Origin of the sequence: Paenibacillus xylaniclasticus (assembly GCF_004001065.1) — a bacterium.
Classification (GTDB): Bacteria; Bacillota; Bacilli; order Paenibacillales; family Paenibacillaceae; genus Paenibacillus_T; species Paenibacillus_T xylaniclasticus.
In genome coordinates this window covers 173,015-230,685 of sequence record NZ_BIML01000006.1, presented here as the reverse complement: position 1 = coordinate 230,685, position 57,671 = coordinate 173,015, and the positions used below count along the sequence as shown (strand labels likewise).

54 protein-coding genes and 1 pseudogene (1 of these 55 cut by a window edge) are annotated in these 57,671 nt (G+C 52.0%); 49 read left to right on the top strand and 6 right to left on the bottom strand.

The window, feature by feature from the left end; translation table 11 throughout:
* Positions 1 to 162: 162 nt before the first annotated feature.
* The 15 genes from coxB (at position 163) to PXY01_RS10000 (ending at position 14,102) form a co-directional block, all read left to right on the top strand.
* Positions 163 to 1,239, top strand: coding sequence for a cytochrome c oxidase subunit II (gene coxB, locus PXY01_RS10070; protein WP_127569718.1), 1,077 nt, complete (start codon positions 163 to 165; stop codon positions 1,237 to 1,239).
* A gap of 76 nt (positions 1,240 to 1,315) precedes the next feature.
* Complete coding sequence (gene ctaD / locus PXY01_RS10065; RefSeq protein WP_127569810.1) at positions 1,316 to 3,124, top strand: cytochrome c oxidase subunit I; 1,809 nt, start codon at positions 1,316 to 1,318, stop codon at positions 3,122 to 3,124.
* A gap of 1 nt (position 3,125) precedes the next feature.
* Positions 3,126 to 3,746: a cytochrome (ubi)quinol oxidase subunit III gene (locus tag PXY01_RS10060; RefSeq protein WP_127569717.1), complete on the top strand. Its 621-nt coding sequence runs from the start codon at positions 3,126 to 3,128 to the stop codon at positions 3,744 to 3,746.
* A 4-nt stretch (positions 3,747 to 3,750) separates the two neighbouring features.
* Entirely contained in the window at positions 3,751 to 4,068 is a 318-nt protein-coding gene (locus PXY01_RS10055; protein ID WP_127569716.1) for a cytochrome C oxidase subunit IV family protein, read from the top strand.
* A gap of 223 nt (positions 4,069 to 4,291) precedes the next feature.
* Positions 4,292 to 5,197 carry a cytochrome c oxidase assembly factor CtaG gene (gene ctaG, locus PXY01_RS10050; protein ID WP_127569715.1) on the top strand — a complete coding sequence of 302 codons (906 nt, stop codon included), beginning with the start codon at positions 4,292 to 4,294 and terminating at the stop codon, positions 5,195 to 5,197.
* An 88-nt stretch (positions 5,198 to 5,285) separates the two neighbouring features.
* On the top strand, positions 5,286 to 5,747 hold the full coding sequence (locus PXY01_RS10045; protein ID WP_127569714.1) for a DUF420 domain-containing protein: 462 nt from the start codon (positions 5,286 to 5,288) through the stop codon (positions 5,745 to 5,747).
* 232 nt (positions 5,748 to 5,979) lie between these two features.
* Positions 5,980 to 6,864: an ABC transporter ATP-binding protein gene (locus PXY01_RS10040; protein ID WP_127569713.1), complete on the top strand. Its 885-nt coding sequence runs from the start codon at positions 5,980 to 5,982 to the stop codon at positions 6,862 to 6,864.
* 7 nt (positions 6,865 to 6,871) lie between these two features.
* A complete protein-coding gene (locus tag PXY01_RS10035) occupies positions 6,872 to 8,080 on the top strand; it encodes an ABC transporter permease (RefSeq protein ID WP_127569712.1) in 1,209 nt (402 codons plus the stop codon).
* Positions 8,081 to 8,132: 52 nt separating this feature from the next.
* On the top strand, positions 8,133 to 8,852 hold the full coding sequence (locus tag PXY01_RS10030) for a hypothetical protein (RefSeq protein WP_127569711.1): 720 nt from the start codon (positions 8,133 to 8,135) through the stop codon (positions 8,850 to 8,852).
* Positions 8,853 to 8,900: 48 nt separating this feature from the next.
* Positions 8,901 to 9,293 carry a GntR family transcriptional regulator gene (locus PXY01_RS10025; protein ID WP_127569710.1) on the top strand — a complete coding sequence of 131 codons (393 nt, stop codon included), beginning with the start codon at positions 8,901 to 8,903 and terminating at the stop codon, positions 9,291 to 9,293.
* Between the two features lie 2 nt (positions 9,294 to 9,295).
* Positions 9,296 to 10,201 carry an ABC transporter ATP-binding protein gene (locus PXY01_RS10020; RefSeq protein ID WP_127569709.1) on the top strand — a complete coding sequence of 302 codons (906 nt, stop codon included), beginning with the start codon at positions 9,296 to 9,298 and terminating at the stop codon, positions 10,199 to 10,201.
* Entirely contained in the window at positions 10,198 to 11,100 is a 903-nt protein-coding gene (locus PXY01_RS10015) for an ABC transporter ATP-binding protein (protein ID WP_127569708.1), read from the top strand. The genes PXY01_RS10020 and PXY01_RS10015 overlap by 4 nt, the downstream gene beginning before the upstream one ends.
* Positions 11,093 to 12,412: an ABC transporter permease gene (locus tag PXY01_RS10010; protein WP_127569707.1), complete on the top strand. Its 1,320-nt coding sequence runs from the start codon at positions 11,093 to 11,095 to the stop codon at positions 12,410 to 12,412. Before PXY01_RS10015 ends, PXY01_RS10010 begins: the two co-directional genes overlap by 8 nt.
* Before the next feature lie 256 nt (positions 12,413 to 12,668).
* Positions 12,669 to 13,181: an NUDIX hydrolase gene (locus tag PXY01_RS10005; RefSeq protein ID WP_127569706.1), complete on the top strand. Its 513-nt coding sequence runs from the start codon at positions 12,669 to 12,671 to the stop codon at positions 13,179 to 13,181.
* Positions 13,182 to 13,259: 78 nt separating this feature from the next.
* Positions 13,260 to 14,102, top strand: a complete 843-nt coding sequence (locus PXY01_RS10000) for a hypothetical protein (protein WP_127569705.1) — start codon at positions 13,260 to 13,262, stop codon at positions 14,100 to 14,102.
* A gap of 422 nt (positions 14,103 to 14,524) precedes the next feature.
* Here the strand turns inward: PXY01_RS10000 and rsgA are convergent, their stop codons facing one another.
* Positions 14,525 to 15,598, bottom strand: coding sequence for a ribosome small subunit-dependent GTPase A (gene rsgA / locus PXY01_RS09995; protein WP_127569704.1), 1,074 nt, complete (start codon positions 15,596 to 15,598; stop codon positions 14,525 to 14,527).
* 515 nt (positions 15,599 to 16,113) lie between these two features.
* On the opposite strand from rsgA, the pseudogene PXY01_RS23290 reads away from it, so the two are divergent.
* From PXY01_RS23290 to PXY01_RS09965, 8 genes and pseudogenes are all read left to right on the top strand, one after another.
* Positions 16,114 to 16,278, top strand: a pseudogene (locus tag PXY01_RS23290) (class I SAM-dependent methyltransferase); the annotation flags it as partial.
* Positions 16,279 to 16,360: 82 nt separating this feature from the next.
* Positions 16,361 to 16,516: a hypothetical protein gene (locus PXY01_RS22320; RefSeq protein WP_164744372.1), complete on the top strand. Its 156-nt coding sequence runs from the start codon at positions 16,361 to 16,363 to the stop codon at positions 16,514 to 16,516.
* A 140-nt stretch (positions 16,517 to 16,656) separates the two neighbouring features.
* The gene (locus tag PXY01_RS09990; protein ID WP_127569703.1) at positions 16,657 to 17,253 is read left to right on the top strand and encodes a hypothetical protein; all 597 of its coding nucleotides are present in this window, start codon (positions 16,657 to 16,659) and stop codon (positions 17,251 to 17,253) included.
* 164 nt (positions 17,254 to 17,417) lie between these two features.
* On the top strand, positions 17,418 to 18,656 hold the full coding sequence (locus PXY01_RS09985; protein WP_127569702.1) for a DUF445 domain-containing protein: 1,239 nt from the start codon (positions 17,418 to 17,420) through the stop codon (positions 18,654 to 18,656).
* A 100-nt stretch (positions 18,657 to 18,756) separates the two neighbouring features.
* Positions 18,757 to 19,044 (top strand): hypothetical protein, encoded by a 288-nt coding sequence (locus PXY01_RS09980; RefSeq protein ID WP_127569701.1) that lies wholly within the window; start codon positions 18,757 to 18,759, stop codon positions 19,042 to 19,044.
* Between the two features lie 133 nt (positions 19,045 to 19,177).
* Positions 19,178 to 20,641 (top strand): S-layer homology domain-containing protein, encoded by a 1,464-nt coding sequence (locus PXY01_RS09975; protein ID WP_164744371.1) that lies wholly within the window; start codon positions 19,178 to 19,180, stop codon positions 20,639 to 20,641.
* 108 nt (positions 20,642 to 20,749) lie between these two features.
* Positions 20,750 to 22,150 carry a threonine synthase gene (gene thrC / locus PXY01_RS09970; protein ID WP_127569699.1) on the top strand — a complete coding sequence of 467 codons (1,401 nt, stop codon included), beginning with the start codon at positions 20,750 to 20,752 and terminating at the stop codon, positions 22,148 to 22,150.
* 295 nt (positions 22,151 to 22,445) lie between these two features.
* Positions 22,446 to 22,982 (top strand): hypothetical protein, encoded by a 537-nt coding sequence (locus PXY01_RS09965; protein ID WP_127569698.1) that lies wholly within the window; start codon positions 22,446 to 22,448, stop codon positions 22,980 to 22,982.
* 134 nt (positions 22,983 to 23,116) lie between these two features.
* Here the strand turns inward: PXY01_RS09965 and PXY01_RS09960 are convergent, their stop codons facing one another.
* A complete protein-coding gene (locus PXY01_RS09960; RefSeq protein ID WP_127569697.1) occupies positions 23,117 to 24,145 on the bottom strand; it encodes an NADH:flavin oxidoreductase/NADH oxidase in 1,029 nt (342 codons plus the stop codon).
* 274 nt (positions 24,146 to 24,419) lie between these two features.
* Here PXY01_RS09960 and PXY01_RS09955 point away from each other — a divergent pair, with 274 nt between their 5' ends.
* The 3 genes from PXY01_RS09955 (at position 24,420) to PXY01_RS09950 (ending at position 26,407) form a co-directional block, all read left to right on the top strand.
* Complete coding sequence (locus PXY01_RS09955; protein ID WP_127569696.1) at positions 24,420 to 25,652, top strand: MFS transporter; 1,233 nt, start codon at positions 24,420 to 24,422, stop codon at positions 25,650 to 25,652.
* Between the two features lie 157 nt (positions 25,653 to 25,809).
* Positions 25,810 to 25,944: a macro domain-containing protein gene (locus tag PXY01_RS23050; RefSeq protein WP_262385086.1), complete on the top strand. Its 135-nt coding sequence runs from the start codon at positions 25,810 to 25,812 to the stop codon at positions 25,942 to 25,944.
* Between the two features lie 58 nt (positions 25,945 to 26,002).
* Complete coding sequence (locus PXY01_RS09950) at positions 26,003 to 26,407, top strand: VOC family protein (protein ID WP_218028219.1); 405 nt, start codon at positions 26,003 to 26,005, stop codon at positions 26,405 to 26,407.
* 69 nt (positions 26,408 to 26,476) lie between these two features.
* On the opposite strand, the gene PXY01_RS09945 is transcribed toward PXY01_RS09950, so the two are convergent.
* Positions 26,477 to 28,987 (bottom strand): FAD-dependent oxidoreductase, encoded by a 2,511-nt coding sequence (locus PXY01_RS09945; protein WP_127569695.1) that lies wholly within the window; start codon positions 28,985 to 28,987, stop codon positions 26,477 to 26,479.
* 38 nt (positions 28,988 to 29,025) lie between these two features.
* Complete coding sequence (locus PXY01_RS09940; protein WP_127569694.1) at positions 29,026 to 29,313, bottom strand: ArsR/SmtB family transcription factor; 288 nt, start codon at positions 29,311 to 29,313, stop codon at positions 29,026 to 29,028.
* Between the two features lie 436 nt (positions 29,314 to 29,749).
* On the opposite strand from PXY01_RS09940, the gene PXY01_RS09935 reads away from it, so the two are divergent.
* The 5 genes from PXY01_RS09935 to PXY01_RS09915 all read left to right on the top strand — a co-directional run bounded on the left by PXY01_RS09935 (position 29,750) and on the right by PXY01_RS09915 (position 35,951).
* Positions 29,750 to 31,588 carry an ABC transporter ATP-binding protein gene (locus tag PXY01_RS09935; protein ID WP_127569693.1) on the top strand — a complete coding sequence of 613 codons (1,839 nt, stop codon included), beginning with the start codon at positions 29,750 to 29,752 and terminating at the stop codon, positions 31,586 to 31,588.
* Between the two features lie 692 nt (positions 31,589 to 32,280).
* The gene (locus tag PXY01_RS09930) at positions 32,281 to 32,835 is read left to right on the top strand and encodes an NfeD family protein (protein ID WP_307719374.1); all 555 of its coding nucleotides are present in this window, start codon (positions 32,281 to 32,283) and stop codon (positions 32,833 to 32,835) included.
* Position 32,836: 1 nt separating this feature from the next.
* A complete protein-coding gene (floT, locus tag PXY01_RS09925; protein ID WP_127569691.1) occupies positions 32,837 to 34,351 on the top strand; it encodes a flotillin lipid rafts scaffold protein FloT in 1,515 nt (504 codons plus the stop codon).
* Between the two features lie 413 nt (positions 34,352 to 34,764).
* Positions 34,765 to 35,532 carry a DUF2087 domain-containing protein gene (locus PXY01_RS09920; protein ID WP_127569690.1) on the top strand — a complete coding sequence of 256 codons (768 nt, stop codon included), beginning with the start codon at positions 34,765 to 34,767 and terminating at the stop codon, positions 35,530 to 35,532.
* Positions 35,533 to 35,546: 14 nt separating this feature from the next.
* The gene (locus PXY01_RS09915) at positions 35,547 to 35,951 is read left to right on the top strand and encodes a GIY-YIG nuclease family protein (protein ID WP_127569689.1); all 405 of its coding nucleotides are present in this window, start codon (positions 35,547 to 35,549) and stop codon (positions 35,949 to 35,951) included.
* A 105-nt stretch (positions 35,952 to 36,056) separates the two neighbouring features.
* On the opposite strand, the gene PXY01_RS09910 is transcribed toward PXY01_RS09915, so the two are convergent.
* Positions 36,057 to 36,686 (bottom strand): response regulator transcription factor, encoded by a 630-nt coding sequence (locus PXY01_RS09910; protein ID WP_127569688.1) that lies wholly within the window; start codon positions 36,684 to 36,686, stop codon positions 36,057 to 36,059.
* Between the two features lie 227 nt (positions 36,687 to 36,913).
* Between PXY01_RS09910 and PXY01_RS09905 the strand changes: the two genes are divergently transcribed.
* The 18 genes from PXY01_RS09905 to PXY01_RS09820 all read left to right on the top strand — a co-directional run bounded on the left by PXY01_RS09905 (position 36,914) and on the right by PXY01_RS09820 (position 56,834).
* Positions 36,914 to 38,251, top strand: coding sequence for a sensor histidine kinase (locus tag PXY01_RS09905; protein ID WP_164744370.1), 1,338 nt, complete (start codon positions 36,914 to 36,916; stop codon positions 38,249 to 38,251).
* A gap of 151 nt (positions 38,252 to 38,402) precedes the next feature.
* Positions 38,403 to 39,482: a hypothetical protein gene (locus PXY01_RS09900; protein ID WP_127569686.1), complete on the top strand. Its 1,080-nt coding sequence runs from the start codon at positions 38,403 to 38,405 to the stop codon at positions 39,480 to 39,482.
* A complete protein-coding gene (locus PXY01_RS09895) occupies positions 39,479 to 41,296 on the top strand; it encodes an ABC transporter ATP-binding protein (RefSeq protein ID WP_127569685.1) in 1,818 nt (605 codons plus the stop codon). Before PXY01_RS09900 ends, PXY01_RS09895 begins: the two co-directional genes overlap by 4 nt.
* A complete protein-coding gene (locus PXY01_RS09890) occupies positions 41,277 to 43,151 on the top strand; it encodes an ABC transporter ATP-binding protein (RefSeq protein ID WP_164744369.1) in 1,875 nt (624 codons plus the stop codon). Before PXY01_RS09895 ends, PXY01_RS09890 begins: the two co-directional genes overlap by 20 nt.
* Before the next feature lie 13 nt (positions 43,152 to 43,164).
* Positions 43,165 to 43,914: a 3-oxoacyl-ACP reductase FabG gene (gene fabG / locus PXY01_RS09885; protein ID WP_127569683.1), complete on the top strand. Its 750-nt coding sequence runs from the start codon at positions 43,165 to 43,167 to the stop codon at positions 43,912 to 43,914.
* 67 nt (positions 43,915 to 43,981) lie between these two features.
* Positions 43,982 to 44,248: an acyl carrier protein gene (locus tag PXY01_RS09880; protein ID WP_164744368.1), complete on the top strand. Its 267-nt coding sequence runs from the start codon at positions 43,982 to 43,984 to the stop codon at positions 44,246 to 44,248.
* The gene (locus PXY01_RS09875) at positions 44,245 to 45,462 is read left to right on the top strand and encodes a beta-ketoacyl-[acyl-carrier-protein] synthase family protein (protein WP_127569681.1); all 1,218 of its coding nucleotides are present in this window, start codon (positions 44,245 to 44,247) and stop codon (positions 45,460 to 45,462) included. Before PXY01_RS09880 ends, PXY01_RS09875 begins: the two co-directional genes overlap by 4 nt.
* Positions 45,459 to 46,700, top strand: a complete 1,242-nt coding sequence (locus PXY01_RS09870; RefSeq protein ID WP_127569680.1) for a beta-ketoacyl-[acyl-carrier-protein] synthase family protein — start codon at positions 45,459 to 45,461, stop codon at positions 46,698 to 46,700. Before PXY01_RS09875 ends, PXY01_RS09870 begins: the two co-directional genes overlap by 4 nt.
* A 50-nt stretch (positions 46,701 to 46,750) precedes the next feature.
* Positions 46,751 to 47,329 (top strand): 3-hydroxyacyl-ACP dehydratase FabZ family protein, encoded by a 579-nt coding sequence (locus tag PXY01_RS09865; RefSeq protein ID WP_127569679.1) that lies wholly within the window; start codon positions 46,751 to 46,753, stop codon positions 47,327 to 47,329.
* Positions 47,330 to 47,375: 46 nt separating this feature from the next.
* Complete coding sequence (locus PXY01_RS09860; RefSeq protein WP_127569678.1) at positions 47,376 to 48,059, top strand: hypothetical protein; 684 nt, start codon at positions 47,376 to 47,378, stop codon at positions 48,057 to 48,059.
* Between the two features lie 19 nt (positions 48,060 to 48,078).
* Positions 48,079 to 48,993, top strand: coding sequence for a hypothetical protein (locus PXY01_RS09855; RefSeq protein WP_127569677.1), 915 nt, complete (start codon positions 48,079 to 48,081; stop codon positions 48,991 to 48,993).
* A 127-nt stretch (positions 48,994 to 49,120) separates the two neighbouring features.
* Positions 49,121 to 49,732, top strand: a complete 612-nt coding sequence (locus tag PXY01_RS09850) for a sigma-70 family RNA polymerase sigma factor (protein WP_373864289.1) — start codon at positions 49,121 to 49,123, stop codon at positions 49,730 to 49,732.
* Positions 49,729 to 51,240 (top strand): ABC transporter substrate-binding protein, encoded by a 1,512-nt coding sequence (locus tag PXY01_RS09845; RefSeq protein ID WP_127569676.1) that lies wholly within the window; start codon positions 49,729 to 49,731, stop codon positions 51,238 to 51,240. The genes PXY01_RS09850 and PXY01_RS09845 overlap by 4 nt, the downstream gene beginning before the upstream one ends.
* Positions 51,237 to 52,610 (top strand): extracellular solute-binding protein, encoded by a 1,374-nt coding sequence (locus tag PXY01_RS09840; RefSeq protein ID WP_127569675.1) that lies wholly within the window; start codon positions 51,237 to 51,239, stop codon positions 52,608 to 52,610. Before PXY01_RS09845 ends, PXY01_RS09840 begins: the two co-directional genes overlap by 4 nt.
* Before the next feature lie 31 nt (positions 52,611 to 52,641).
* Positions 52,642 to 54,177 (top strand): ABC transporter substrate-binding protein, encoded by a 1,536-nt coding sequence (locus tag PXY01_RS09835; protein WP_127569674.1) that lies wholly within the window; start codon positions 52,642 to 52,644, stop codon positions 54,175 to 54,177.
* Positions 54,178 to 54,373: 196 nt separating this feature from the next.
* Positions 54,374 to 55,117, top strand: coding sequence for an SDR family NAD(P)-dependent oxidoreductase (locus PXY01_RS09830; protein ID WP_164744367.1), 744 nt, complete (start codon positions 54,374 to 54,376; stop codon positions 55,115 to 55,117).
* Positions 55,111 to 55,941 (top strand): ThuA domain-containing protein, encoded by an 831-nt coding sequence (locus tag PXY01_RS09825; protein ID WP_127569672.1) that lies wholly within the window; start codon positions 55,111 to 55,113, stop codon positions 55,939 to 55,941. Before PXY01_RS09830 ends, PXY01_RS09825 begins: the two co-directional genes overlap by 7 nt.
* 251 nt (positions 55,942 to 56,192) lie before the next feature.
* Positions 56,193 to 56,834 (top strand): MarR family transcriptional regulator, encoded by a 642-nt coding sequence (locus PXY01_RS09820; RefSeq protein WP_127569671.1) that lies wholly within the window; start codon positions 56,193 to 56,195, stop codon positions 56,832 to 56,834.
* A gap of 396 nt (positions 56,835 to 57,230) precedes the next feature.
* Here PXY01_RS09820 and PXY01_RS09815 read toward each other — a convergent pair whose 3' ends face one another.
* A protein-coding gene (locus PXY01_RS09815; protein ID WP_127569670.1) for an ROK family transcriptional regulator crosses the window boundary here: on the bottom strand, positions 57,231 to 57,671 show its 3' end. 732 nt of this gene lie beyond the right edge of the window; the window shows 441 of its 1,173 coding nt (coding positions 733-1,173); the start codon falls outside the window, past its right edge; it ends in the stop codon at positions 57,231 to 57,233.

Sequence of the window (57,671 nt, the reverse complement as noted above, 5' to 3'; positions counted from 1 at the left end):
ATTTGTGAACTCTTTCGGAATGATTGACAAAAACATCCTTCAACTTTATATTTAATTAAGTGATTTAATGCAGAAGTTGTAAAACATCTCTAGAAAACGCAGTTTGCGCCTTTCCTCGCCATCTGAAAGCAACTGCGAAAACGTAAAAAGTGGGGTTGATGAATGATGAACCGGTGGAACGTAGGAAAGCGCCTTCTGCCGCTCTTTGCCGGAATGATGTTGTTGCTGTCGGCATGCGGGCGCGCAGATCTTTCGGCATTGAACCCGCAAGGGCCAGTGGCGGAAGAGCAATTCGGACTGATGAAATTGGCGATCAGTATCATGCTCATCGTCGTAGTCGTCGTATTCGCGATCTCCTTGTATGTAATTGTTCGTTTCCGCAGACGTCCTGGAGATAACAAAATTCCAGTACAGGTAGAAGGAAACCATAAGCTGGAGATTATCTGGACGGTAATTCCTTTGATCTTGCTCGTCATTCTGGCTGTACCGACGGTGAACTCCGTATTCGGTCTCTCTAAGGATTACTCTAAAGATAAAGACGCTATTAAAGTAGAAGTTACGTCGCACCAATTCTGGTGGGAATTCTACTATCCGGAGTATGATATCCGGACGGCGCAAGAGCTTGTAATCCCGACGGGTAAGAAGATTGCAATCACGACGAAGTCCGGCGACGTTAAGCACGCCATCTGGATTCCGTCCCTTGCGGGCAAAATCGACACAAACACGGGTACAGCGGATGCTAACGGTACTGCGAATACGAACAAAATGTATTTCGAAGCGACAAAGGCTGGTGTATACCTCGGTAAGTGTGCCGAGCTGTGCGGTACCTCTCACGCGCTAATGGACTTTAAAGTGAAAGCGGTCGACGAGGCTTCGTTCGAGAACTGGAAAGCTGCCATTAAGGCTCCTGTAGCACTGCCAAGCGATCCTGCAATTAAAGATGCACTCGTGAACAATTGCTTGTCCTGCCACGCGATCGGCGAACAAGGCGGTCTGTCGTTCCCGAACTTAACGGATATCGGCAGCCGGATGACGGTCGGCGGTATCCTGATCAACACGGACGACGCGAAGTATAAGAACGAAGGTACAACCGTGGAAAACTTGAAGAAGTGGATCAAGAACCCGGAAGCGGTTAAGCCTGGTGCATTGATGCCTGGGTTTGAGAATGAGCTGTCCGAACAAGAAATAGACGGCATCGCTCAATACTTGGCTGGACTTAAAATCGACTACGAGAAATAATCATCGGGGGACTTAAAGGGGGGCATTAACCTTGGCACACGCGCATGCGCATACGGTCAAACGTTACCGGGGACTCATGGACTGGTTGACGACCGTTGACCATAAGAAAATCGGTATTCTTTATTTGATTGCCGGTGGGTTGTTCTTCCTCATCGGCGGTCTGGAAGCGATATTGATTCGTATTCAGCTGTGGAAGCCGCTTAACGACTTCGTTAGCGCGGATACATACAATGAGCTTCTGACCATGCATGGCACGACGATGATCTTTCTTGCAGCAATGCCAATGCTGTTCGCGCTGATGAATGCAGTTATACCGCTTCAGATCGGCGCACGCGACGTAGCGTTTCCGTTTCTGAACTCGCTCGGCTTCTGGACGTTCTTCTTCGGCGGCGTGCTGCTGAACGTGAGTTGGTTCACGGGCGGAGCGCCAGATGCGGGCTGGACGTCTTACGTACCGCTCGCGAGCCCGGCATTCAGCGACGATTATGGGGTCGACTATTATGTTATCGGCCTGCAGATCGCTGGTATCGGTACGCTGATCGGCGGTATTAACTTCCTAGTTACCATTATTAACATGCGGGCACCAGGTATGACGTTCATGCGGATGCCAATGTTCACGTGGGCAATCTTCGTAACATCGGCACTGATTTTGTTCGCATTCCCTGCCCTGACGGTCGGTCTCGTTGCACTGATGTTCGACCGGCTGTTCGAAGCGAATTTCTTTAACGTTGCCAATGGCGGTAATACTGTACTGTGGGAGCATATCTTCTGGATTTTCGGACACCCTGAGGTTTACATTCTCATTCTGCCGGCTTTCGGCGTAATCTCCGAGGTTGTCAGTACGTTCTCGCGTAAGCGTCTGTTCGGATACAGCTCCATGGTCTTCGCGACTGTACTGATCGGCTTCCTCGGCTTCATGGTATGGGCGCATCACATGTTTACAACAGGTCTGGGACCTGTTGCCAACGCATTGTTCTCCATCGCGACAATGCTGATCGCCGTACCGACAGGGATTAAAATATTTAACTGGCTGTTTACGATGTGGGGCGGCTCAATAAAGTTCACATCTGCGAACCTGTTCGCTGTCGGCTTCGTACCAACATTCGTAATGGGTGGCGTAACGGGTGTTATGCTCGCGGCAGCACCGGCTGACTTCCAGTATCACGACTCGTACTTTGTTGTTGCGCACTTCCACTACGTTATTGTTGGTGGTCTGATTCTCGGTATTTTCGCAGGCCTTCATTACTGGTGGCCGAAGATGTTCGGTAAGATGCTGAACGAAGGTCTCGGCAAGCTGACGTTCTGGACGTTCTATATCGGCTTCCATATGACATTCTTTATTCAGCACTTCCTCGGTCTGATGGGGATGCCGCGTCGGATTTACACGTATCTGGACGGCTTGGGCTTTAACGGAATGAACTTGATCAGTACGATCGGCTCGCTATTAATGGGGCTCGGTACGATCTTCTTCATTATCAACATTATTGTAACTGCGATCAGCGGTAAGAAGGCTTCGAACGATCCGTGGGAAGACGGACGTACGCTGGAGTGGACGATTCCGTCGCCGGCACCGGAGTATAACTTCAAGCAAACGCCACTCGTACGTGGATACGATGCATATTGGAAAGAGAAAATGGACGGCAACAAAGAGATGATGCCAGCGGAACCGCTCGGTCCGATTCATATGCCGTCGCCATCGATTCTTCCATTGTTCATGTCAATCGGTTTGTTCATTGCAGGCTTCGGCTTCATGTACCACAATTACGCTATTGGTGGTGCTGGCCTTGCAATTACGTTCTTGTGTATGCTGATCCGCTCGCTCAAGGACGATCATGGCTTCCATATCGAGCCGGAAGAGCTGGAAGACAAGGGGGTAAGAGCATAGCATGAGCGCACATACACACGCAGACGGCCAACTTCCGCATGAGCCTGAGAAGGCAACGCTGGAAGGCCGCAATAAAGTGCTTGGCTTCTGGCTGTTCCTTGGCGGGGAAACGGTATTGTTCGGTACGCTGTTCTCCGCATTCCTCGCCCTCCGCGATCAAGTAGGTGAGGGCAATCCGACAGCGAACGAATTGTTCAGCTTGTCGACGGTTGCGATTGCAACGTTCATCCTGCTTACATCCAGCTTGACGAGCGTATTCGCAATTCAAGCGATGCATGCAGGCAAGAAATCCGCTATGCTCTGGTGGCTGGCGATTACGGTAATATTCGGTCTCGGCTTCTTAGGATTGGAGATTTACGAGTTCTATGAATATGTTCATGAAGGCCATGGCTTTACAACAAGTGCGTTCAGTTCATCGTTCTATACGCTTGTTGGCTTCCACGGTGGACACGTAGCGTTCGGTGTTCTCTGGATCAGCATCTTGATCGGTCAGGTCTTGAAGAAAGGGCTTAACGTCGTCACGGCTCCGAAGATTTATGTAGCTGGTATGTACTGGCACTTTATCGACGTCGTGTGGGTGTTCATCTTCACGGTCGTCTATCTGATGGGAAAGGTGGGCTAAGTCAATGGCTGCAAACCATTCCGCTGCGGAAGAGACGAAGAAACGCCATAAGCACGAAGGTCCGCGCAAGCACATCGTTGCTTATCTCTTGTCGATGTTTCTGACATTGATCGCATTCGCTGCCGTGATGGGCGGCGAGATCAACGCATCGTTCATCATTTTCATTCTTCTGGTGATGGCGGGTATTCAAGTGTTCGTTCAGATGGGCTTCTGGATGCATATGAAGGACCGCGGTCATGCATTTCCAATCATTGGTATTCTGACAGGTGTCGTCATCGTATTCACGATGGTTATCATGGCTGAATACTGGGCTTGGTGGTAATGGCGAAGCAAGGCTAATAAGGCTAAGGAGGATCCTTGTGGTCCTCCTTTTTTGCATACGTTAAGGGCTGTTCCTTTGACAAATTGATGAACTCCTACCCGGTACACGGTGCGAGCATCGTTGTCTGGGTAGGAGTTGGGAAATGCTTATGCTATACTAGGCTTGTTCCCGCATATCCGGCTGAAAGTTGTCATAACGGCTGAACCTATGAGAGGGGTTTAAGATGCTCGGCTTGCAATATTTTTCGTTCAGAGAAGTGTGGAGTCCGTTATTTTTGTTCGGGATGGCGGCGGTTGTCATTCTCTACTTATATGTGGACGGGCCGTATCGACGCACGCATGCACCGCATGAAGAGGCCGCAAGCGGTTGGCAGAAGTTCACGTTCTTAACTGCCGCGTTCCTTTTCTATCTGGCACAGGCTGGGCCGCTCAGCTTGCTCGGTCATATGATGTTCTCGTTCCATATGCTGAACATGTCGTTGTCTTACTTGATCGTACCGCCGCTTGTGCTGGCAGGCTCGACCTCTTTCATGTGGCGGCTAATGTTTAGATGGAGCTTGTGGGGCAAGTTGAAACTTTTAATGCATCCGATCTTTTGTCTCGTGCTGTTCAATATGGTGTTCTCACTCTACCATATTCCGCTTGTACACGACTATGTCATGACTCATTATACCATCCACCGACTGTTCTACGTGGTGCTGATCGTAACATCGTTCATGATGTGGATACAAGTGTTCTCACCTGTTCCGGAATGGAGCCGGCTTACCGATGTACGGAAGATGGCTTATGTGTTCGCGAATGGTGCGCTGCTGACACCAGCGTGCGCGCTCATTATATTTGCAGGGTCGCCATTATATGACGCCTATAATGATCCGACTACATGGGTTAAAATGATGGGATACTGCGTCGCTGGAGATCCGTCGTATTTGCTCGATCAGGTAGGCGGGCCGCAATTTTTCAAGCTGCTAGGGCCGCTCGAGGACCAGCAGACGGGCGGAATTGTAATGAAGCTGATCCAGGAAGTAATGTATGGCGCGATACTCGCTTATATTTTCTTCCATTGGTTCAAGCGTGAGCACGCCGATGACGATGCGCCGAAGGCGGAGCCGAATCCAGCAAACGGCACCTAATAATTTGAATCATCATAGTTTTGAATGGCTTTGCGGCAGCGAACGAACAGCCGCAGCCCTCTACATAACCCAGTGAGGTGGAAGCAGAATGGATCTGTACAGTATTTTTCCGACCATCAGCACGACATTTATTGTAATAAGTGCGATTCTTGTCGCGATTGGCTGGCGGCTTGCGATCAAACGCAATTTGGAGGCGCACAAGAAAGTAATGTTCTGGGCGGCCGTAGCCGCAACGATATTCTTTATTGTCTACATGAGCAGAACGATCTTCGTCGGCAATACGGAATGGGGCGGGCCGGACAGTCTGAAGCCGTATTATTTCGTATTCTTGATCTTTCATATTACGCTGGCAACTGTGGCGGCTGTTTTTGGTATTACGACGTTGACGCTCGGCTATAGGGCGAAGTATGCAAAGCATCGCAAATGGGGACGTGTCACGTCCGTCATTTGGTTCGTTACAGCGGTTACAGGAGTTGCCGTATACGTCCTGCTGTACGTAATGTACCCAGGCGGACACACGAAACCTGTATTAGATGCGATTTTTGGCTAGAGATATAAGGTTGAATAAGTATGAAGAAAGATCTTTCTTGGAAGGCGCGTAAGCGGCCTGTTCGAGAAAGATCTTTTTTTGTGGAAAAAGTTGAATGGGGTATATTGACAGTCATCCCTAGTGTGATTATACTGTGTATAAAGATATACACAGTAAGCACACATTATATACACTGTATATACAATGTTTAATCAAATATAGACATTCTAGATGTCATGGAGGATGAATGGATATGGCACTGCAGATCAAGCATTTGTACAAGAAGTATAAAGATATCGTTGCGGTGAACGACATGAATCTGGAGCTGCCGAAGGGACAAGTGCTCGGGATGCTCGGACGCAACGGGGCTGGCAAGACAACGACACTGAAGATGCTGCTCGGGCTCGTACAGCCGACGAGCGGAGAGATATGGTGGGAGGGCAAGCCGCTTAATCGGAGTGAGATCAAATTCGGGTACCTGCCGGAAGAACGCGGATTGTATCCGAAGATTAAAGTGGTGGAGCAGCTTCGTTACTTCGGCCAACTCGAGGGTATGAGCAAGAAGGCGATCGATTCCGCAATCGATTACTGGTTTGAACGGCTTGAGATGAACGAATACCGAGGCAAGGTGGCAGGCGAGCTGTCGAAAGGTAATTCTCAGAAGGTGCAGCTAATTGGTACACTGCTGCACGATCCGGATTTTATTATACTCGACGAACCGTTCAGCGGTCTCGACCCGGTCAATGCCGAGATGTTGAGCAGTGTTATTGAACAGTTGATCGCGGACAATAAGACGATTATTCTATCGAGCCACCGGATGGAGCAGATTGAGCAGTTCTGTGAGAACGTCGTCATGATGAAGAAAGGACAAATCGTCCTCTCCGGTAAGCTGAACGAGATTAAAGAAAATTACGGTTATAAGAACGTAAAGCTGGAGAGCGAGCAGGATTTAGCGCCTTGTCTGAACCGTCTGCAAGTAACGTTCGAACGGAAGAACAACGTATATACGGCTCAAGTACAAAACGCAGAACGAGCGCTTGACGTCATTAAACAGCTGGAGCAGCAAAATATAACGCTTAGAAGCTTCTCCGTTCAAGAGCCTTCTTTGCATCAAATCTTTATTGAAAGGGTTGGGTGATCGAACGATGAAACCGTTCTTAACAGTATTTCAATTTCATCTGAAGGAAAGCTATCGCTCTAAAGCGTTTAAAATTATGGCTGTTGTAATGTTTCTGCTCGTCGTTGGCGTTTTTGTCGCTGCGCATTATATGAGTGACGATTCAAAGCTTAACTTGAAGCTGCTGTCCGAATCGAGTGAATACAAGCTGGATATTGACGGAATCAATGAGCAATCGGATATCGTAGAGCTTACGGCAATTGACAGCGGTGAGCTGGAAGCGAGCAAGGAGGAAGTGAAGAATGGCGACATAGATGGCGTCGTCGTGATAGGTGAATCGAACGGGATGCCGACGATCGCTTATACATACAGCCAATTTCCTGATCTGGATGCGCTGGCGGTCATTAAGAACGAGTTGAATATGCAGTATATCGTTCATGTTACGGAAGAGAAAAATATTGCTGCCGATGCAGCCCAAGCGCTGCTTGCGCAGATTGAGATACAAGAAGAAAGCTTGAATCGGACGGATGCGATGGGTCTGGTGTACTTCTTTTCCTTCCTGATGTATTTGTTCATTATGATGTACGGTCAGATGGTTGGTTTGAGCATCGCGGGTGAGAAAGTATCGCGCGTGATGGAGGTCATGATTACGAAGGTTAAGCCAACGACAATGATGTATGCGAAGGTTCTCTCCTCGATGGTGGCTGGACTGACACAGATCGCGATCATAGCGGCAGGATATTTGACAGCACGCGAAATGGGTTGGGTCGGCGAGCAAATGACGGTTTTCGGTTTGCCGATTGATATATCAATCGTGACAGTGAAGCTGTTCGTCTTCTTGGTTGTGTACTTCATACTCGGCTATTCGCTGTATGCGATTATGTACGCTGCGCTGGCATCGATGGTAAGCCGGATTGAAGATATGAACTCTGTAACAGCTCCGCTTTACGTACTGTTGATGGTGGCGTTCTTCCTGTCGGTGAAGTGTATGGCCGATCCAAGCTCGTTCACGGTCGTTGTCGCTTCGTATATTCCGATGTTCTCTCCGATGGTGACATTCTCGCGAATGGTCATGGGTGAGGCGGGTGCACTGGAGCTCGTGATCACGATTGCTGAAATTGCAGTAACGATTGGTATTCTGAGCTTCTTCACGAACCGACTCTATGCGAGCGGAGTTATGCGTTATGCAGAGAAGACGAAGTTCTCGGATATTATCAAGTTGACAAGAGAGGCTTAGTCCAAGTCTAAAGGAAGAGATATACATTCGTGTATGATGAGGAGTCGGTCATATGAATGGTTGGCGGGGCGCATGGAGTCTTGCAAAATTTGAGTGGCGCAGGGAACGAATCGGTATGATGATCATGCTTCTTTTCATCTGCTATTTGCTGATGATTGTCTACTCATTTTTTAATAATATGAATGATCCCGATACATTGAAGATGAGCTGGACGGTCGACACGCTTCATCTTGCCTTATTGCCGATACTTGGATTTCCGATGAACCGGACGATAATGAGAGCATGGCGGGAAAATTCGTTCACGAATAGAATTATAAGTTTGCGCACTCTGCCGATTTCGGTTAGGCAGATTGTTGCCGGGCGTCTTATTCAATTGATGGGGACGCTGGCTCTTGGTCAAGCCGTTTACTTTATCGCGTTATACGCGATATCGGATACGCTGCGTGGAGAACTGGACATCGGTACGTATATCGGATTCGTATTGTTCTGGTTCGGTTACTCAGCAGGAATTGCGGGGACGTATACGTTCTTAGAGCAGGGCTTCTCAGGCAAAACGTATACGTTGTGGTCCTTCCTATACCTCTTGTTATATTTTGGGACGGGTTATGTTCTGTACAATGAGAAGCAATCGGTTACGTTCGGCGTCATCCGAGAGCTTCAACATGGGAATTGGTGGTACACGGCGGGTTCGCTCCTATTCGGAGTAATCTTAATATTGCTCGTCTATATTTTTACAAGCATGAGGCTGAAGGTCAGAAGCTATTCCCGCTAGGCGAAATGGAATGATCGGTCAATAGAAGATGACAAAGAAGGTGTAAGTGTGTGGCTGCCAATTAATATAAATGAGAGTAGTCCGGAGCCGCTATATCACCAGATAGAAGTTCAGCTTCGCGCCTTGATTGTGAGCGGTCAATTAGCGGAAGGGACGCTGCTTCCATCGATTCGAGAGCTTGCGCAAATGTTGAAATGCAGTGTCATTACCGTAAGGCGTGTGTATCAGGATCTGGAGTCGGAGGGACTGCTTCGAACCCGTCAAGGGACAGGGACGTTCGTCGCAACCGTGCAAGAAGAAGACCGCGACAGGCAGCGGACGTCATCCGTCATTGAGGCGGTGGAGGCGGCGGTTGATGCCGGCATGAGGGTACAGCTGACGCGCGAAGAGATGCAGCAAATTATGGCTCAAGTATTGGACGAACGATGGAAGGAGAGATGACGATGGAAGCGAATGCGATTACGATAAGCGGCGTAGAACAGCATCATCCGCATTTTCGGTTGGGACCGATCGACCTGGACATTGCGGAAGGGTTCGTAACTGCGATTGTCGGACCGAATGGCTCGGGCAAAAGCTCGACGTTTCGTCTGCTTCTCGATCTGGCTAAGCCGAATGCGGGCAGCTTAACCGTACTAGGCTGTAAGGTCGGAGAAGGAGATGACCGGGAATGGAAGCGGCAGATCGGATATTTGCCTGAAGATTCGAGCAAAGAGGATGAGTATTTGCGCGGTTCGGAGAAGGCGGCATTCGTGCGGCAGTGGTATCCGGATTGGGACGTGAATTTGTATCAGGATTTGCTTAGGCGCTTCGAGATAGATGACTCTCTCAAGCTGGGTAAAATGTCCAAAGGGATGCGGCGCAAATTCGAATTAGCGCTTGTCATGGCTCATAAGCCGAAGCTGCTGCTGCTTGATGAGCCGTCGTCAGGCCTTGATCCCATCGCTTGGAGGTCGATGATCGAGCTGCTTCATCGATATATGGAGCCGGGGAATCGGACGATACTAATGGCCTCTCATATTGTAGATGAAGTAAGACGACTTGCCGATTATATCGTCTTCATGGTTCGCGGTCAGGTGCTCGGCAAGTTCGAGAAGGATGAGCTGTTCCAGCGTTGGCAAGTGCTATTCGTCACGCCGGGAGATAAATCCGTCTCGTCGGCTTCTCCATCGTCGTGGCCGGCCGTCGTTGAAGCGGAGCCAGCAGGCGGCGGGATGGTACGCATCGTAACGGAGAATGCGGAGCTGACGGAAGGTGCGCTGCACGAAATGGGTTATCGCATCAGTACGAGGCAGGCGCTGTCGCTGGATGACATTTTGCACGCTTTAATGCGGAGAGGAGCGTATGCATGAACCCCCTATCAGTCGAAAGGATCTATAAAAAATATGGTGATAAGACAGCGGTTAATGGACTGTCCTTCAACGTAGAGCAGGGAGAGATTTACGGGCTGCTCGGTGCGAACGGCGCAGGCAAAACGACGACAATGCGGATGGTGCTCGGCCTGATCTATCCGGATGAAGGAAGCATACGATATAACGGTCAGCCGTACAGCAAGGAGCAGCTGAGCAATCTCGGCTACTTGCCGGAGGAGCGCGGGCTGTATCCGAAGGTGAAAGTGAATGAGCAGTTGATCTATCTGGCGCAGCTTAAAGGAATGAGCAAGAAGGCAGCAGAGCAGAGCTTAAGACGATGGCTGGAGCAGTTCGAGGTGCCGGAATATTACGATAAGCGGGTTGAGGAGCTGTCGAAGGGCAATCAGCAGAAGATTCAGTTCATCGCCGCCGTCATTCACGATCCGCAAATTTTAGTTCTGGACGAGGCATTCAGCGGTCTGGACCCTGTTAATGTCGAGTTGTTGAAGTCAGCGGTCAAGGAGCTGCGCGATAACGGCAAGACTATTCTATTCTCGACACACCGGATGGAGCATGTTGAGGAGTTGTGCCGCAACATTACAATTATGCATCGCTCCAATCCGGTCGTGCAGGGTGACATTAAGACGATCAAGAGCCGCTATCCGCGCGAGAGAGTGATGCTGGCGACGAGCCGCGAAGTGACGGGATTAGAGCAGCTGGAAGGCGTGCGATATGTGACGAAGCAGGAGAACGTGACGGAGATCGGGATCGCTTCCGAGCAGGCGGCGAAGCTGATTCTTCATCATGCGCTGCAGCAAGCGGATATTGAACGGTTCGAGCTGATGCAGCCGACGCTTAACGAAATCTTCATACGAACGGTAGGTGGCGAGCATGAATAATTTCTGGACCGTCGTCGGATTCACAATCCGCAACAAGATCAGGGCGAAATCTTACATTGTCTCGACCATCATTTTGGCGGTCATACTGAGCGTCCTTATCAATTTACCTTATATTATTAGCCAATTCAGTTCGGATTCGCCGGATCGTATCGGATATGCGTCAGCACCAACGGATCAAGTCCAGTCGAAAGTAACGTCCAGCTACATCGGAAGCAGTCTGCAGTCTTATTTCAAGGTACAGGAGGAGCCGAAGTACGAGTTCGTTCCGATAACGAATGCGGACTCGGCAGACGCGACAGCGAAAGCTCTGAATGAGGCGCTTGAAAACGGCGATATCGACGCATATTTTGTGCTGATCGATGCGGGCTCGCCGGAGCAATTTCCGAAGCTCGAGCTTCGTGCGAAGAAGAAGTACAGCGACGAAGCGGTGGCCGAGCTGCAGGCGGCGCTGCAAGCGATCAAGCTCGACTATGAGCTGCAAAGCCTGGGGTTAACTGAGGAGCAGAAGCAGACGCTGTTCTCGCAGGCCGAAATAAGCAGCATACAAATTAACGTTACCGACGGAACGGCGACAGAAGAGGCCGTAGAAGAGAATACAGGAGCGCAATATGCTATGGTTTACGCGATTCTGTTCTTGCTGTTTATGACGATCATGTCGACCGGTATGCTTATTGCTACGGAAATAACGGCAGAGAAAAGCTCGCGTGTGATGGAAGTGCTCATTACGAGCGTATCGCCTCTAAAGCAGATGTTCGGCAAAATTTTCGGCGTATTTATCGTCGGGCTGCTGCAAATAGCGGTGTATGTCATCGTGTTCGCTGTTAACTTGTCGCTGCCGAACAATGATAGTGCCTTGAAGGACATCGGCATCAATATGGCAGATATTCCGGTGTCGCTATACATTTATGCACTTTTCTTCTATCTGATCGGTTACTTCTTATATGCGACGTTGTATGCAGGCGTCGGCTCGCTCGTCAGCCGGACGGAGGAGCTCGGCCAGGCGGTTATGCCGCTGACGTTCATCTCCATGGGTGGCTTCTATATCGGCTTCTTCAGCTTGAGTTCGCCGGACAGCACGTTCGTGACGGTAACGTCGTTCATTCCATTCTTCACGCCATATATTATGTTCCTTCGCATCGGTATGACGGAGCCGCCATTCTGGCAAATCGCGCTTTCGCTCGTCTTGTTGTTAGCAACGACGTTTGCATCCGGATGGCTGTCGGCGAAAATTTATCGTACTGGCGTACTGATGTATGGCAAACGTCCGTCGATCAAGGAGCTTCGTAAGGCGATGAAGGCATATAAGCTGTAGGGTAATTGAAACATCCTTGATTAATCAAAATATTGATTGGTCAAGGGTGTTTTTTTTCGGGCTTGCGGTTTCGGTTAATTGTTGGAACCGATTTAGTCTCATCGAATCCGTAGATCTAATTAAGAGGTTGCAGAGTCTATGGTTGGATGTTAATGTTTGTCATATGAACCATAAATAATAGAATAAGAAATTGCACAATCGTACGGTAAGCGGAAATGATTGAGCTGGGATGGAACAATGAAGCGGGTGAGATATTATGACAAATGGGGACATTACTTTAAACGTACTAGATGGGAAATTCAGCTATCGTGTCGGAGCAATTATTATGGATTCAGATCAAATTTTGTTGGCGAAAGATAAAGCGACATCGTTCTATTATACAATAGGTGGTCGTGCAAGATTTGGAGAAACGGCTGAAGAAGCGATTGTAAGAGAAATGTTCGAGGAAACGGGGCTTCGTCTTGAGGCTGGCGAATTGAAGTATGTTCACGAGAACTTCTTTACTTCAGTTGAAGGTACGGATTACCATGAGCTTTGTTTTTATTTCACGGTTCAACCAAGTTCCGAATTACGCCAAATGAAACAAGCTTTCTTCGAAGAGCCATATGGTGAAGTACCGCTGCATTGGATTCCGATTCATGAGCTGTCGGCCTTAGATGTATATCCTGAGTTTTTTAAGACGGAAGATTTGAATTCGAATAGCCAGTTTAAGAGGTTCATTACTAGAAACGGTCGTACTTATCCAGCATCGGATCATGAGTCCCAATAGCACCAAGTTAATCGAGCATCTAACGTTGTGACCCAGGTCCCTTCTTCAAAGGGACCATTGTCAGTTATGGAGGATAATATGGCAAATAGGATTGTATTGAACATTCTTATAATGAGCGTCGTGCTACTCATTAGCTCATGTGGAGCAAATGATAACCGAAGCAATTTGAGTCCCGACGAACGATTACCAGCCGGTTACACGATTGCGAATATTGAGAGCGCGATGGATGAATGTATCAACTATTTCTTATGGTCTAATCCTGATGAGGTTTATCCTAGGCCAGCCGGCTCTGAACCGTACGTTGGTCAACAGATCTCAGTTGAAGTGAGAGTATATACAGACAAGTCCGATGGTCAAAGAGTTTTCGCGTTATCGAATTTAGCCATCTGGAAAGATTCTTTGTTCACATTTGATCGGCTGGGCGGAGCTGTATATTGTACAGGCCATTCCATTCCGAATGATGAATCGTGGCCGGAAGGTGATTATGAGGTTATCGATACGTTATCCCTTAAGGTTCAGCCGGTTCGAAATCCCCATTTTGGAACATCGCCTGAAAAGGATCGAATGATGGAGACAATCGAGAACGAGTTGACGAGGACGTGTATAGATTTTACTACAGGCACGGAGAGGGAATTATGGCTGGATTCTGATATTTACGTAGTAGATTTTTTTGAGTACGAAAAGTCCGCTGGGGTTTGGTTTATTCGTCAAGATGGATATGCATATAACTCAGGGATATACCTCGAGTTAGATACAACAACCAATGAATATGTCGCTATTGGCTTGAAAGGATATGCATTAGACAACATCCATTCCATTATGGAGGGTGACCCTGCTAGATTTATTTTCGATAGACAAATGCAGGCCGTGATCAAGCACTACAAATGTACCGAATCGGGCTTGAAACATCCACGAAAATAGAGGAGGGAGCTGCGCAGCGATTATTAACAATGCGGCCATGAGACAAGCAACTAAAACCATGCGTTTAATAGAAGCGCCCAATAGAACGGACATGACCGCTGCTGTTCATGCTTTGCACTGGTCTTCCCTTAGATGAATTATTTTATTTGTGTGAATGATGGGAGTAAAGCTGGAGGTGCATGCTTCTAAATGGATTCTGTAGAGGTAGGGTTACAGCTGTTAATATTTATTATTGTTATTTCGTTGTTTTTTCAAATGATACGGTTCCTCGTCCAAAAGTATTTAAGTGACTTTTACCAGAAATTCGCTCATTCAATACGTCAGATTATAAGAATGATTAGAAGAGCGGGCTGATCGAATGGTCAGCCCGCTTCCGTTTAATTTGTTGAAGAACAGCGACACGCTTCGTCATCTTGACTTCGTTATTTCTTCCAACTCCCATGCTTCCTCGTTTGCTTACTCCACATGGAGATCGCTTTGTTGCGAGCTCTCTTGTCGATGAGGTAGCTCGTTTTATCCTCGACATATTTATTCTCTTGCTGCTGGGTAACATATTGCTCCCACCGATCACGCGGCAGCGACCCGTCGGCAAGCGCGGCGAGAACGGCACAGCCCGGCTCGGCTTGATGGCGGCAATCTGTAAATCGACATTGCGTGAACCATTCCTCCACATCAGCAAAGCTTGTGCGTATCCCTTCTTCGGCATGATAGAGCCCAAGCTCACGCATTCCTGGCGTATCGATGACCATCGAACCGGAAGGGAGCATGAACAGCTGACGGTGCGTTGTCGTATGCCGCCCTCGGCTGTCGACCTCCCGAATCGCTTGAACCTTCATGACTTCTTGTTCCATCAACGCATTGAGCAGAGACGATTTGCCGACGCCCGACATGCCGAGGAAGACGATGGTTTGACCTGGCGTCAGATAGGTAGCAAGCTCGCTTAGCCCCAGACCTGTATGGCTGCTAATTGCATGCACTGGCACATCAGGGACTGCTCGTATGACTTCTAAGAGCGGCACAGAGCAATCCTCAACAAGATCCGCCTTGGTCAGAATGACGACCGGTTGGCCGCCGCTTTGTCTTGCTTGTGTTATATAGCGCATAATACGTGGAATGTTAAAATCCCAGTTCAAGGAAGAAAGAATAAACACATAGTCAAAGTTCGTTGCGACGACTTGTTCCCGCACGGATTTGGCATAGCCTGCGTCATGCCCGGAGTAATCCGCACGCGAGAATTTGGAGCGGCGAGGCAGTACTGTCGTGATTAGAGAGTCTCCGCTCTCGTTATAGTGCAGCAGGACAAAATCTCCGACACACGGAAAATCTCCGCGATCTTCCGCATTGTAATAGAACGACCCTTTGAGTACCGCCGTTACCTCGCCGCGCTCGGTCATGACCGTGAAGCGCTCGCGCCGAAGCTCCGTCACCCTGCCGGGCAGGCAGCCGTCTGGACTTGCTTCTATTTCTCTGAATCCATAGCTTTTCAAATCTATCATGATTGATGTTAGCTCCTTTATTGTTGTTGTTGGACGCAAAAATGCCGCGGTCAAGCAGCCTCTACAGAAGCTGCTGTCGCGCGGCATTAGGACGCAAAAAAGATACGACCCTTAATCGTATCCTGCAAACAGCAATATTCACGAAAGGTTACTTTAGATGGCATACCAAATAAAACGGTCTCTTCCCGCTCTTGTCACGTATGCCTGCTATTCAGTTCTAAGACCAAACCACCGTATAAGTAGCTGCCATTAAAACACATCTCCCTTCGTGTAAGGAACTCGCTTATCACTAAGCTTTCTATAAAATAATCTATTTTGGTAAAATAATCAATATCCAATAGTGCCGAATTTGTCTAATAAACCGCTGATTCATTTATTGTATTGACCACATTTTGACTATAATTGGTGGTATTAGTTACGTTAGAGAAAAATGTATTTTAGCTACTATGGAGAGCTATGTACAGAGGTCTATGACCTTACGAAACCTGTAGGTCATTCTTTGGGTGGTTATATAGACCGAATTACAACGTCTAGCGCTCCGTTGGTATGGCATAGAAGAATTTAAGCTCGTTTAAGAAAGCATCGGCTTTGTGGATGTGGTTGTATCCGCTGATTACGAATTCGGCAAAGCACCAACCAATGGCAAACAAAGTTATGTTTATGAAGCGATCCGAAAGTAAATAGATGACGGTTCTTGGCTTGCTGCTGTAATCATGAAAAAACACCTTCAAGTCTCCCATGTTCGATAGGGAGGTCTTGAAGGTGTTCATGGACGATCTTCGGCGGTCACCTCTGTCTCTATACATTTGCTCTTCACGTTCGATAAGCTTGCTGCCGCAATCGGAAGTAAGCGGTGTACGCCACAGCTTCCTCAATATGAAGAAACGGGCCGCGGAGAGCCCGAGCTATGAAACGTAGAAGTAAACCGGAGGAGTGTCGGAGCTAAGGACTCTAGCCTCTAGGTGCCCACATACTTTGCCAAGCAGGAAGACACAATGATGTTCATGCTGCAACCTCGAAGGCTGCTTGATACGTTAGTAATAGCGGAGGTGCAATGAATGAGCGTTAAATGTGAAAAAGCAGTCCGTTCGCTCGCAACGGGGCTGCTGATGTTGATGATTTCTGTACTTCTTATGATGGCGCTTGCGGGATGCGGTTATGTAGTAACGAAGGAGAAACCGAAGCCGGTAGTGATGCAGCAATCTACCGCTAGAGAGACGAAGCAGGGAGATTTCGTGTACCGGCTTATTGTGGTGTCGCCGGGTGAGGAAGCAGGAGCGAAGCCGAGGCTTACGGCCGAGCTGGAGTATGTCGGGGATCAGGACGAAATTACGATCTATCATGCAGCATCGCCGTTTTCTTTTTTTCTGAAAGAGACGACTCGCGGCTACGACATCGGCTATATGATGGATCAGCCGCTTATTGGAACGAAGCTGTCACGCGGAGAGCCGTTGCAAGAGACTTACAAAGGCGGCGGCTGGTATACGGAGCAAGACAGCCAAGACTATATCGATTTTGTGAAAGAGCTTATGAAGACAGGCTTTCCGTCCGGCCAATATGAGGCTTCCGGTCAAGCCGGTTTTTATACCGAGGAGGGCGGGAAGAAGCAGGACTATAAAATTAAGAATGATGTAACGTTCACGGTCGATTCATAGCATATGCGCATGGAATGAAGGCATTTTGGGGAAAATTGTCCCCAAATGCCTTTTTATCGTTCGTCAGAAGGTTTACAGTGCGGGTCCGGCAACGGTATGATTTGATTTGTGCATAACATTTCCACCTTCATTTATTCCGATTGTACTTATAGGAGGTCCGCATCATGAATTCGCGTTATTTGGCGGTGCTGTCGCTTGCCGTTATGGCCTGTGGCTTTATCGTCACGTTAATCGTACCGGAGACGACATTCGTCTTCATTCTGCAGGGAGGCTTCGAGGCGGGGCTTGTGGGGGGCATTGCCGACTGGTTCGCGGTTACGGCGCTGTTCCGTCATCCGATGGGCATTCCCATTCCGCACACGTCGCTGCTGCTGCGCAACCGGGACAAAATCGTTCGAGCGCTCATTTCGGCGCTTGAGAACGAGCTGCTGAACAAAGAGAGTATCGAGAATCGGCTGCGCAAGTTAAAGCTGCTTCAACTGGCCGGACGGATGCTGACGAGATTAGTCGCAAGACGGAAAGTGCGGACCGTTGTTATTGGGGAGCTTCTGCCGATTGTGGAGCGGCTTCCGCTTGAGAAGGCGGCAGAGCTGATCCAATCAGCTGTCGTGAATGTTGTACAGCGGACGGATATGAAGTCATTAGCCGATAAGCTGCTGACGACGGCAATGGAGAAGGGCTACGATGAGATGGTTCTCGATTATGTGCTTGGCGAGGCGCATGGCTGGGCGCAGCGGCCAGAGACGCGCGTGTTGCTTGGGAAAATTGCTGCCGAGAAGCTTGGCGAGGTGAAGATGGGCGGCTTTATGGGCTTTGCTGTACAGGCGTTCGCGGGCTTTATGGATGAGGATAAAATAGGCGGCATGCTGCAAAATATGCTCGTTTCCGGCATCCGGGGGTTGAAAAGCGAAGACAGCCCTCATCGCGATGTCATAATGCGCGAAATTCGGGTAAGACTGTTCCAGTTCGCGGAGGACGAGGCGGCAATCGGCCGCATTCAGGAACGGCTGCAAGGCATGGTACAGAGCGAGGATGGCCGAGCGTTCCTCCTGGCGAGGCTGGAGGAGCTTCGCTCGCTTGCGCTTGAGAAGCTGGAGGAGCAGCGCCAGAGCGGCGGAGAAGCCTTCTTCAAGCTCTATGCTTCGATTGTACGGAGCCTTAACCGTGATCCGGAGCGCATAGCGGACTGGGAGAATAAGCTGCTTAATTATGCCATTCATCTGGTCGAGACGAACCATTTCCGAATCGGCCAGCTGGTGAAAGAAAATTTGGATCAAATGGATGACGCCGCGCTTGTGAACATGCTGGAGAACAAGGTCGGCAACGACCTGCAGTGGATACGCGTTAACGGAGCGTTGTGCGGGTTTATAGTTGGCATTGTGCTGGCCCTGGTTCAGCTTTAACCGTCTGGCAAGCGCCAGGGTCATTTTGGTATAAAGCATGAGTCATGTTACAATGTGACCGAAGCAACACAAGGAAGCGAATAAGGAGGCCCATCATCTGATGAGCGAGGAACAAAATATTTTTAACGAGGACGATCTGGTGGCGCATCTGGTCGAGAAGACGAAGGTCGCCGAGGACAAAATTCGATTGGTGCTGAAGTATGAGCAGGCGTTTATCGATAAAGCCCATACGAATGCGCGCGGTGAAGTGGACATCGACAGCGACGAGCTGGTCGACTACATCTTGAAGCAGCGCGATGTGAAGCTGGACGAGCTGGCGGTCGAGTCGATTCTCGATACGGAGATGCAGTATTTGCTTGACAACGGTTACGCACAATACGACGAATAGGCTCTGAATAGGATTTCAAACGGCGCTATGAGGCGCCGTTTTTTAGTTGCGGCAATCGGACAAACTTAATTACATTTCCAATCCCTTCCGTTATAATGAGAGATAATGCTTCATGACAGGGAGAGATCGGCACATGGTTACAATGGATTCAGGATCGAATGATCGGACGGCGCGGCGATTATCGTCGATTCAACAACGTATAGTTACAGGTTGTTCGGCTGTTATGCTGCTTGCCGGCTTATTGACGGTATATCCGGAGCAGGCGTCGGCAGCTAATCGGCCGAGCTCCTGGGCCTTTGAGGACGTAAGACAAGCCATGCATATGGATCTGATTCCAGACGGGCTGCAGTCAGATTATCAACAAGCGATTACGAGAGCTGAGCTGAGCAGTGTAATCGTCAAGCTGTACGAACGGCTTACAGGCAGTAAGGCAGCCCTTCCGGCAACCAATCCATTCAAGGATACGAAGGACCCGAACGTGCTTAAAGCTTATGGGCTAGGTATAGTTGGGGGCATCAGCGCAACGAAGTTTTCTCCGGATGCGCTTGTTACGCGCGAGCAGCTTGCGGTTATGCTGTACAGCACGTTAACCAAGTCGGGTTTGAAGGAGAAGCTCGCTGGCAGTGAGCCAACGGCTTTTGCGGATGGCAGCTCCATTGCGGCTTGGGCGGCTGAGGCGGCGTCGAAGCTGGCGGGAGCTGGCATTCTGAAGGGGACGCAGACGAAGGAAGGGCTCAAGTTCCAGCCGAAAGCGAACGCCTCGCGGGAGCAAATTTTTTCGCTGGCCTATCGAATTGCGGATAGCTTGGGTCCGGTGTATGTGGGCAGTGAATATGGATTGTTGGATGCGATCGAGCTTAGGGATAGAAGCTATATCTTCACAGATGCCCGTACGAAAAAAATATACGACGAGGCAGCCCGCATTGTCAGCGAGCTGGTCAAGCCCGGCATGAGCGACTTCGAGAAGGAATTGGCGATTCATGATTACATCGTGCTTCATGCCGAATACGATTACGATAACTATCTTGCTGATACGATTCCAGATGATTCTTACAGCGCGTATGGAATTTTGTTCCACGGTACCGCTGTATGCCAAGGCTATGCTTATGCGGCGCATCTGATGCTGGAGATGGCCGGTATTGATTCGCAGATCGTGACAGGCACGGCCAATGGCGGCGGTCATGCATGGAACAAGGTGAAGATCGACGGCGAATATTATAATCTCGATGTCACCTGGGATGATCCGGTGCCGGATAAGCAGGGACGGCTCGTATACAACTATTTCAATGTGACCGATGAGGAGCTTGCGAAGGATCATATATGGCAGCGCTCGAATTGGCCGGAAGCGACGTCGACGGCTGCGAGCTATTATGAGAAGATGGGTATGGTTGTGCACAGCAGCGATGAGCTGCACGCGAGAATTGCATCGGCAATTAACGCCCGTCAGATGAGTGTCGAGCTCAAGGCTTCCTACGACGGGAATGAGTGGGCTGACATGGAGGCGGCTCTTGAGTCTTTTTCTAATATTTTGGCTGAAGTATCCGTGTTTCATTCTGTGGATAAAAGAGTGATCCGGCTTACATTTACGTACCTTTAATAAACAATTGCACGAATGCTGCAACGGCACGTATAATTTAAGTTATATGATTAGGGCGCAGACGGCGCTTGGCTCGGCATTGCTGTCGATATAGTAGGAGGGAATGACATGCAGTACATTAGTACTAGAGGCAAGGTTAGCGGGATCGGCTTTATTGATGCATTTCTTATGGGATTATCTACAGATGGAGGTTTGCTCGTTCCGGAGCAAATTCCGACCGTATCCGCTCAGACGTTGAAGTCGTGGTCGAAGCTCTCGTATCAAGAGCTGACGCTGGCGATTTTGGATTTGTATACGAATAATGAAATTCCGGCAGACGACCTGAAGAAGCTTGTAGCGGACAGCTATTCGACGTTCCGTCATCCGGAAGTCACACCGGTGACGAAGCTGAAGGACAAGCTATATTTGCTGGAGCTGTTTCACGGTCCGACGTTCGCGTTCAAAGATATCGCTCTCCAATTTATGGGCCAGCTGTATACGTACGTCTCGCGCCAACGGAATTTGCAAATTAATATCCTTGGCGCAACGTCCGGCGATACAGGCGCTTCGTCGATCGAAGGCGTTCGCGGCAAGGAAGGCATCAACATTTGTATTCTCCATCCGCATGGCAAAGTAAGCAAGGTGCAGGAGCTGCAGATGACGACGGTGCCGGAGGATAACGTGCTTAACCTTTCGGTACACGGCAACTTCGACGATTGCCAGCGTATCATTAAAGATCTGTTCGCGGACATTGATTTCAAAACGAAAAACAACCTATGCGCGATTAACTCGATTAATATCGTTCGGATCATTGCGCAGACGGTATATTACTTCTACTCGTTCTTCCGCGTTCAAGAAGAGACAGGCGCTGAGCAAGTAAGCTTCAGCGTACCGTCGGGCAACTTCGGCGACATCTTCGCGGGCTATCTTGCAAAGCGTATGGGTCTGACTGTTGACCGTCTCATTATCGCGACGAACGAGAATAACATTTTGGAGCGCTTCGTTGATACGGGCGTTTATAAGCCGGACAATTTCCGTGTGACGCATAGCCCATCGATGGACATTCAAGTTGCAAGCAACTTTGAGCGCTATCTGTACTATGTGCTGGGCGAAGATGCGGCAGCGATCGACTCTCTTATGAACGCGTTCCGGGCAGAAGGCAGCCTGTCCGTATCGGAAGCGGTGCAGGAGAAGGTTCGTGCTGAGTTCGGCGCTTACGGCGTTAACAACGACGAATGTCTCGATACGATCAAGCGTTACGAGGCGGCAACAGGCTATATTCTTGACCCGCACTCGGCATGCGGCGTAGTGGCAGCAGAGCAGCGCGGCGGCTCGGATGGCGTTATCATTTCACTCGCGACGGCACACCCTGCCAAGTTCGATGAAGCGGTGCAGTTGACGGGCATTAAGCAGTCGTTCCCGGCAGAAATTTCCTCGCTGTTCGACAAGCCGCAGCGTCAGACGATCGTCGATGGCGATACGGCTGTCATCGTGCAGCAGCTGGAGCAATTTTTTCATCAGCGCGTGTAACTCGCGCTAGAACGATAAAGGTATCATCCCGGATGGGGTGATGCCTTTTTTTTGGCGCGCGCCACGCGAGATAGGTGCCGAAAAGCACCTATTTCACCGCACGCAGCGTAGCCATCTCGAGTGTGTCGGTCCGCCGCTCCAGTTGGGCTTGTACGGAGGATGTAGGGCGCCTCCGACTCAGGTCGGGTTTTGTGCTGAATGCATTTACAATGATGAAGCTGTGGTGTTAAGCTGATTGCAGCAAAGGCGTACGTACACAGCCAACAGAACCAACATTTATTAGGGGGATCAATTGATGACTACGAGGCGTAATTATGGCATCATCGCCATTGCGGCGGGCATAGTCTGGCTGCTCATTCAAGCCCAAGCGACGGATGGGCGATCCTATGCGGAACCGGGCAACATTTTCGCTTACTTCTGGCCGACGTTGTTCATTCTGCCCATCGGGATATTTTTTCATGTCGCCTATTTATACAAAAGAACGAAACCATCAGCAGGGCTGCTCATTCCCGGAGGCATTCTCGTAATTACAGGCCTGACATGCCAGGCGGGCATGCTGTTCGACGCATGGGGCACGGTATGGCCGGGCTTTATGCTTGCGGTTGCATTCGGATTGCTGGAGTTTTACATTTTCGGCTATCGGCTCTTTTGGCTGCTGCTTCCGGTATTTATTCTTGGCAGTTGCGCGATTTTGTTTTTTGCACTGCTTTCGCTCGGGACCCTCGTCTCGTTTAACGGCTTGCAGGGCTTATCGGCATCGTTCATCGTCGTTGGTGGACTGCTGCTGCTATTGATGCGCTCGACGGGTAGTCACGACGAACAGAAGTACTAGTCCATTCTTTCATAATCCCCGTATCTGCGGTACAGCGGCTGCGGGGGTTATTGCATTTCTAGCCTAGCTGCAGGGCATACCAAAAAAATCCGACCTCAACGCCAGTTATTCGGCGCAAGGTCGGATTTGTTCGTTTAATAGCCGCGCACGTATGGTTCCGGAATTTCGACTGCGGCGCCTGTCGCCTGTTGGGCGTGCAGCGCCCAGTAAGGGTCGCGCAGCATGCCGCGTCCGACGGCAACAAGATCGCAGTCGCCGCTTGCAACGGCGAATTGCGCTAGCTTCGGCTCGTCGAGCAGACCGACGGCGATGACCGGCAGCCCGGTCGCTTCCTTCACGGCGCGAGCCATGTGAAGCTGATAGCCCGGATAGATGCCGCCGCCAAGTCCACGCGGATTAGACGACGTGCCGCCGCCGCTCGAAATATCAAAAATTTCGACGCCCGCCTCCTTATACTTCTTGCACAACTCAACGCCATATTGAAGATCGTAGCCGCCTTCTCCGTAATCGGCTGCCGATACGCGCATTTGGAGCTTCACATGCGATGGCAGCACGCTCTTGACGGCTTGAATAATTTCGATGCCGAACCGGGCCGGATCGTCGCCGTAGATGTCCGTCCGGTCGTTCGTGCCCGGCGAATGGAATTGGTGGATCAAATAGCCGTGCGCGCCATGCAGCTGCACCGTATCGAAGCCCGCCTTCACCGCGCGGACGGCAGCGTCCCGGAACAGCTCGACCATTCGCTTCGTCTCGTCGGTCGTAAGAGCACGAGGCTGCTTGTACTCGCTGCTGAACGCGACATTCGTGGAGCTGACAGGCTGCAGCGCGTCAGTTGCTTTGCGTCCGGCATGGGCGATTTGAATACCAATCTTCGTATCATATTGGTGCACGGCGTCAACGATTCGAGCGTATGCCGGGATGTGGTCGTCGGACCACAAGCCGAGGCACTGATTCGAAATTCGTCCGTCAGGCTCTACATTGGTCATTTCCACATTAATGAGTCCGACGCCGCCAATGGCGCGAGAAACGTAGTGGACATAATGCCAGTCATTCGGCTTGCCGTCCTGCGCCGTAACGGAATATTGACACATTGGCGGCATTACGATTCGGTTCTTGAGCTCGAATCCATCCATCTTGAACGGCGTACCTAAATTCACGGTCATCCTTATGTACCTCCGAAATTATTATTTATTGGACCTCATCAAAATATCTCTCCCAGAAGAGCCATATCTAATGGGATCGAATCTGCTTCGAAATGCACGACTCATTCTGTGCAAGCTTCGACACAGTTTATCTATGTCCATTATAGACCCTAAAGTTTATCGGTGTATATGGATTTTATTGATCAAAAGGATTGTCAGCCGCACTTTAGGTGTGGTATCTTCCTTAGCATCAGATGAGATCCATAATAACCCATACATAGGAGTTGAAATCGAAATGTCAAGCGCCACGGAAGCTGGCCGGCTTCGAGCGGTTACGACCGCAACGGTTTATTCCATTCTGTTCGCAATCAGCGCGTCGCATATGCTGAATGATGCGATGCAGTCTGTCGTTACCGCACTGTTTCCTGTTATCCAAGAATCATTAACATTGAGTGATATCCAGCTGGGCTGGATTGTTTTTACGCTCAATATGACCTCTTCCGTTATGCAGCCTGTCGTCGGGTTGTATTCGGACAAAAGGCCGATGCCGTTCATGCTGCCGATCGGTATGGGACTTAGTCTTGCCGGGATGGTGATTCTGGCATTCGCGCCGAGCTTCTGGACGCTGCTCGGAGGCGTAATTCTGATCGGTCTTGGCTCTGCTGTCTTCCATCCGGAAGGGTCGCGCGTCGTCCATTTCGCCGCTGGAGGACGTAAAGGATTGGCACAGTCGATTTATCAGGTCGGCGGTAACTTCGGTCAATCGCTTGCGCCGCTTATGACGATCTTTATTTTTCTACCTCTCGGTCAGCGGGGAGCGATCTGGGGCACTATTATCGCATTAATCGCGATTGTACTGCTCAGCCGTGTTGCGCCGTGGTATCGGACGCAGCTTCGCGAACATGGTAAGCCGCAGAAGCGGACCGGAGCATCAGCGGCTTCTGCTAACCCAATGAGCCGCAAGGCTATCGGCTGCGCGATGCTGCTGCTGGTCTTGATTGTGTTCGCACGCTCGTGGTACTTTTCGGGTATATCAACGTTTTATCAATTTTTTGCTGAGGATCAATACGGGATGTCGAAGAAAGCTGCACAGGTGCCTGTCTTCCTGTACATGACGGCCGGCGTTATCGGTACGTTCTTCGGTGGTATTCTGGCGGATAAGATCGGGCTGAAAAAAATGATCGTGCTGTCCGTCGCAGGCGCTGCCCCGTTCGCGCTATTACTGCCGCACGTATCGCAGCTTTGGATTTATCCGATGATGTTTATCATCGGCTTGATTCTACAATCCGGCTTCTCCGTCAGCGTCGTCTATGCCCAGCAGCTGCTGCCTGGCAATATCGGGATGGCGTCCGGCCTTATTACGGGTCTTGCGTTCGGCATGGGTGCCGTCGGCGCCGTCGTGCTTGGCAATATCTCGGATGCGCTTGGACGCGCTGACATGATGCTGATCGCGAGCTTCCTGCCGCTGCTCGGCCTGCTCGCCTTCTTCCTGCCGCGCGAACGAAGCGCAGTCGCCAAGAACTCATAATTATCGCATATACATACGTCCGTACAAAGCCTGTTTGGCGTTGGCGGACTTTTTTTATCCACATTATGATTGGTCCGGATTATAATGGGATCTATAATTTACTTCCTATTTCAGCACAGAAAGAGCGTGGTGATATGGCAGTAACGGTTGTGACGGGATGTTAGGTCTAACCCAATTGAAGGAGCTGGCTCAGCGAGACGGTCTCACGGTGGCGCTGCCGTATAACATTGGCTGTGGGCTTGCGAACGGCGATTGGAATATTATAGAACCGATGATTGCTGAAGTATTCTAGAATTATGCGGTTACGTTGTACAAGCTGAACGGATGATAAGGTGAAAAGGGGAGAGGACATGACTTCGCAAGCTCCAATCGTAATTGAGAGGCTGGATCATTTCGTATTGACGGTGAAGGATCTGCAGCGCACGATTCGTTTCTATGAGGATGTGCTCGGGATGGAGGCGGTCACGTTCGGCAATGGGCGGCGAGCTCTTCAATTCGGACGACAAAAAATAAATTTGCATGAGCAGGGCAAAGAATTCGAGCCGAAGGCGGCCTTACCCGCGCCGGGTTCTGCCGATCTGTGCTTCTTGACTCCGACGCCGCTGGCGGACGTCATTCGACATCTGCATGCTTGCAGCGTGAAGATCGAAGAGGGGCCAGTAAGACGTACTGGCGCGACAGGACCGATTGAATCGGTCTATGTACGCGACCCGGACGGCAACCTGATTGAGATCTCGAACGAAGTAACTGAGTAACGGACGAATCGAATAAGGACAAGGGCTCACCCAAAGTCAAGCTGCCTTGACGGGGTGAGCCCTTTCGAATTATATGAATAAGTTCGTACCAGCCTTGTCTGCTTGGCCGAGATAGTAGCCAACGCCGCCGACGGTAATGCCGTCAATTAGCTCCTCGCGCTTGATGCCCATGACGTCCATCGACATCTGGCAGGCGACGATTTCGACGCCTTGTCGCTTGGCCGTATCCATCAGTTCCTCAAGCGATGCGATGTTTTTGCTCTTCATAACCGCGCGGATCATTTTCGGTCCAATGCCAAGCATTTGCATGTTAGACATCGGGAGCTTCTTTGAGCCCTGCGGCATCATCCAGCCGAACATCCGCTCAACGATCGTCTTCTGTACGGGAGGAGCAGAAGCTTTGCGAAGCATGTTAAGTCCCCAGAAGGTGAAGAACATCGTCACCTTCTTACCGGCTGCTGCCGCTCCGTTCGCCAGAATGAAAGACGCGATCGCTTTGTCGAGGCTTCCATCGAAGACGATAAAGGTCGCACCGTCTTTCTCCGGCTGCGGTGCTGCTGCGGATACGGCCGCTGAGCCTGCGGCGGCTTGTGCCAAGCTGCCGCCCGCTCCGTTCTTACGAAGCGTTGCCGTAATGACGCCGCCTTCTTGGGCAAGATCTACAACCTCATTGCGAGTCATCTCGCTCCAAGCGCGAATGTCCTCATAGAAGCCGGGGTCGGTAGCTTTAACTTCAAGAATACCGCCATAGGCCAGCTTGTCCATGGCATCCTTCACTTGAATGAGCGGGCCCGGGCAGCATAAGCCGCAGGCGTCCAGCTTGGCTGGCGCCGCATTCGATGCCGAATTGGTTGTGTCGCTGTCCGCTGCTTTGTCCACTGATGCGGGACGGTCCGCAGCGCCAGGACCCTTCGGCGAGAACAACGTCGCTTTGTACGTCCGGTAACCGCCGGACAGATTGCGGACGCGGAAGCCGTGCTGTGCTAGAATGCGCGAAGCGGTATATCCCCGAAGCCCAACCTGACAGAACACCCAGATCGTCCGCATCCGATCGAGCTCGTTCAGTCGGCTTCGCAGCTCGTCCACCGGAATATTGACCGCACCTGGAATAGTGCCATTGCCGAATTCGAGCGGTGTGCGGACGTCAATAAGCATGGTTGAGCTCTGATCTCGTTCTTCGAGATGTTCCGTATGGTACACGTCTGTCAATCCGTTTAGTACATTCTCAGCCATGTAACCGGCCATGTTGACCGGATCTTTCGCAGACGAGTATGGAGGCGCATAAGCGAGCTCCAGCTCGGTCAGATCGGTTACGGTACCGCCGAGGCGAATCACGGTCGCTATTACGTCGATTCGTTTGTCCACGCCTGTAAACCCGACAGCCTGAGCGCCGAGCACGCGGCCATCCTTGCCGAACAGCAGCTTCATCGACATCGGTGAGGCTCCGGGATAATAGGAGGCATGCGGCTGTGGATGCAGATGGACGGCCTCGAATTCGATGCCGATTTTACGAAGCTCACGCGCATTCAAGCCCGTAGAAGCACCGGTTAGATCGAATACTTTGACAATCGAAGTGCCTTGCGTTCCTTTGTATGTCGTCGGCAATCCGCTTATAATATCGGCAGCTATCCGCCCTTGCTTGTTGGCAGGGCCTGCCAGCGGGATTGCAACGGGATTCCCTGTAATCCAATGGGTTGTCATTACGGCATCGCCTACAGCGTAGACGTCTGGCGCGCTCGTCTGCAGCCGCTCATTGACGATAATATGACCGTCGCTGCTAAGCTCAATACCGCTGCCGGCAAGGAAGCCGGTATCCGGCTGTACGCCGGTCGCTAACAGGATGAGTCCCGCCCTCAGCTCGGTTCCATCGCGAAGCGTCAGCACAGACTCGCCTCCAGCTTCACGTATGCGCGTAACGGATTGGTTCAGTGCCAGCGTAACACCGCGGCGATCCAGCTCCTGTTCGAGCAGTACGGCCAGCTCAGAATCGAACGGCGCCAGAATGTGGGGGCCGGATTGTACGAGCGTCACTTCAAGGCCGCGCTCACGAAGATTTTCCGCTGTCTCGACACCGATGAAGCCTCCGCCGATGACGACAGCGCGGGTTGACGGATTCGAATCCAGATGCGACATAATCCGGTCCATATCCTTCAAGCTGCGCAGCGAGTAGACGTTGCTGCAACCATTCAGCCCTTCGATTGCAGGACGGCGAGGCTTAGCGCCGGGTGACAGAATCAGCGCGTCGTAAGTCAGGTCGTAGGCGGTACCATCAGCTTGTCTTACCGTTACGCATCGTTTCGCGGGATCGACGGCTATCGCCTCGCTTTCCGTCCGCACGTCGATGCCGAACCGCTGCTTCATCGCCGCCGGCGTCTGTACGAGCAGCTTGCCGCGGTCAGCAATCGTGCCGCCGATATGGTAAGGCAGGCCGCAGTTCGCGAATGAGATATGCTCGCCCTTCTCTAACAGTATAATTTCCGCTTGCTCATCCAGTCGGCGAAGACGGGCAGCAGCTGAAGCGCCTCCCGCAACGCCGCCAATGATGACAACCCGTTTAGGTTGATTGTTCAGTATCGTCATGGTGTCCTCCTAAAGGTGTTGTATTGTCTATTTGTTACCTACTCTTCGGCGGCAGTGAGCGCTTGTACAATTCGTTTCACACGCTCATCCTTAATCCGGTACCGGACCTCCAGTCCGCTTCGCTCCGCCTCGATGATACCGGCGGCACGAAGCTTGGCCAGATGCTGAGAGACCGTTGACTGTGGCAGCGACAGACACTGCTGCATGTAAGATACGTTACAGCTCTCCTTATTCAGCAAACCGTTTACAATGCACAGCCGCACCGGGTGGCCAAGCGTTTTGAGCAGCTCCGCTGTATCGTAGAACGATTGAATATTCGAATCCATTCGATCAATTCACCGCCCTCATTTGTAATAATATTAAGATCATTTTTGAATCGCTATATCGTAATATTATAATATAGCGTTGTATATTGCAAGAGTTACATCGAACAAGCTCGAGAATACCAACGACGAGAGGTTCGAATGGACTATACCACAATGACATAAAAACAACGCTACAGCGAACAAGATGTTACTGAGGTCCCCTCCAAATATGGACTTCACTTTTTTGATACGGTACGAAAACCGCAGAATCATGCAGATACGACGTGGAAACCAACTATTTGCAGATGAAGAAGGGTTTAAACCCATCATTTTGTCTGAATATGACCGATCGTGATGAGTGGACTCCGTTTACAGCCGCCATGGATTCCCATACGATTAGTTCAGTTTCCGCTTGATGGGAACGCGAATGTGCAGAAGAAGAAGGGACAGATGCAGCATGAGTAAAATAGCAGCGGCCAATCGGACGACAGCGTTGGCAGCATTATCAGCAGGACTTCCGGCGTCCGTTGTCGATTATGAGCGTACGTTCGAGGCCGCCGCGATGGAGCAGACGCAGAGTCCGCTTCGGTTTTTATGGACGCTTTACCAAGGCAATAGGATGAACCTGTTATTATCGCTAATCTTCTTCATGATTAAGCATTCGCCGGTTTTTATTCTTCCTATTGTTACGGCCAACTTGATTAATATTGCGACGAATCCGTCGGCCCATTCGACTCAGGAGCTGTGGGTTAATTTTATTGTGCTCGGCGTATCCATCGTACAAAACATACCGACAGCGCATTACTACACATCGTTTATGAGCCGGGCGATCCGCCACGTCGAAGCGGGACTTCGCAGCGCGCTCGTGCGCAAGCTCCAGCAGCTCTCTATTACATACCACCGCGAGCTTCAGGCAGGCAAGCTGCAGTCGAAGGTGCTTCGCGATGCGGAAGCGGTAGAGGGCTTGTCGAAGCAGCTTATGTCTTCGTTCCTCCCGTCGATCATTAATATTATCGTTGCATTCATTCTGACAGCTCGCAACAGCTGGACGGTATCGATCTTTTTCATTATGACTATCCCGGCCTCTGTACTTGTCATTTACTTGTTCCGCCGCAAAATTGGGCATTCGAACCAAGAGTTCCGCCGCGAGATCGAGCGTATGTCCTCCCGCGTATCGGAGATGGTCGAGATGATTCCGGTTACGCGTGCGCACGGTCTGGAGAAGGTCGAGATTGATAAAATGGATTCTACGCTCCGTAAGCTGCAGGGCAAAGGATATCGTCTGGACATCATCGAAACGTTCTTCGGCTCGTCGAACTGGGTGCTGTTTCAGCTGTTCCAGGTTGCCTGCCTCGTCTTCACGATCTATCTGGCGTATAATGGCGACATTCCGGTCGGAGACGTTGTGATGTATCAAGGCTTCTTCGGCATGATTCTCGGTTCCGTCACGGCGCTGTTGAACGTTTATCCGAATATTGCCAAAGGCTTCGAATCGATTCATTCCATTCGTGAAATTCTCCGCTCGCCTGAGATTGAGGACAATACCGGCAAGCTGAAGCTATCGGATATCGCGGGCTCCTTCTCGTTCCGCGATGTGAAGCTTGTCTATCCGGGGAATGAGCATCATGTGCTGAGCGGCGTGACACTGGAGGTGAAGGAAGGCGAATGCATTGCATTCGTCGGCGAATCGGGCGCTGGGAAGTCGACCGTGCTGAACCTTGTTACCGGCTTCTTGACGCCGACCTCGGGGCAGGTGCTTGTCGATGGGATCGATCTGACGACGGTTAACCTGACGACGTACCGCAAGCATCTGTCGGTTGTGCCGCAGACGACCATTTTATTCTCGGGGTCCATTCGGGATAACATTACGTACGGTCTGCACAATATAACAGACGAACAGGTGAACCGTGTCGTCGAGATGGCGAACTTAACCGAGATGATCGAGCGCCTGCCGCAAGGACTCGATACGATTGTCGGTGAGCATGGCGGCAAGCTGTCCGGAGGCCAGCGCCAGCGTATCGCAATCGCACGCGCGCTCATTCGCGACCCGCGCGTCATCATTCTGGACGAAGCGACTTCAGCGCTCGACAACCAGTCAGAGCATCATGTACAGAAAGCGATGCAGCAGCTGATCAAAGGGAGGACGACGTTCATTGTGGCTCATCGGCTGTCAACGATCCGCGATGCCGATCGGATCGCGGTCATGAAGCAAGGACGCATCGTTGAGGTCGGAACGTTCGATGAGTTGATGGCAGCGAAGGGCGAGTTCTACAATTTGAAGCAGCTTCAGCTGTGACGGCTATTTATCTCCCGCCTATTACGGTGCAGCGCTCACGATCGAGAAGGGCGGGATAAGGAAGCGGCTATTCGCTTGAGCGAATGGCCGCTTTGTTGGGCAGTTGAAGCTTGTATCCTTGCTTAGCTATTTCTTCTTTTGAGAAATTCAATTCCGAACAACAAAATGATTGCGGTGACAATCACGATAGAGAATATATCTGTAGTGTGATCCTTATATGCAGTGTAGATTATATCGATAATGTGAAAGATAAATAAGAGAAGAAAGATAAGAGCTGTATACCTTTTCATAACAATCATCCTTTCAGCATCCGTTCTCAGCATAGTTAATCGGTTTGACTTAAATATACAAAATCCTCTTTATTTAGAAAATAACTTTTGTAGACCATACAGCCAGTGTATATTAAAGCCTCGCTGCCAATGTGCAGTGAGGCTTATTTGATGTTTGAGTAAGCTTGAACATGTCATTGTTACAATTCATTTGCCATATTTGATTATTGGCATAATAAATATAATATGGGTAATTTTATTCGCTCCTACATATAATCTGCAATGGAATTAGTGTAGGCATAAAATATTCAATAATTTCCATCTTGCACCATCTTGCTTTGCATGCTTCGCAGATTGCATTTGGGAATGAATAAAGTCCGAATGGTTGCGAATAGTCTGGTTGAAGGGGGTGGGACTTTGGAAGTGCTGTTTTTGGCTTGTCTCATCGGCGGAGCGCTGTATACGACCATTGCGGTCATCTTCGGCGATATTATCGGGCAAGCGCTTGATGGAGCGATGGATTTCTTGTCGTTTGACGGTCCTCCTTGGCTCAATATGAGCGCGTTTGCCGGCGCTGTAACCGCATTCGGCGGGGCGGGCTTGCTGTTGGAACGTTATACGTCGCTTGGCATCGTAATGGTTGTCATCGCTGCCTTGCTGGCCGGCATCGTTGCCGGATTTATCGTCTTCTTCGTCTATATCCGGCCGATGGATCGAAGCGAGAATTCGATCGCCTTCTCGACCGCTGATTTGACCGGCTTGTTGGGGGAGGTGCTCGTTCCGATACCGGAGAAGGGCTGCGGAGAGGTGCTCATTAAGGTTAGCGCAGGCGTTACGAATCAGATTGCGGCAAGCTTCGACGGACAGCCGATTGATGGCGGCTCGCGGGTGGTCGTCGTTGAGATTCAAGACGGAACGCTGCTTGTATCGAAGGTAGAAATGCCATTGCTGGATGATGAAATAGAGAGGAGAGTATAAGATGCCAGATTATTTGATTATTCCTGCTATTGTCGTTGGAGTGCTGATCATACTCGGCCTCGCGTTCTGGGCCCGCTACAAGACAGTAAGCCCGGATGAGGCGATGCTCGTCACCGGTTCCTTCTTAGGCGGACGCAATACGATTGTGGATGAATCCGGCCGCAAGGTCAAAATTATTCGCGGCGGCGGTGCTTTCATCCTGCCGATTTTTCAGAAGGCAGAGTTCTTGTCCTTGCTGTCACATAAGCTCGATGTTTCGACCCCAGAGGTTTATACAGAGCAGGGGGTGCCGGTCATCGCCGATGGAGTTGCCATTATTAAAATCGGCGGAGCTGTCGAGGACGTCGCGACTGCCGCTGAGCAATTTCTCGGCAAGCCGACGGAGGCGCTCAAGAGCGAAGCGCAGGAAGTGCTCGAAGGCCACCTGCGTGCCATTCTCGGTACGATGACCGTCGAGGAGGTATATCGCAACCGGGATAAGTTCGCGCAGGAGGTGCAGGGCGTTGCAGCCAAAGACTTGAAGAAGATGGGGCTGCAAATTATTTCCTTCACGATCAAAGATGTGCGCGACAAGCATGGCTATCTCGACGCGCTCGGTAAGCCGCGTATTGCCGCTGTGAAGAGGGATGCAGAGATCGCTGAAGCAGAAGCGATTCGGGATGCACGCATTCAGAAGGCGCTGGCGGCAGAGGCGGGACAGAAGGCGGAGCTGCTTCGCGATACGAACATTGCCGAAGCGGAGCGGGATAAAGAGCTGAAGATTGCTTCCTTCAAGCGCGACCAGGATACAGCCCGTGCGGATGCGGACCAAGCTTATGCTATTCAGGAAGCCCGCGCTAAGCAAAGCGTTGTAGAGGAGCAAATGAAGGTAGAGCTCGTCCGCAAAGAACGGGAGATCGACCTCGAAGCGAAAGAAATTTTGCGACGGGAGAAGCAGTATGATGCCGAAGTGAAGAAGAAAGCGGATGCGGACCGTTATGCCGTCGAGCAAGCAGCGGAAGCAGATAAAGCAAGGCGTTATCGTGAGGCAGATGCACTGCAATATAAGATTGAGGCTGAGGCGAAAGCGAATGCCGAGCAGAAACGGCTGGAAGGTCTTGCGATCGCGGAGGCTGAACGGGCTAAAGGTACGGCAGAAGCTGAAGTCATCCGGCTGCGCGGTCTTGCGGAAGCAGAGGCGAAAGAGAAGCTCGCGCAGGCGTTCGAGAAATTCGGAGAAGCGGCCGTGCTGGATATCATCGTACGAATGCTGCCTGAGCTGGCTGCTAACGTCGCTTCGCCGATTGCCGGTATCGATAAGCTGACCGTAGTTGATACCGGCCACGGAGAAGGTGCAGCAAGGCTGAGCAATTATGTGACGTCCCTCATGGCTACCGCGCCGGAGATGCTGAAGAACGTGTCTGGCATCGATCTTAACTCTTTAGTGCGGGGCTTGACGGCCAAAAATTCTCTCGTTAGCGGAAGCAATGCCGCTACCGCGGCGTCTTCAAGCGGAGATAGTGAACTGAACTCATAAAGGATCATTCGACAGCCGCCAGATGTCACTTTTGAAATCTGGCGGTTTTTATTGTGAATACTCATGCTGCTTACGAGTCATTTTGAACGTTGTCATTGAGCAGAACACGATCGACGAGCGCGTCGTTAACACCCCCTCCGCAGTGTGTGTACAACTAGCTGTGCATTATATCGTCCCTGCTACGGGGTGATATCGATGGGCACCTAAATCAAGCGGTCGCCGGAGCATCGGTGCTGATAGGTGCCGAAAGGCTAACAACCGAAAGTGTGCCGTTAAAGCGCCGCCGTATTAACTACAGTGCCGCTAGCGCGTTTGCCCCAGTAATAGACGAATCAATGATTCGTCTATTGAAATTAACCAAACAAAACTATATAATGTCTATGTCTTAGCACAACAAATCGGAGGAATGTTTGGTGAATGAGCTAACTGAGAGGTTCTGGTCTGCCGATTTGGCAGATTTGAAACGAGGATATACGTTTGATGAAGCATCGGGCTCGTATATTTGTCTGCGGTGCGGTGAGTCGTTTGAGGAAGGCGCTGTCTATCCGATAGGGGGACGTTGGTATGAGGCACGCAAGGCTGCGCAGGTGCATGGCTCCGAGGCGCATGAATCGATGCTCGCCTATTTGCTAACGCTCGATAAGAAGCAGACGGGCTTGACCGAGCTGCAGAAAGAGCTGATTAGCATGTTCGCTGAAGGTCTGCAGGACGCGGACATCGTCAAGCGGACCGGGGGCGGCAGCACATCGACGATTCGCAACCATCGGTTCGCACTGAAGGAGAAAGCTAAGCAAGCGAAGCTGTTTCTCGCCATTATGGAGCTGCTGGAAGAGCAAGGCTTGGGCGGCCCGAAGTTCGTACCGATTCATCGAACGGCCAAGCAGATCGACGAACGATATGCTCTGACACAGGAGGAGTACGATGAGCTGATTGCCCGTTATTTGCCGAATGGTCCTGATGGTCCGATCGAGTCGTTCCCGGTTAAGCAGAAACGGAAGCTTGCGCTCATTCGCCATATGGCCGGATATTTCGAGCGCAATCGACGTTACTCGGAGGCGGAAGTGAATGAACGGCTAAAGCGGTTTAGCGAGGATGACTATGTGATACTGCGGCGTTATTTGATTGATTATGGCTTTCTGGACCGTAAGGATGATGGAAGCGAATATTGGGTACAAGGATAGGGGGAATGAACAAGATGGACCATCAGAAACGAAAAGAATTGGTTGAGAAATATCAGGATCGTAAACGGGAGATGGGCGTATTTCGAATCGTACACATACCGAGCGGTACAGCTTTTATTGGGTCATCGCTTAATCTTGAGGCGGCATGGAACCGAGAGAGATTTCAGCTTAATCTCGGCGCGCATCCGTGCAAGGCGATGCAGGAAGCATGGAGCCATGATGGCGAAGAAGCATTCCGGTTCGAAATCGTCGAGAAGGTGAAGACAGAGGACGACGTCCGCTATGATTATAAAGATTTGATTACGCCCGATGGCTTGCAGCGCGCCAATCCGAGGAAGTATCGGGAGCAGATTGAGGCGCTTGAAGCAGCCTGCCGGGAGCTTGCGCAGCACGAGGGAGCTAAGCTGTTTAATGCATAGAATTGAACACGAAACGAAGCAGCCGGGTAGACGATCGTCCTATGACTAGAGCTACCCGGCTTTTTTACGCATTGAATGTCAGTCATTAGTCCTAATGATGGATAATTAGACCTTATACACCCCTTTTCGTTTTATTTTCGCTATGGCTTCTTTACGGCTCGATACCCCCAGCTTCTTCAAAATTTTGTTCATTTGATTTTTGACCGTACTATGGGATTTGAACAGCTGCTGCTCAATCTGTGACATCGACATGCCTTGCTCGACTAGTTCAAAAATATGCCGCTCCGAAGGGGTCAGCTCCTTCAGCTGTTCTTCTACCCGGAGCCTTCGGTAATCGTCCAGCAGCAGAGACAGCGGTGAAAAATCGCGGTGAAGCGAACGAATTGTTCCGGGAAGCTCCTTATAGTTCTTCTTGGCTATATATTGCACAGCGCCAGCAGCGAACGATTCGGTAACGATATGTGCATCCGTCATCGAGGTAAGCATAATGATGTCCGGGGGGGCGGATCGCGCGCCCAGCTCGGCGGCTGTTTTGATTCCTCCGTTCTGGTCATTGCCCAGAATGACGTCGATCAGTACGATATCTGGCTTCAATTGATCGTACAACCGAATTGCCTCTTCGTAATGATCGGCAGTGCCTACAACGAGAAATTCCGGCTCTTCATTCAGCATCTGGGTCAAAAGCTTCAGCCAATGCGGATCATCTTCGACAATCATCAGCTTCAAATGATCCATTCTTCTTCCTCCCCTCTATACGATGAAAAGACTATATCTGATACAAAAAGTAACACACTAGACTAATATACTCAATAGATAGGTTGTCATGATTCACTTGGATGGGGTAGGACGATTCGTAAATTTTTGTTATTGTTAGTATTAGGTGAGGTGGAACATTTATAGATAAATAGCTCGTTCATAGCTGCTGGCCGATGAAAGCAAGGAATAAACGAAGGATGGTAGCCATGCTTATTACGTTAGCCATTATTGCCGTAATGTTTACATGCTTGCGCATTTCCACCTATGCGTATCACAGGCAAAGCAGATGGACGGCAGTTCTGTTAAGCGTGTCGATTGTGGACGTGTGGATCGGCCGTCAAATTCCGACATGGGGGGAGTGGTTATATCCCGAAGAGGCGGCATTCGCCGAGCATCTTTCCGAAACGGTATTGTTTTTGGGAAGGTATGTGTTTGCAGCTTACGCATTCTGGTTCATTCATGAATTAATCGGCAGCCAGTCCAGACGCAGTGCTGTGATACAGATGGTATTGTTGCTTGTTTGCGCGGCGTCCGGGCAAATGCTGTTCAAGCCGCTCATTGCTGAATTTATCGGAAGCGGCGTACACCTCGTCTTCTCACTCTACATTTGCTGGCAGGCGGGTAGGCATGGCGGCATATTCTCACATTCCAATCAGTCGAGCGGTGTGGGCTATATCGTGCCGTCTGCGGTGCTGTACTATTTGCTGTACGAGAAAGCGCCGTTCCTCATTAGCCCCGACGAATGGTATCTGGCGCTTCATGTACCGCTGCTCTATTGCTCGATCTACTGGATCATTTTTCCTTGTGATGGAAGGCTGCGGAGAAGAAGAGTACGGCTCAATGAACCGGTACATGGCGTAGCGGTATTGCTTCATACAGTGAAGAATGAAGCGGTCAAAATGTCACTCGTCTACGACCGCCTCATGGTAGAACCAAGCTTCCGCGAGAAGCAAGCGAGTGAAAATTTGCATATTTTGCAGCATTCCTCCGAGCATTTGCTCGATATGGCGGAGAGGATGTCGGCAGGCTCTATACAGCCAATGCAATTGGTTGAGCAGCCTTGCCGCTTGACAGAGCTGCTGGAGGAGGCGCTGCGTCAATGTCGGCCGTTATGGGACGAGAGCCGGTCGATTGAGATTGAAAGAACGTATGCACTCGATCCTGTCATTAAGGCTGACCGGGTGCATTTGAAGGAAGTGCTGATGAACTTATTATGCAATGCTGCCGACGCGATTGTGAAGGATGGCTGCATTCAGCTCGGCATTGGGTCGGCGCCCAAAGGAGGAATTGTCGTAACGGTGCAGGATAATGGACAGGGCATTCCGAAGCGGCTGCACCGGTATGTATTTTCCCCCTATTTTTCGACGAAAGGCGGTAAATCACGAAGCTACGGTCTTGGCTTATGGTACAGCAATCAGATTGTAAGAAGAAGCGGCGCGGCGATGAGCTTCGAGAGCGAGGAAGGCCAAGGCTGCACGTTCCGGATTACGTTTCCGAAGCATAAAGTCGTCCGGGTAAGTGAGGAGCCAGAAGGGCAAGAATAGCACGTGAATATCGATTATCGAGCTTTAGGGGTCTACTTTTTGTAGACCCTTTTTGCTGTATGGGTCAATAAAGATGGACCTATTCAGTCTACGCTCAGCTTGTCTACAATCGGTTCAGATCACAAATTTTGTAGAAAAGGAGGAGGAAAGCTTGACGCGTATATTACTGCCGCTGGGGCAATCGCCAATTACGGCTTATTTGCATCACGCATACCCGTTGTCTGTCGTATCCGGTCGGGAAGAAGTGCTGCCGTGGCTTTATTCCCAGTACGTGCAGCTAAGGTGCTTCAAGGATGTTCATACACATAAGTACCGGGATCTGTTCAACTTCTATACGACGTCGTCGAAAATGGTGGAAATTGTACCGCATCTCAAGGTAGAGCGAGTGAACAAAGGCTTTATTATCAAATGGGCGAAAGACGTAGTTGAATTTCTGATTGACGCGCTCGATCAGGGCTTCTACTGCATCATCTATGTAACGCACCATTATCGGACGAAGCTTTTCTACTTCAAGGATGTGGAGCATATTAGCGAGCAGATGGTTATCGGATACGACAGAGAGGCTCGCGAGTTCGACATATACGGCTACAACGGGGATGACAATCTTACCACGTTCCGCCGCAGCTTCGAGGATTTGGCGCATGCATTTTTTTCTACGCCGGTCGAGCAAGGGTGGCAGGAGCATGTCAATCTGATCCGGTATGATCCGGATTCGAGCTTCGACTTCCGGGCTGAAAATATGGCGGATGTGCTTGAGGACTATTTGACCGGTTACGACTCGTCTCTTCGTTTTCTGCTGTATAAGTATCCGGTTGATCATGAAAGCGCATTCGGCGTTGACGTCTACCCGATCGTCACCTCGATTATGGACGAAGTGGAACGAGGCGACATTTTTCTTGATTTCCGCATCTTCCAGATCATCTGGGAGCATAAGCGGCTCATGACGCGGCGGCTTCGTTTTCTTGCAGATCGACAGTTGATTGATGCTAACAGCCAGTGGTCGGAGCGGTATTCGGAGGTTGAGAAAATGGCGCTTGCGATCCGGCTGGGCGTGTTGAAAGCGATCAAGACGAACACGACGAACGACCTATCCAGTCTGAAGCAGCTGCTTGCAGATATGGTAGAGCGTGAGGTAGAGCTGTTGACTGGCGTTGTGCAAGAGCTGCGCAGCGGCATTCGTGAACGATCGCAGGCCGGGGGCGAGCGGGCTGTGGCAGGGCTTCATACGTGACGCTGTATCGCTGGATTCGCCCTTATGCAGGCTGGCTGATCGGCGCTGCTGGCAGTGCCTTGTTATTTGCCGTAACTAGACTGGCCATGGGCGGTTATATCAAGACGGTTACCGACTCGTCGCTGCAGTTCAGTGAACGGCAGCTCACCTCCGCTGCAATCGGGATGGCGCTGCTCGCTGCTGCCGGCATCGGGGCCAAGTATATGATCCGCTTCTCATCCTGCCGCTTCGCGTCTTACACCGTTCGCGATATACGACAGGAAGCCGCTAGACGGCTGCTTCGGATGCCTGCGGGCGTGGCGGAAAGGGGCAGGTCGGGCGAAATACTAACGCGCGTATCGACCGATCTCGGCTCGCTGCAAACCTATCTGGATACGCAGTTGTATAACCTGATCTATCAGCCGCTGCTCTTTCTAGGCGCATTCACGATGCTGCTGCTCGTTCAATGGCGTCTAGTGCTGCTGTGCGCGCTGCTGGCGCCGCCCGCGATTCTGCTCTCCCAGTGGATTGGAAAGCCGATCCGCACCTATTCGCTGAAGACGATGGCTAAGCAGGACAGGCTGAATGCCGATGCGAAGGAGGCCGTCGAGGGGATGCCCGTCATTCACGCCTTCGGACTGTCTGGCCTGTTCACGAGGCGGTTCCGTCAGCTTGCTGACGATGCATTAACCTCGAGCATGGCGCTTGAGCGGCGGAAGGCAGTGCTGTCGCCGGTTGGAGTTATCGCCTATAGTGCTCCGGTATTGATCGGCGTCGCCGTTGGCGGGCGCTGGGTGCAGTCGGGGCTCATGTCGGTCAGTGATATTTTGCTGTTCTTGTATTTGCTCGTCTTTCTGATTCAGCCGCTGTCGCTAATGCCTGCGCTGATCGGAGCGACGAATGAGGCGAGCGCCGCTGCGAAACGTCTGGGCGAATGGATGGAGCTGCCGCAGGAAGCGTCAGACTTGGCGGAGCACGCCGGACTTGTGCAGCCGACGGAATCGGGGGGACCGGTCGGACAGACACGGCAGGCGGGCCCAGTCGTCGAGTTCGAGGATGTCTCATTCGCGTACGATGATGGAGAGACGGTGCTGCACCAGCTGTCATTCTCAATTCCGGCAGGTCGAATTGTTGCCGTTGTCGGGCCAAGCGGGGCGGGTAAGAGCACACTGACCCGGTTGATATGCGGCGGTTATTCGAGTACCGGACACTTGGAAGGAACGATCCGCCTGTTCGGACGGAACGCTGCGGATTGGCAGCTGAACGAGCTGCGGCGGCATATTGCAGTCGTTGCTCAGGAGCCGTATTTGTTTCCGATGTCGATCGAAGACAATATTCGATCCGGCTGTACGGAGGCGACGGCAGAAGAAATTGTGGGAGCTGCAATGCTAGCCAACGCTCACGAGTTTATCGAGAGGTTGCCGCGAGGCTATGCGACAAGATTAGGTGAACGAGGCGCCGGCCTCAGCCGCGGCGAGCGGCAGCGCATCTCCATTGCCCGGGCAATAATGAAGGATGCTCCGCTGCTGCTGCTCGACGAAGCGTCATCAGCGCTTGATCCGCGCAGTGAGGCGCTTGTTGGCGCAGCATTGCAAAGCTATGCAAGAGGTCGAACGGTGCTGATTATTGCTCATCGGCTTAGTTCGATCCGGATGGCCGATGAGATTTGGGTGATGGAAGGCGGACGCATCGTCGAGCGAGGCGCTTATAACGAGCTGTTGAAGCGGCCGGGCAGCCGGTTCCGTCAGCTATTCGGGGAGCAGGCAGACGTCGCGGCATATGCCAATGCTGATGCTTTGGAGGGGGGCGAACGTCATGCGGGCATCGGGATTTAGAGACGCGGCATTGCTTCTTCGGCTGCTGGGAGACTATCGGCTGCGTTACTTGGTCGGCGTGGTCCTATACAGCCTAGCGGCTGCAAGCATGCCGATCATCCTCGCGTTCGTATTCAAGCTGCTGATTGATGCGCTGGTGAACGAGTCAGGCAGCCTGCAGTCACCCGTCCTGCTGCTTGCTTCCTCGTTCGTTATGCTGGCTGCAGCCTCGTCTTTATGCGGCTACTTGTTCCAGACGGCTGTTAAGCGGGCGATGTCGAAGCTTCGTACACAGCTGTTCGAGACGATGTGCGCCGCCCGGGCGGAGCGGATCGGACAGATTCACTCCGGTACGGCAGCATCGCTGTACACTGGCGACGTGCCCATTATGGAGCGCGCTTATACGGAGGCGATTCAGACGACGCTGCAGTTATCTTTTCTCGGCCTTGGCTCTATCGCAGCCATGCTTGCGCTCGACTGGCGCTTTCCGGCTGGGCTGCTCATCATTACAGCTATTTCGGTATGGCTTGGCTCGAGGTTTATGAGACAGCTGCGGTTGGCGGGAAGGCGCCAGCAGAACATGCTTGCCCGGTTCGCCGAGCATTACGCCGACGCGAAGGAAGGGCTGTCCGTCATTCAAATGTTCGGCATGCAGCCTCGTGTGACACGACGATTTCAATCGATAGCTGGCCGGTTGAATGATACGAGCGTCCGGATTGGTACCTCGACGGCAAGGCTGGAAGCAGTCGAATATATGATGGATATTGTCGGCTTCGGCGGCGTTGTCGTGCTAGGCGGATTTCTGTACAGCTACGGGCTGGCGGAATTCGGTACAGTTGTTGCAATTGTACAGCTGCAGATGGGCTTCATCGGCATATTCTCCGGCATAAGCGCCCCGCTTGCGCTGCTGCAGCAGTCCTTCGCAGCAGCGGGACGGGTGAAGCGATGGCTCGATATGCCTAAGGAGACCGATTGCGCGGTGCAATGGGACGAAACCGCAGCTGGCGCTCCAGCGGAGGCTGCTGCAGCTGCAATCTCCGAATGGGGGGGAGGCGAAGCCAGCTTCGTTCCTGTAGTCGGTATGGATAGTATGGGTGAGGCTGCTCATACGGCATCAATTACCGAACCGCTTGCGCTCGAATGGAGCGGTGTGCATGCCGGCTATGGCGAGCGCCAGACCATCCTTAATGGCGTTACGCTGCAGGTCGAAGCGGGCAGCTTATGCGCCGTTGTCGGCTGGAGCGGATGCGGGAAGAGCACGCTGCTTCGGACGCTGCTCGGCTTCGTGAAGCCAGCAGCCGGAGTGATTCGAATCGGCGGCCGTGATATTCGTGAGATGGAACCTGATGAATTGCGGCGGCTCATAGCTTATGTACCGCAAGAGCCGCTCTTGTTCGCGGGTACAATCGCGGACAACATTCGCCACGGCCGGCCGGATGCGACGGACGAGCAGGTGGAGCTAGCAGCCGAGGCAGCAGGGGCGAAGAGCTTTATCGACCGGCTGCCCGGTCGGTACAGCTTCGAAATCGGCGAGCGCGGACATCTGCTGTCAGGAGGTGAGCGTCAGCGGATCTCTATCGCCCGAGCAATTATTAAGGAAGCGCCGGTTATGCTGCTGGACGAGCCGACCTCATCACTGGACGGTGAGATAGAACGGGCGGTTACCGCTGCAGTTGAAGCTCTTCGTGGACAGCGCACGATCCTTGTCGTCGCCCATCGGCTTGCGACAATTATCGAGGCTGATCAGATCGCGGTTATGCATGACGGGAGCGTCGTGGAGCAAGGTACGCACGCTGAGCTGCTTCAGCTTGGCGGCTGGTATGAGGCGCTGTATGAATCGCAGACTTATCCCGCAGTAACGAAAACCGGTGCATAAAGAGGAGAGATTTATGGATTTTAGAGGGAAGAAGTATATCGTTACGGGCGGTTCACGCGGAATTGGACGCGCGATAGTCGTTTATTTGTCCTCCAGGGGCGCGGATGTCGCTTTTACGTACAAAGGCAACCATGAAGCAGCACAGCTGCTGTGCGACCTGCTTGAGAAGGTCGAAGGAGCGGGACGTGTGCTGGCGTTCGCTGCAGATGCCGAGCAGTTCGAGCAGGCGAGGGAGACCGTTGAACAAGTGCGGGAAACGTTCGGAGGACTGGACGGGCTTGTCTTGAATGCAGGTATTAACCGTGACAAGCCGTTGTTCCTTATGGCGGAGGAGGATTGGGATGCGACGATCGGCGCCAATCTGAAAGGGACGTACAACTATGCACGTGCCGCTGTGTACGGCATGATGCGCGAGAAAGCGGGTTCGATTGTCTGTATCAGCTCGGTCAGCGGCTTGAAGGGAATGCCAGGTCAGGTCAATTATTCGGCGACGAAAGCCGGACAGATCGGCTTTGTCCGCAGCCTGGCCCGGGAGGTTGCGAAGTATAACATCAATGTTAACGCAGTCGCCCCAGGCTTCATCGAGACAGAGATGTGGGATGCGATGCCGGAAAAAATTCGAGCCGACTTTCTCGCTGACATCCCACTGGGGCGACCCGGAAGGGTGGAGGAGGTCGCGCGTGTCGTCGGTTTTCTGCTGTCGGAAGAGGCGAGCTACGTGACCGGAAGCGTCATCGTCGTCGACGGAGGGCTTAGTGCATAAGTTTACGCTGAGTATGAGCCGAAGAAGCAGCACAATTTTAAATCTAATTCATTAGGGGGAAATGATGATGTCCGAACAATTGAAAGCGCAATTGAAAACGTTAGTGGGAGAAATTATTGAGCTGGAGCAATTCGATGATGATGCGCATCTGTCGGAGGAGCTTGGTATTGATTCGATGATGCTGATCGAGATCGTCGCGCGAATCGAACAGCGGTATCAAGTGAAGGTATCGGAGCAGTTCTTGCCGGATATGACGTCCTTGAACGCGATTTATACGGTTGTGACCGGCCTTCTGGCGGGCCGTGCCGAGGCGGCAGCGGGGGCGGGAGAATGACCAAACGGATTGTCATTACTGGACTTGGCGTTCTTAGTCCGATCGGATCGGGCAAGGATGCGTTCTGGCGCGGAATATGTGACGGTACGGTCGGCACGGGGCCGGTCCGCACGTTCGATACCCGGCTGTTTGACGTTCATAACGGCGGCGAAGTGAAGGATGCGAATCCGCTCGACTATGTCACGAAGCTCGATCCTTCCTCGATCGGCCGGACGACTCATCTTGCCATTGCTGCTGCCAAGATGGCACAAAGCGATGCAGGCTGGACGGGAGAAGAGTATGAGTCTTGGCGGGTTGGCGTTTGCTTCGGCACGACGATGGGCAACTCCTCGATTATTGAGGACAATACGAATTTGCTCGTGAGCGAGCAGCGGCGGGCTTCCCATTCCTTATGGAGCAACTACCCGCAGCACAGTATTTCTTCGTCCGTAGCAGAAGAGCTCGGGCTGGAAGGGCCGTCGATGGTTGTGCCTACCGCTTGCGCTGCTGGCAATTATGCCATTAGCTGGGGCAAGGAGTTAATCGAGGATGGGCTGGCTGACGCCGTTATCGTCGGCGGCTCGGATGCTATGTCGCGCGCTTGCTATACGACCTTCCATCGCCTTGGTGCTATCGCGCCGGAAATATGCCAGCCTTTCGATAAAGGCCGCAAAGGAATGATGGTCGGTGAAGGCGCGGCAGCGCTTGTACTGGAAGACTACGAGCGGGCAGCTGCCCGCGGAGCGACGATCTACGCGGAGCTGCTTGGTTACGGATTGTCGTGTGATGCCCATCATGCGACCGCGCCGCATCCAGAGGGGCTCGGCGCGGTGCTGTCGATGCAGCGTGCACTGCAATCGGCAGGCGTGGAGCCTGAGCAGATCTCGTATATTAGCGCTCACGGCACGGGGACGAAGGCGAACGATGCAACCGAATCGGTAGCTATCCGCCGCATGTTCGGAGAGCGGGCTGACGAGGTGCCGATCAGCTCCATCAAAGCGATGATGGGTCATACGATGGGGGCAGCCAGCGCGATCGAGGCGGTCACCTGTGCGCTTGCGATTGCGCATGGCGTACTGCCGCCGACGATGAATTATAACGAGCCAGACCCGGAATGCGTCTCCAACGTTGTGCCGAATGCGATATCCCGACAGCCGGTCCGTTACGCGCTTAGTAATTCGTTCGCCTTCGGCGGTAATATTTCGACGATTCTGATGGGGGAGGCGGTCTCATGAGCCGGATTAAGCAGGATAACGACATCGTCATTACAGGCATCGGGCTCGTATCGTCAGCCGGCAATGGGCTGGAGGAGCTGACGGCATCACTCCAGACGGGTTCCGCGCACCGCAGCTCGCTGCGCGAGCATGCAGCGGAATGGTCAGACCGTGATTTCGTTGGCGCTACAGTACGCGACTGGAATCCGGAGCCGCTGCTCGGCAAGAAGGGCTTGCAGTTCATGCATGCGGGCTCTCAATATTTGCTCGGCGCATCGTTGCTTGCCCTTCGCGATGCGGGCTTGGAAGGCAATATGCCGAATCCCGATGATCTTGGTATCGTCATCGGGACGAATCTCGGCGGATTGAAGGCGGCGTCGCGCTATGATTATACGGCCGCCACGCAAGGACCGCGCTATGTAAGTCCGATGGAGGCGCCGAATACGCTGGCGAATTCTCCAGCCTCCTATCTAGCCATTCGCGTGCAGGCGCGCGCTTGTAATACGACGATTTCGACCGGCCAATGCTCATCGCTCGATGCGATCGGCTATGCGGCGAATCTGCTCCGCAAGGGCCGCGCGAAGACGATTCTCGTCGGCGGCGTCGAAGAGCTGAACGCATACTCGCTGTGGGTGTATAACTGCATGAATGTTCTGCCAGACGAAGGAGCCGACGCTATCGGTCGACCGTTTGACGCACAATCGGCCGGCTGGGTGCCTGGCGAAGGGGCGGCGGTTATTGTACTGGAGCGCCGCGTTGATGCAGTTGCCCGCGGAGCGGAGATTGTGGGCGAAATTGCCGCTTGGTCGAGCGCATTCCGCGGCGGCGAGCATGCCGCTGCCAGGGCGTCGGCGTTGGAGCGCGCGATGCGGCAGTCGCTCCATACAGCAGGAATTGTGCCGGAGGAAGTGAGCATGGCCGTTACGGGAGCAGTAGGACATCCCGCTCACGATGAGGTGGAAGCGCTTGCGCTTCGGGCTGTACTGGGCGACAACCCACCGCCCGTATGCGCTGCGAAAGGGTTGTTCGGCGAGACGTATGGGGCCGGCGGTCTGCTGTCGCTCGCTGCTGCTGCTGCAGTCGGCCGAAGCGGTGTACTGCCGGAATCGGTCGGTTATGCGATCGACCCGGCCGCGCCGGAAGGCTTGTCCGGCATTGTTCATCAGAGTGGCGACAGGGCGGTCTCAGGCGGCGCGGCGCTGCTGAGCGCCCATGACTATCACGGCATGTCGAGCGCTGTTGTACTGCGAGTCGGCTGACCACTTGCTGCTGAGAGCCGATCATTTAGTACGGGAAAGGAGCCGTGAGCATGTCTAAATATGTGTGTAATTACGAGGAAGTCCGCGCGCTGCTTCCGCAGAAGTATCCGTTCATCTTTATCGACGCCGTCTTGGAGGCTGAGCATGATCGGATCGTTTGCTTGAAGAACGTGACGGGCAACGAATGGATGCTGTCCGGCCATTTTCCGGAGAAGGCCATTTTCCCCGGAGTGCTGCTGACCGAGGCAATGGCGCAGTCGGCCATTCTGATGGTGAAGCTGCGGGAGCAATCGACAGATGCTTCGGCTGGTAATGACGGCAATAGCAGCTTAGGCACAGTCGAAGCGGCTGCAGGCGGTGCTACTAAGTCGGAGAAAACTTATCTGCTGACAGGAGCGAAGACGCGGTTCCTGAAGCCGGTCGTTCCCGGCGATCAGCTGATCATTACATGCACCGCAATGACGATTCTTTCTTCGGCTGCGGTCGTGCAAGTGAATGTAACCGTCGACGAGGTGAAGGTGGCGCAGGGTGAGCTTACTTTTGCGATGCTGCATTCGGGCAGTAACGATACGCAGCAACCTGCGCCTTCGAAGGTGCCTGTCTCGGCTGCAGGAGGAGTACTAGAATAGAGAAGATAAAGTGCGGTAGGAACTATTACCTTGAGGAGGATTCAAAGTGAAAAAACAAGCGAAGGTTCTATTGATGACAGCAGCGCTGCTGACGGTTGGCAGCGTATCTGCACTGGCTGGTACAGCGATCAATTTTACACATTACGGGTTCCCGTCTCAAGCGGGTGACATTCGGATCATTGACAACCGCGCCTATGTGCCGGCTCGTGATTTCGCCAAAGCGATCGGCGGTAAAGCAACGTTCGATAATGCTACCAAGACGCTTGATTACCAGCCGGTAGATTTTGATCGGCTGCCTCCTGCACTGCGGGATTACATGACGTACTATGAGCAGCAAGACTGGGCCGGTGTCGCTTCGACGCTGGCGGAGGACGGTTTGTTCATTAATCACGATAATCCGGCAGGTATATCCGGCGATCAGCTCGATGATTATTTGGCTGGTGTTTATAAAGGCTTCGAGCAGTACGGGAAGACGAAGAGCTATTTGCGAGCTGCTTATGAGATTCCGGATGGACGGGTTGTAGGCATTTGGGAGATTACGGCTGGCGGTCATCTGATGGCGACCGGGGCTGGGTTCTACACAATGGAAGGGGATAAGAAGGATAAGCTCAAGCGGGTCGAGCTGTTCCAAATGTCTCAATCGCCTGACGAAATACTGCTGGAGGATCATTCAGCTGCAATTGAGGCAATCAGCGGAGGTAAGCATCAAGAAGAACACATCCCACAATGATGAAGGAGGCGTGTAATCGATGAATGCTTTTCAACCGACTGGCCCGAAACTGTTCGAAGGGGAAAAATGGTGTGTCCTGACCGGCGTGCTCGGTCCTGTGCTTGGCCTTTTGATCTTGATTTATGTAGCGATCTTCGGCAACGTTGAGAATCCGCAGCATGGCGGTGACCTGTTGCGAGCGGCATCGTTCAATACGGCAAGCGGCATTTTTATTATTGCTGTCGCGGCGTTCGTGCCGCTGGCTAATTTCAAGCCGCGCCTGCGCTGGTGGATCGATTTCTACATTATATTCTCCGGTCTTGGCTCGTACATTCTGGAGACGATTCAGCACGCACGGGGCGTCAGCCCGCGTATTCCGACGAATTTGACGACGCTGTGGGGGGTTAATTTCGTCATTACGCAAGTTTTCGCCGCAATGGCTGTTGGCATCATGTGGTATACGATTATGGTGATGATCGGTTTGTTCCGTAAGGACTCTCTGGAGAAGCGTCCGCTCATGGTGTGGGCAGCCCGTTACGGAATGATTGGTTCAATGCTCGGCTTTATCGGCGGACTGTGGATGATCATCGACTATAACATTACGCTGACCAAAGAATTGACGCACAGCATTATTTATTTCCACGGTTATGCGTTCCATGGATTGCAGGCGGTGCCGTTCATGGCGGCCTTCCTCGAACGGGTGAATATGCCTGAGGCGTCACGCAGACGGCTTATCCATTGGGGCGGCTGGACGTTCACGTTATCTGCGGTGCTGCTCGGCCTGCAGGTGCTCGTCGATCATAAGAGCTTGACCAGCATTACGCCAATTATGTCCGTGGCAGCCATTCTCGTTGTCGCTTGGGCATGTCTGTTCGCTTACAGCGGCTTGCTCTATCTGCGCAGCCGGAGAGGCGCCAGCAGCATCGGCAAAGGCGAGGCGGTTCGGCAATCGTAATAAGGTTAATCGAGAAGCGGTACAGAGCGAGTTGCTCTGTGCCGCTTTTTTTTGTTGGAGATAGTTGAAGGTTTATGGTTTGAGCTATTAATCTATTTTTGTAGAATAATAGGGAACTTTTCTCAGATTGTATCGTCTACTTGTCGAGGTGAATGAGTTGGCGTTCGAATATTTGGAGCATGTAACCGGAGGCTTGGACCGGGATGCCGTGCTGGATGAATTGATGAAGGAATATGGACGCGATGTATGGAACTACGCGCTGTTTCTGACGAGAAGCCGCGAGCTTGCCGACGATATCGCCCAGGATGTGTTCGTGAAGGTTTATGAGCGGCTGTATACGTACCGGGGGGAGTCCTCGGTCAAAACATGGCTGCTTGCCATTACGCGCAACGCGGCTAAAGACGCGCTGCGCTCTTCCTGGCTGCGCCGGGTCATTCTCCAGCCTCATCGGGTCGCAGCGATGGACGCATATCCTTCAGCAGAGAGAGAAGCGATAAATCGGGAGCTGACTCGCGACATTTGGTCGATCGTCTTGGAGCTGCCTGCGAAGCTTCGCGAGGTACTGCTGCTCTATGCCCATCACCAGCTGCATATGAAAGAAATCGCGGCGCTGTTAGGCATCTCCGAAGGAACGGTCAAGTCACGGCTGTTCCGGGCCAGGGAAATGGCTAGTCGCAAAATGGTCGAACGGGGCAAGGTGGACGGAGCTATCGTTACCGGCGAGGAGGAGTGGACATGAGAAGCGAGCTGGAGCAGCAGCCGTATTGGGAACGGCAGCTTGTCGAGCAGCCGCTAAGAAGCGGCGGATTCACCTCAGAAATCGAACGTAAAGTGAGGGAACGAATCCGAATGGATCAACGAAACGGTAAACCGCGAGGCTGGTTTCGGACAGTGGCGGCGCTGACAGCCTTCGTCGTGCTGCTCGGTGGTGGGTGGCTATTTAGAGACGATCTCGGCTCGATGCTGAAGCAGCCGGATAAGAATAACGGCGTTCCGGCTGCACTGAGGAACGATTCGCTGGCTGATCTGGATGTTACGTTGAAGGTTATGATTTCGCAATATGATAATTTCACGACGATGCAGGAGGCGCGTCCTTTTCTGCTGCATCATCCGTCTGTCAGCATCGAGACGGCACTTATGCAAGACAATGACAAACTGCTGGAGTGGGTAGACAAGGAGCAGCCGGATATATTGCGGCTATCGCTTAACCAATATTATACGCTGGCTCAGCAAGGAAAGCTGCTGCCGCTTGACGTCTTGATCAAGAAGGATGGCGTTGATGTGGACGCCATGTATCAGCCGATTATCGAGCTCCTCCGGCAGTATGGCGGCGGCCAGCTGCATGGGCTGACGGCTGAATTTCAGACGAGGGCGGTTTTTGTGAACAAGGAGTTGTTCCAGCAGTACGGAATTCCGCTGCCTCGCGACGGTATGACGTGGGACGAGCTGCTTGAGACGGCAGCCAGATTTCAAGGAACGGGAACGGCCGGCCTGCTCGCTAATCCGTGGAGCGGCAGCAGCTTATATTCTCTCGTTGAATATATTCGGATTTCTAGCGGACTTCAAACGGATACGCAGCGAGGGGAGCAAATTACGGTTGATACGCCCGCTTGGATAGACTTGTGGAATAAGGTTGCAGCCGGCTATAGGGAAGGCTGGATCTACCGCAGTCCAGAACAATCAGACTCGGCTGCGTTGTCGTTTACGCCATCGGACGCTTTCCTGAAGGGGGATGCGGCGATGATTATCGCTGGTCCTTATTATATGCAGCAAATTAACCAAGTATGGAAGGGTGACAAGCAGCAGCAATGGATGACGGTGACGGTGCCGGGCAACCAAATTTGGGATACCTATTTAGGCGAGATTTATGCTGTGTCGTCTACGGCCAGCAACGAGAAGGCGGCGTGGGAGTTCGTTAAATTTATGACGGGCCGTGAATTCGCGAAACGTCTCATCGGGATGGGAATGACGGATACACCGGTCAGGGAGTCTGATGTGCCAGAGGATATGAAGGAGCAAACGGCTGCGTTTTATCGCAACGATCTGGAGCTTCCGGGTGATCTGTCGCTGGTTACGGAGGCAGTGGAGCAGACGAATGATACGCTGGCAAGCGAGGCTATTGAGCTAAGTGCACCTTTGTTTAAAGCTGTCGTCGACAATGAACTGACCGCAGAGCAGGCGCTGGCTCAGTTGAAGGAAGCGCTGAGCCAAGCAGCGGCCGTACCGAAAGAGGATCGAACCCAATGAAGCGGGGCGGACTGATGATAGGCTCGCTGCTGCTGATGTGGGGGCTGCTTTCGCTTGCTGGTTGTGCAGATGAGCCGAATGCGTTGGAACAGCCGGCCATATTGAAGGTAGCAGATACTGATGAGGTAAACTTCTATCGTATGTATGGCGACTATATGAGTGCAGCATTTCCTGATACGACGATCGAATTCATATCGACGGAGCAAGCTTCCGATTACAGACTGTCCGTCTCCGAGCGCAATAAGAGATGGATTGAGCTTGTTCGTAAGGAACAGCCAGACTTAATCGTTCTGCGGGATGACGAAACGTACCGCGCTTTGGCTGATGAAGGGCTGCTTGCCGATCTGTCTCCGTATATGCAAGGTAGCCGGATAATGGAGGAGCAGCTTCATCCCGGCGTCATAGAACTGATGAAACAGAATCGGGATGGGCAGGTATACGGCTTAGCTCCAACGTTTAGTGCATTGCAGTTGTACTTCAATGAGGATTTGTTTCGGGAGTATGGCATTGATTTGCCGCATGACGGCATGACCTGGGAGGAGCTTCTGCAGCTTGCTTACCGATTCACGGCAGCCGATTCATCGCCAGGCGCCCCGATCGGTTATTACGAGACCTTCTCAAGCCCGCTTGATATGGTTTATGCGATCGGATCTACTGAGGGGATGTCTATGTACCGGCTTGGAACCGGCAAGATGACGCTTGATACTCCGGCGTGGCGCAGAGCATTCACGACTGTGCTGACCAGCTATAAGAATGGAACGTTCCGCTCTCTGACGCCGAAAGGCAAAGTGAGCGAGGACGGCGAGACCTATTATGACGAGCAAGCGATGAATTCGGTTGATCTATTCAGTAAGGGTAAGGCTGCTATGACGCTTGAATATTATGGACCTAACAAGGCTGATGAAGTGAAATTTAAGCTTGGCTCGGTCAATCCGCCCGTTGATGAGGCTACGCGGACGCGGAGCTACTCATTCTATGCGAATCAGAAGCTTGCCATTCGTTCCGGCTCGCCGGAATCGAAAGCCGGGTGGGAATTCATTCAATTTATGGTGAGCGATTATATAGCGAAGTCTGCTAAGGCACACTCAATAGGGTTCGGTATGCCGAGCAATATGTCCTATCCGAACTTTACGGATGACCCCGCCGCCGCAGCGTTGTACCGTCAGATGCCAGCTATTACACCGGTCGATGAAGGCATTCCTTCCTGGGTGAACAGCGCTTTTTATGATGAAATATGGAGAATGCTGGAGCAGGAGATGAACGCAGCGCTAGCCGACAAGCAATCCGTCGACGAAATGCTGAAGCGGATGCAGGAGCAGGGGCAGCAAATTATCGACCAGGCTATTGAGAAGGGGAACGCTTCGGGATAGGGACAAGGTTCATTGGGAAGGTGAGAGGTGGATGGGAGATAGGCATGCGGGATGGATTGGCCGTATTTTGTCACATGCTTGTAATCCTCTAGGTCCATCGAAAGATATTATAGATTACCTTATAGAAGGCAGACATCAGATGGAAGGGCTTGGGGCTTGGGGGCAAAGCAGAGCGAGAGGGTGGCGACGTTGTGTCGTATTAGGGCTTATTCTAACGCTGCTTGCATTCGTTGCGGCTGGCTGCACAGAAGAGCGGAAGGAAGAGCGTGCACAAGTACAGCTGAAAGTGCTTGATTACAATAAGCAAAGCTTCTATAGCACATACGGCGATTATATAGCGGCCGCGTTCCCGAATGTTAATGTTGAAGTAGTCCCAACAGAGGGGATGTTCGATGTTAAGCTTCCGTTCAAGGAACGATTGCAGCAGCTCACAACGTTAATTACGACGGAGCAGCCCGATCTTATTTTTCTGTCGGACAACGATATGTATCATGCGCTGGCAGACGAAGGCTTGCTAAGCGAGCTGTCGGCTTTTCTGGCGGCTGACCCGGAATTGGAGCAGCATATTCATCCTGGCGTATTGGAGCATATGAGAAATGAACGCAGCGGTGAGCTGTATGGGCTGGCTGCCGATTTCAGCGTGCTGCTGCTCTATTATAATGAGGATTTGTTTCAGCAGCTCGGCGTCGAGCCGCCGCGGGACGACATGACGTGGGACGAGCTGCTCAAGCTTGCGCAGCGCGTTACGCAGGCGAGCTCGGATGCGGACGGTGTCATCGGATTGTTACCTGACTTCGCCGGTCCGAGCGGATTAGTCAGCCTAATGGCCATGACGGAGGGGCTTGGCTTATTTCCGTATCGCGCTTCAACGGGCATCATGCTGGCGGATACGCCCTCTTGGCGGCAAATGTTTACGACGGCTCTTGATGCTTACCGGATGGACACGTTCAGAACAAAGGGCTTGGCTCCCGGTCAGGAGCAGCCTACTGCTTTAGCTGGCGGCAATTCCAATTGGTTTAGAGCGGGATGCGCCGGCATGGTGATCGCAGGCTACGGTTCTTATGACGATGTAACATTTAAGCTTGGAGCCGTTACGCCTCCCGTCGATGCGGCGACGCGGCAGCGCAGCTTCGGTATGGGCTCTTCTCTTACGATGAGTATACGGGCAGGCTCACCGCTTGCGAAGGAAAGCTGGAATATGATCGCCTTCATGATGAGTGATTACGTGGCGAAGGTGCGTGCTAAGCTGGGCGTTCAATATACGGGAACGAGCTTCTTTCCGAGCAATATAACGTATGCGGATTACTCTAACGATCGGTTCGTTGCATCGGTTTATCGTCAACTCCCATCTTATGAGCCTGACGATAAAGGCGCCGCGTTGAGCAACGAGGCGTATAACGCGATGAATGATCTATTCCGAAGCGAAGTGGATGAGGCGCTGGCGGGAAGTCAGACATTCGAGGAGATGATCGAGCGTCTGCAGACGGAGGGAAAGAAGATTTTGGAGTGGGGAATTAGAAGTAAGGGTGACATGTCGTCTTATATTATGATTGATGATTTAGATTGAGTTATGAGTGACTTTTAGAATTTGTGTGATATACAGTGTCGATGAAGTCCACAGGGCTTGTCGGCACTTTTTTTAACTAAGGGGAATTCGGAATTCGGTAATGTATCAAATTTGTCCACGGAAGCCTGCCGCACCATATGCTACAATTTGTTAATGAAAGTGTAAAAGCTGCAATTGACGAAAGGAAGCGATTCATTTGGCGACACTAACTAACAATAGAACGGCAGTGGTGACAGGAGCGGCAAGAGGGCTCGGCTTCGGTCTGGTGAAGGGCTTGCTGGAACGGGGCTGGCGTGTTATAGCAGGCGTACATCGCGAGGCGTCGGAGGAGCTGTCCCGGCTGCAGCAGCAGTTCGAGGGCGGGCTGCTGATCGTTAAGCTCGATATTGGCAGCGATGACAGCGTGAAGAAGGCGTCCATACAAGCGGCCGAGTGGACGGATTCGGTTGATCTCATTATCAATAATGCAGGGGTACTTGGCGATATTGACCGTAAGCTGCCGGACGAGCTTGATTTTGATGAGATGCTTCATGTGATCAACGTCAATTCACTCGGCCCGCTGCGTGTTACGCAAGCGTTCTTCTCAATGCTTCTCCGTTCAGGGCGGCCAATCGTTGCGAATATTTCTTCGGAAGCGGGCAGCATCGGAGATTGCGGCCGTGACAATTGGTACGGCTACTGCATGTCGAAGTCAGCGGTCAATATGCAGTCGGCACTCGTTCACAACCAGCTTAAAGAACTCGGAGGCCGAGTTCTCGTGCTTCATCCGGGCTGGGTGCAGACCTATATACACGGTGAACTGAATACTTCCGCCAGATTGACGATCGATCAGGCGACAGTCAATGTGCTTGGTGCGATCGAGCAGGAAGCAGATTGGCCGGATGTAGATGGCAAGCCGCCATATATTGATACAGAATTCGGGATAAGCTTGCCATGGTAATGAAGCGGCGTCAGGCGATAATATTCGGCGATTATACGAATGCCCCTTACCATCCTCTTCATCAGGTAGAAGCCGAAATCGTCTGCGCGCTTGGCAGCACGTTCAGCACAGAGTCAACCGAGAATGCGCGAGCGCTAGAGACAGGTCTGTCGCCGGAGGTTGATCTGCTCGTATCGTATGCAGACCGCTGGTCAGTCACGCTAACCGACGAGCAGGCTGATGCGCTGTTGGCGTTCGTTCACGGAGGCGGTGGACTTCTCTCCCTCCACTGCGGTATCTCGCTGGCCAATCATCCGAGGCTAACAGCTCTGTTCGGCGGCCGATTCGTCAGCCATCCTGATTTTCAGCCGCTTGCTTACGTGCCAGCGGGAGCTTCAATAACAGACTTTTCGTTTGGCGGGATTTCTCATGCGGGGGCGTTGGAAGGTCGTGTGACGGAGGGAGTCCCTCATACGAGGTTATCGGCTGGAGAAACATCGCTTGAGCTTCAGAGAGCGTTGGATCAGCCGACTGGGCTAGCAAGCGGAGAGGCTACCAGCGACGCGGACAGACGTCGATCGTTGTCCGAGCTTCGAGCTTCGCTGCAGCCGTTCATGCTTGCCGAGGAGCCTTACCTGTATGAGTTCGTTGAGTGTCCGCAAGGAGATCGGGATGTGCTCCTGTACTATACGCTCGAGGGTCAGCTGTATCCGGCGCTGTGGACGCAGACGTACGGTCAAGGACGTATTGTGAACATACAGCCAGGTCATACGGCTCAATCATTGCAGCATCCGGCTGTCCAACAACTGCTGGCTGCCGCTGCAAATTGGGCGGCGAGAGGATAGCGGAGATTTATCTGTTTACACACTATGCCAATTCAAGATATATTTATAGTATCGATACAGTAGAATGCTGCGCGTAAAGCATACGCCGTCTTATTCGAGCCACAGGGCTTGGATGAGGCGGCTTTTGTTTTTATTTGCTCGCAACCTGTCGTGTTAGTGCAGCAGATTATATTTTTGGCGAGAGAGGGTGTTCATTGATGAGGAAAGAACAGGCACAGGCATAGGCAGAGGAGAAGGAATACCAGGAATGGTTGGATAAGCATTCAAGGCTCCGGCATGGTGAAGCCAAGAGGCGACTGGCTGAGGGACATGCGTATGCAGAGAAGCTTTTTGCTACTAAAGTGTGGTTTCCGGCCGTCGGGCATTTTGACTTTTTGCATCCTGAATATGAGGTGAGGGATTTCGGCGATCAGCAGCGGTTTCTGGACTTCGCTTATATTCGTCCTCCTTACCTTTTTTGTATTGAGATCAATGGATTTGGTCCTCATGCGAGAGATGTGAACCGTCGAACGTTCGCAGACGGCTTGATGAGACAGAACCGATTGGTGCTGGACGACTGGATCGTGTTCCGTTTCTCGGTGGACGACATCGAGCAGCAGCCGCGCAAATGCCAGCAACTAATCATACACATTCTAGGCAAATGGTATGGCTCCGATCAGCAGTCAGTGCCTCTCACGCGGTCGGAGACAATGTTGCTCCGTCAAGTTATTCAGCTAGGGGGTCCGGTGAAGGGAGAGAGTTTGGCAGCAAGGATGGGGTGGACACCACAATACACGGTACGCTTATTGAGAAGGCTCTATATTAAAGGATATCTCGCGCCGGTAAGCAATAAACGTAATGCATTCTTCAAGCGAATAAAATCTTATATACCCGTATTTAATAAAGGGAGATAGAAATATTTGTAGAGCAGTAACTGAAGTGTCGCTAGCATGCTAGAAGTGTGACGTTAGAGCGCTATGGGAGTAACAGAGGTGTCGCTAGCGAGCTAGAAGTGTAACGTTAGAGCGCCGTGGGAGTAACAGAGGTGTCGCTAGCATGCTAGAAGTGTGACGTTAGAGCGCCGTGGGAGTAACTGAAGTGTCGCTAGCGTGCTAGAAGTGTGGCGTTAGAGCGCTATGGGAGTAACAGAAGTGTCGCTAGCGAGCTAGAAGTGTGATGTTAGAGCGCCATGGGAGTAATGGAGTGTCGCTAGCGAACCAAAAGTGTGCTGTTAAAGCGCCGCAGGGGCCTGTAGCGAACTAAAAGCAAGCAACACAAAAGCCGCCATCGGCGCTGCCGATGGCGATTAATCACCCGACATTCCGTACTTTGCCGAGGAAGGTGTTGATGGCGTAGTAGGCGGCGCCGCGGACGGCGGAGCGGTCCTGCAGCTCAGCGAATAGGATGCGCATCCGTTCGCGGTGATACGAGAGCGTGCGCTGATCGACTGCTTCCTGTACAGCGGCTTCAAGCCAGCGGCTGGCGCGGCTGATGCGGTTGCCGATAATGACGACGTCCGGATTGAACACGTTGACAATGTTCGCAATGCCGGCGCCCAGATAGCTTCCGATGGAGTGGAACAGCTCAATCGCACGTTGGTCGCCGGCTTCCGCTGCCGCGACAAGACTGTCGAGCTCGCCTTCTAGTCCGATCTCGGAGGCGCGGTCCAGCAGTGCGTTCTCGGAGGCGTACAGCTCCCAGCATCCGCGATTGCCGCAGCGGCATGGCTTGCCATTATACTCAATCGATAG

Coding starts and splice junctions, on each gene's coding strand:
- coxB (WP_127569718.1), top strand. CDS start 163: ATGATGAACCGGTGGAACGTAGGAAAGCGCCTTCTGCCGCTCTTTGCC.
- ctaD (WP_127569810.1), top strand. CDS start 1,316: ATGGACTGGTTGACGACCGTTGACCATAAGAAAATCGGTATTCTTTAT.
- PXY01_RS10060 (WP_127569717.1), top strand. CDS start 3,126: ATGAGCGCACATACACACGCAGACGGCCAACTTCCGCATGAGCCTGAG.
- PXY01_RS10055 (WP_127569716.1), top strand. CDS start 3,751: ATGGCTGCAAACCATTCCGCTGCGGAAGAGACGAAGAAACGCCATAAG.
- ctaG (WP_127569715.1), top strand. CDS start 4,292: ATGCTCGGCTTGCAATATTTTTCGTTCAGAGAAGTGTGGAGTCCGTTA.
- PXY01_RS10045 (WP_127569714.1), top strand. CDS start 5,286: ATGGATCTGTACAGTATTTTTCCGACCATCAGCACGACATTTATTGTA.
- PXY01_RS10040 (WP_127569713.1), top strand. CDS start 5,980: ATGGCACTGCAGATCAAGCATTTGTACAAGAAGTATAAAGATATCGTT.
- PXY01_RS10035 (WP_127569712.1), top strand. CDS start 6,872: ATGAAACCGTTCTTAACAGTATTTCAATTTCATCTGAAGGAAAGCTAT.
- PXY01_RS10030 (WP_127569711.1), top strand. CDS start 8,133: ATGAATGGTTGGCGGGGCGCATGGAGTCTTGCAAAATTTGAGTGGCGC.
- PXY01_RS10020 (WP_127569709.1), top strand. CDS start 9,296: ATGGAAGCGAATGCGATTACGATAAGCGGCGTAGAACAGCATCATCCG.
- PXY01_RS10015 (WP_127569708.1), top strand. CDS start 10,198: ATGAACCCCCTATCAGTCGAAAGGATCTATAAAAAATATGGTGATAAG.
- PXY01_RS10010 (WP_127569707.1), top strand. CDS start 11,093: ATGAATAATTTCTGGACCGTCGTCGGATTCACAATCCGCAACAAGATC.
- PXY01_RS10005 (WP_127569706.1), top strand. CDS start 12,669: ATGACAAATGGGGACATTACTTTAAACGTACTAGATGGGAAATTCAGC.
- PXY01_RS10000 (WP_127569705.1), top strand. CDS start 13,260: ATGGCAAATAGGATTGTATTGAACATTCTTATAATGAGCGTCGTGCTA.
- rsgA (WP_127569704.1), bottom strand. CDS start 15,598: ATGATAGATTTGAAAAGCTATGGATTCAGAGAAATAGAAGCAAGTCCA.
- PXY01_RS09990 (WP_127569703.1), top strand. CDS start 16,657: ATGAGCGTTAAATGTGAAAAAGCAGTCCGTTCGCTCGCAACGGGGCTG.
- PXY01_RS09985 (WP_127569702.1), top strand. CDS start 17,418: ATGAATTCGCGTTATTTGGCGGTGCTGTCGCTTGCCGTTATGGCCTGT.
- PXY01_RS09980 (WP_127569701.1), top strand. CDS start 18,757: ATGAGCGAGGAACAAAATATTTTTAACGAGGACGATCTGGTGGCGCAT.
- PXY01_RS09975 (WP_164744371.1), top strand. CDS start 19,178: ATGGTTACAATGGATTCAGGATCGAATGATCGGACGGCGCGGCGATTA.
- thrC (WP_127569699.1), top strand. CDS start 20,750: ATGCAGTACATTAGTACTAGAGGCAAGGTTAGCGGGATCGGCTTTATT.
- PXY01_RS09965 (WP_127569698.1), top strand. CDS start 22,446: ATGACTACGAGGCGTAATTATGGCATCATCGCCATTGCGGCGGGCATA.
- PXY01_RS09960 (WP_127569697.1), bottom strand. CDS start 24,145: ATGACCGTGAATTTAGGTACGCCGTTCAAGATGGATGGATTCGAGCTC.
- PXY01_RS09955 (WP_127569696.1), top strand. CDS start 24,420: ATGTCAAGCGCCACGGAAGCTGGCCGGCTTCGAGCGGTTACGACCGCA.
- PXY01_RS23050 (WP_262385086.1), top strand. CDS start 25,810: ATGTTAGGTCTAACCCAATTGAAGGAGCTGGCTCAGCGAGACGGTCTC.
- PXY01_RS09950 (WP_218028219.1), top strand. CDS start 26,003: ATGACTTCGCAAGCTCCAATCGTAATTGAGAGGCTGGATCATTTCGTA.
- PXY01_RS09945 (WP_127569695.1), bottom strand. CDS start 28,987: ATGACGATACTGAACAATCAACCTAAACGGGTTGTCATCATTGGCGGC.
- PXY01_RS09940 (WP_127569694.1), bottom strand. CDS start 29,313: ATGGATTCGAATATTCAATCGTTCTACGATACAGCGGAGCTGCTCAAA.
- PXY01_RS09935 (WP_127569693.1), top strand. CDS start 29,750: ATGAGTAAAATAGCAGCGGCCAATCGGACGACAGCGTTGGCAGCATTA.
- floT (WP_127569691.1), top strand. CDS start 32,837: ATGCCAGATTATTTGATTATTCCTGCTATTGTCGTTGGAGTGCTGATC.
- PXY01_RS09915 (WP_127569689.1), top strand. CDS start 35,547: ATGGACCATCAGAAACGAAAAGAATTGGTTGAGAAATATCAGGATCGT.
- PXY01_RS09910 (WP_127569688.1), bottom strand. CDS start 36,686: ATGGATCATTTGAAGCTGATGATTGTCGAAGATGATCCGCATTGGCTG.
- PXY01_RS09905 (WP_164744370.1), top strand. CDS start 36,914: ATGCTTATTACGTTAGCCATTATTGCCGTAATGTTTACATGCTTGCGC.
- PXY01_RS09890 (WP_164744369.1), top strand. CDS start 41,277: ATGCGGGCATCGGGATTTAGAGACGCGGCATTGCTTCTTCGGCTGCTG.
- fabG (WP_127569683.1), top strand. CDS start 43,165: ATGGATTTTAGAGGGAAGAAGTATATCGTTACGGGCGGTTCACGCGGA.
- PXY01_RS09880 (WP_164744368.1), top strand. CDS start 43,982: ATGTCCGAACAATTGAAAGCGCAATTGAAAACGTTAGTGGGAGAAATT.
- PXY01_RS09875 (WP_127569681.1), top strand. CDS start 44,245: ATGACCAAACGGATTGTCATTACTGGACTTGGCGTTCTTAGTCCGATC.
- PXY01_RS09870 (WP_127569680.1), top strand. CDS start 45,459: ATGAGCCGGATTAAGCAGGATAACGACATCGTCATTACAGGCATCGGG.
- PXY01_RS09865 (WP_127569679.1), top strand. CDS start 46,751: ATGTCTAAATATGTGTGTAATTACGAGGAAGTCCGCGCGCTGCTTCCG.
- PXY01_RS09855 (WP_127569677.1), top strand. CDS start 48,079: ATGAATGCTTTTCAACCGACTGGCCCGAAACTGTTCGAAGGGGAAAAA.
- PXY01_RS09845 (WP_127569676.1), top strand. CDS start 49,729: ATGAGAAGCGAGCTGGAGCAGCAGCCGTATTGGGAACGGCAGCTTGTC.
- PXY01_RS09840 (WP_127569675.1), top strand. CDS start 51,237: ATGAAGCGGGGCGGACTGATGATAGGCTCGCTGCTGCTGATGTGGGGG.
- PXY01_RS09835 (WP_127569674.1), top strand. CDS start 52,642: ATGGGAGATAGGCATGCGGGATGGATTGGCCGTATTTTGTCACATGCT.
- PXY01_RS09825 (WP_127569672.1), top strand. CDS start 55,111: ATGGTAATGAAGCGGCGTCAGGCGATAATATTCGGCGATTATACGAAT.